At 67.2% G+C, this 56,601-nt stretch carries 51 protein-coding genes and 2 tRNA genes; 29 read left to right on the top strand and 24 right to left on the bottom strand.

The window, feature by feature from the left end:
• Positions 1-20: 20 nt before the first annotated feature.
• From prfA to argS, 8 genes are all read right to left on the bottom strand, one after another.
• Positions 21-1,100 (bottom strand): peptide chain release factor 1, encoded by a 1,080-nt coding sequence (prfA, locus tag ACFXKN_RS29550; RefSeq protein WP_379434240.1) that lies wholly within the window; start codon positions 1,098-1,100, stop codon positions 21-23.
• Positions 1,101-1,316: 216 nt separating this feature from the next.
• A complete protein-coding gene (gene rpmE / locus ACFXKN_RS29545; protein ID WP_067447685.1) occupies positions 1,317-1,553 on the bottom strand; it encodes a 50S ribosomal protein L31 in 237 nt (78 codons plus the stop codon).
• Between the two features lie 219 nt (positions 1,554-1,772).
• Complete coding sequence (gene rho, locus ACFXKN_RS29540) at positions 1,773-3,896, bottom strand: transcription termination factor Rho (RefSeq protein WP_379434239.1); 2,124 nt, start codon at positions 3,894-3,896, stop codon at positions 1,773-1,775.
• A gap of 268 nt (positions 3,897-4,164) precedes the next feature.
• A complete protein-coding gene (gene thrB / locus ACFXKN_RS29535) occupies positions 4,165-5,091 on the bottom strand; it encodes a homoserine kinase (protein WP_379434243.1) in 927 nt (308 codons plus the stop codon).
• 25 nt (positions 5,092-5,116) lie between these two features.
• Positions 5,117-6,208 carry a threonine synthase gene (gene thrC / locus ACFXKN_RS29530; RefSeq protein WP_379434238.1) on the bottom strand — a complete coding sequence of 364 codons (1,092 nt, stop codon included), beginning with the start codon at positions 6,206-6,208 and terminating at the stop codon, positions 5,117-5,119.
• The gene (locus ACFXKN_RS29525) at positions 6,205-7,545 is read right to left on the bottom strand and encodes a homoserine dehydrogenase (RefSeq protein WP_379434237.1); all 1,341 of its coding nucleotides are present in this window, start codon (positions 7,543-7,545) and stop codon (positions 6,205-6,207) included. The genes thrC and ACFXKN_RS29525 overlap by 4 nt, the downstream gene beginning before the upstream one ends.
• On the bottom strand, positions 7,542-8,963 hold the full coding sequence (gene lysA, locus ACFXKN_RS29520) for a diaminopimelate decarboxylase (protein ID WP_378963609.1): 1,422 nt from the start codon (positions 8,961-8,963) through the stop codon (positions 7,542-7,544). The genes ACFXKN_RS29525 and lysA overlap by 4 nt, the downstream gene beginning before the upstream one ends.
• Positions 8,964-8,997: 34 nt before the next feature.
• On the bottom strand, positions 8,998-10,659 hold the full coding sequence (gene argS / locus ACFXKN_RS29515; RefSeq protein WP_379434236.1) for an arginine--tRNA ligase: 1,662 nt from the start codon (positions 10,657-10,659) through the stop codon (positions 8,998-9,000).
• Positions 10,660-10,748: 89 nt separating this feature from the next.
• Between argS and ACFXKN_RS29510 the strand changes: the two genes are divergently transcribed.
• The 3 genes from ACFXKN_RS29510 (at position 10,749) to ACFXKN_RS29500 (ending at position 12,546) form a co-directional block, all read left to right on the top strand.
• The gene (locus tag ACFXKN_RS29510; protein ID WP_379434235.1) at positions 10,749-11,636 is read left to right on the top strand and encodes a DUF3105 domain-containing protein; all 888 of its coding nucleotides are present in this window, start codon (positions 10,749-10,751) and stop codon (positions 11,634-11,636) included.
• Complete coding sequence (locus ACFXKN_RS29505; RefSeq protein ID WP_378963612.1) at positions 11,636-12,361, top strand: DUF305 domain-containing protein; 726 nt, start codon at positions 11,636-11,638, stop codon at positions 12,359-12,361. The genes ACFXKN_RS29510 and ACFXKN_RS29505 overlap by 1 nt, the downstream gene beginning before the upstream one ends.
• A gap of 112 nt (positions 12,362-12,473) precedes the next feature.
• Positions 12,474-12,546: transfer RNA gene (locus tag ACFXKN_RS29500), tRNA-Arg, on the top strand.
• A gap of 195 nt (positions 12,547-12,741) precedes the next feature.
• Here ACFXKN_RS29500 and ACFXKN_RS29495 read toward each other — a convergent pair.
• Entirely contained in the window at positions 12,742-13,422 is a 681-nt protein-coding gene (locus ACFXKN_RS29495; RefSeq protein WP_378963613.1) for a hypothetical protein, read from the bottom strand.
• Positions 13,409-14,020: a TetR/AcrR family transcriptional regulator gene (locus tag ACFXKN_RS29490; RefSeq protein ID WP_378963615.1), complete on the bottom strand. Its 612-nt coding sequence runs from the start codon at positions 14,018-14,020 to the stop codon at positions 13,409-13,411. The genes ACFXKN_RS29495 and ACFXKN_RS29490 overlap by 14 nt, the downstream gene beginning before the upstream one ends.
• A 417-nt stretch (positions 14,021-14,437) precedes the next feature.
• Here ACFXKN_RS29490 and ACFXKN_RS29485 point away from each other — a divergent pair, with 417 nt between their 5' ends.
• The 4 genes from ACFXKN_RS29485 (at position 14,438) to ACFXKN_RS29470 (ending at position 18,924) form a co-directional block, all read left to right on the top strand.
• Positions 14,438-15,034 (top strand): hypothetical protein, encoded by a 597-nt coding sequence (locus ACFXKN_RS29485; protein ID WP_378963616.1) that lies wholly within the window; start codon positions 14,438-14,440, stop codon positions 15,032-15,034.
• A gap of 145 nt (positions 15,035-15,179) precedes the next feature.
• Positions 15,180-16,202 (top strand): iron ABC transporter substrate-binding protein, encoded by a 1,023-nt coding sequence (locus tag ACFXKN_RS29480; RefSeq protein WP_378963618.1) that lies wholly within the window; start codon positions 15,180-15,182, stop codon positions 16,200-16,202.
• Positions 16,203-17,756, top strand: coding sequence for an ABC transporter permease (locus ACFXKN_RS29475; protein WP_378963620.1), 1,554 nt, complete (start codon positions 16,203-16,205; stop codon positions 17,754-17,756). It abuts the gene before it with no gap.
• A 109-nt stretch (positions 17,757-17,865) separates the two neighbouring features.
• A complete protein-coding gene (locus ACFXKN_RS29470; RefSeq protein WP_379434234.1) occupies positions 17,866-18,924 on the top strand; it encodes an ABC transporter ATP-binding protein in 1,059 nt (352 codons plus the stop codon).
• A 114-nt stretch (positions 18,925-19,038) separates the two neighbouring features.
• Here ACFXKN_RS29470 and ACFXKN_RS29465 read toward each other — a convergent pair whose 3' ends face one another.
• The gene (locus ACFXKN_RS29465) at positions 19,039-20,472 is read right to left on the bottom strand and encodes an RNA-guided endonuclease TnpB family protein (RefSeq protein WP_379434233.1); all 1,434 of its coding nucleotides are present in this window, start codon (positions 20,470-20,472) and stop codon (positions 19,039-19,041) included.
• A 169-nt stretch (positions 20,473-20,641) separates the two neighbouring features.
• On the opposite strand from ACFXKN_RS29465, the gene ACFXKN_RS29460 reads away from it, so the two are divergent.
• From ACFXKN_RS29460 to ACFXKN_RS29450, 3 genes are all read left to right on the top strand, one after another.
• Positions 20,642-20,712: transfer RNA gene (locus ACFXKN_RS29460), tRNA-Cys, on the top strand.
• 40 nt (positions 20,713-20,752) lie between these two features.
• Positions 20,753-21,340 carry a MarR family winged helix-turn-helix transcriptional regulator gene (locus tag ACFXKN_RS29455; protein ID WP_378963625.1) on the top strand — a complete coding sequence of 196 codons (588 nt, stop codon included), beginning with the start codon at positions 20,753-20,755 and terminating at the stop codon, positions 21,338-21,340.
• Positions 21,341-21,365: 25 nt separating this feature from the next.
• Positions 21,366-22,421: a hypothetical protein gene (locus ACFXKN_RS29450; RefSeq protein WP_379434232.1), complete on the top strand. Its 1,056-nt coding sequence runs from the start codon at positions 21,366-21,368 to the stop codon at positions 22,419-22,421.
• Here the strand turns inward: ACFXKN_RS29450 and ACFXKN_RS29445 are convergent.
• Positions 22,418-23,212, bottom strand: coding sequence for an enoyl-CoA hydratase (locus tag ACFXKN_RS29445; protein WP_378921856.1), 795 nt, complete (start codon positions 23,210-23,212; stop codon positions 22,418-22,420). The genes ACFXKN_RS29450 and ACFXKN_RS29445 overlap by 4 nt on opposite strands.
• Before the next feature lie 179 nt (positions 23,213-23,391).
• Between ACFXKN_RS29445 and ACFXKN_RS29440 the strand changes: the two genes are divergently transcribed.
• Positions 23,392-23,943: a hypothetical protein gene (locus tag ACFXKN_RS29440; RefSeq protein WP_378963627.1), complete on the top strand. Its 552-nt coding sequence runs from the start codon at positions 23,392-23,394 to the stop codon at positions 23,941-23,943.
• Position 23,944: 1 nt separating this feature from the next.
• On the opposite strand, the gene ACFXKN_RS29435 is transcribed toward ACFXKN_RS29440, so the two are convergent.
• Positions 23,945-24,919, bottom strand: coding sequence for a hypothetical protein (locus ACFXKN_RS29435; protein ID WP_379434231.1), 975 nt, complete (start codon positions 24,917-24,919; stop codon positions 23,945-23,947).
• Between the two features lie 94 nt (positions 24,920-25,013).
• Between ACFXKN_RS29435 and icmF the strand changes: the two genes are divergently transcribed.
• The 3 genes from icmF (at position 25,014) to ACFXKN_RS29420 (ending at position 29,874) form a co-directional block, all read left to right on the top strand.
• Complete coding sequence (icmF, locus tag ACFXKN_RS29430; RefSeq protein WP_379434230.1) at positions 25,014-28,265, top strand: fused isobutyryl-CoA mutase/GTPase IcmF; 3,252 nt, start codon at positions 25,014-25,016, stop codon at positions 28,263-28,265.
• 81 nt (positions 28,266-28,346) lie between these two features.
• Positions 28,347-29,414, top strand: a complete 1,068-nt coding sequence (locus ACFXKN_RS29425; RefSeq protein WP_379434229.1) for an amidohydrolase family protein — start codon at positions 28,347-28,349, stop codon at positions 29,412-29,414.
• A gap of 52 nt (positions 29,415-29,466) precedes the next feature.
• Positions 29,467-29,874: a DUF3224 domain-containing protein gene (locus ACFXKN_RS29420; protein ID WP_379434228.1), complete on the top strand. Its 408-nt coding sequence runs from the start codon at positions 29,467-29,469 to the stop codon at positions 29,872-29,874.
• A 101-nt stretch (positions 29,875-29,975) separates the two neighbouring features.
• Here ACFXKN_RS29420 and ACFXKN_RS29415 read toward each other — a convergent pair whose 3' ends face one another.
• Positions 29,976-30,725 (bottom strand): SWIM zinc finger family protein, encoded by a 750-nt coding sequence (locus tag ACFXKN_RS29415; protein WP_379434227.1) that lies wholly within the window; start codon positions 30,723-30,725, stop codon positions 29,976-29,978.
• On the bottom strand, positions 30,726-33,677 hold the full coding sequence (locus ACFXKN_RS29410) for an SNF2-related protein (RefSeq protein WP_379434226.1): 2,952 nt from the start codon (positions 33,675-33,677) through the stop codon (positions 30,726-30,728). It lies immediately after the preceding gene.
• A 190-nt stretch (positions 33,678-33,867) separates the two neighbouring features.
• Between ACFXKN_RS29410 and ACFXKN_RS29405 the strand changes: the two genes are divergently transcribed.
• The 4 genes from ACFXKN_RS29405 to ACFXKN_RS29390 all read left to right on the top strand — a co-directional run bounded on the left by ACFXKN_RS29405 (position 33,868) and on the right by ACFXKN_RS29390 (position 36,540).
• On the top strand, positions 33,868-34,230 hold the full coding sequence (locus tag ACFXKN_RS29405; RefSeq protein ID WP_378921843.1) for a hypothetical protein: 363 nt from the start codon (positions 33,868-33,870) through the stop codon (positions 34,228-34,230).
• A 79-nt stretch (positions 34,231-34,309) separates the two neighbouring features.
• Entirely contained in the window at positions 34,310-34,609 is a 300-nt protein-coding gene (locus tag ACFXKN_RS29400) for a hypothetical protein (RefSeq protein WP_379434225.1), read from the top strand.
• Positions 34,610-34,806: 197 nt separating this feature from the next.
• Entirely contained in the window at positions 34,807-35,223 is a 417-nt protein-coding gene (locus ACFXKN_RS29395; protein WP_378963645.1) for a thermonuclease family protein, read from the top strand.
• A gap of 195 nt (positions 35,224-35,418) precedes the next feature.
• On the top strand, positions 35,419-36,540 hold the full coding sequence (locus ACFXKN_RS29390) for a hypothetical protein (protein WP_379434224.1): 1,122 nt from the start codon (positions 35,419-35,421) through the stop codon (positions 36,538-36,540).
• 19 nt (positions 36,541-36,559) lie between these two features.
• Here ACFXKN_RS29390 and ACFXKN_RS29385 read toward each other — a convergent pair whose 3' ends face one another.
• From ACFXKN_RS29385 to ACFXKN_RS29365, 5 genes are all read right to left on the bottom strand, one after another.
• Complete coding sequence (locus ACFXKN_RS29385) at positions 36,560-36,925, bottom strand: hypothetical protein (RefSeq protein ID WP_379434223.1); 366 nt, start codon at positions 36,923-36,925, stop codon at positions 36,560-36,562.
• An 8-nt stretch (positions 36,926-36,933) separates the two neighbouring features.
• Positions 36,934-37,650, bottom strand: coding sequence for a hypothetical protein (locus ACFXKN_RS29380; protein ID WP_378963648.1), 717 nt, complete (start codon positions 37,648-37,650; stop codon positions 36,934-36,936).
• 245 nt (positions 37,651-37,895) lie between these two features.
• Positions 37,896-38,510, bottom strand: a complete 615-nt coding sequence (locus ACFXKN_RS29375; RefSeq protein ID WP_378963649.1) for a DUF6262 family protein — start codon at positions 38,508-38,510, stop codon at positions 37,896-37,898.
• A complete protein-coding gene (locus tag ACFXKN_RS29370) occupies positions 38,497-40,704 on the bottom strand; it encodes a tyrosine-type recombinase/integrase (RefSeq protein ID WP_378963650.1) in 2,208 nt (735 codons plus the stop codon). Before ACFXKN_RS29370 ends, ACFXKN_RS29375 begins: the two co-directional genes overlap by 14 nt.
• A complete protein-coding gene (locus ACFXKN_RS29365) occupies positions 40,701-41,579 on the bottom strand; it encodes a tyrosine-type recombinase/integrase (protein ID WP_378963651.1) in 879 nt (292 codons plus the stop codon). The genes ACFXKN_RS29370 and ACFXKN_RS29365 overlap by 4 nt, the downstream gene beginning before the upstream one ends.
• Before the next feature lie 300 nt (positions 41,580-41,879).
• On the opposite strand from ACFXKN_RS29365, the gene ACFXKN_RS29360 reads away from it, so the two are divergent.
• Positions 41,880-42,353, top strand: a complete 474-nt coding sequence (locus ACFXKN_RS29360; protein WP_378963652.1) for an HNH endonuclease family protein — start codon at positions 41,880-41,882, stop codon at positions 42,351-42,353.
• Positions 42,354-42,367: 14 nt separating this feature from the next.
• On the opposite strand, the gene ACFXKN_RS29355 is transcribed toward ACFXKN_RS29360, so the two are convergent.
• On the bottom strand, positions 42,368-43,186 hold the full coding sequence (locus ACFXKN_RS29355) for a sulfurtransferase (protein WP_378963654.1): 819 nt from the start codon (positions 43,184-43,186) through the stop codon (positions 42,368-42,370).
• A gap of 352 nt (positions 43,187-43,538) precedes the next feature.
• Here ACFXKN_RS29355 and ACFXKN_RS29350 point away from each other — a divergent pair, with 352 nt between their 5' ends.
• Positions 43,539-44,744, top strand: a complete 1,206-nt coding sequence (locus ACFXKN_RS29350; protein WP_378963657.1) for a benzoate/H(+) symporter BenE family transporter — start codon at positions 43,539-43,541, stop codon at positions 44,742-44,744.
• 114 nt (positions 44,745-44,858) lie between these two features.
• Here ACFXKN_RS29350 and ACFXKN_RS29345 read toward each other — a convergent pair whose 3' ends face one another.
• Complete coding sequence (locus tag ACFXKN_RS29345) at positions 44,859-45,353, bottom strand: Lrp/AsnC family transcriptional regulator (protein ID WP_378963659.1); 495 nt, start codon at positions 45,351-45,353, stop codon at positions 44,859-44,861.
• Between the two features lie 172 nt (positions 45,354-45,525).
• Here ACFXKN_RS29345 and pdhA point away from each other — a divergent pair, with 172 nt between their 5' ends.
• The 7 genes from pdhA (at position 45,526) to ACFXKN_RS29310 (ending at position 52,591) form a co-directional block, all read left to right on the top strand.
• Entirely contained in the window at positions 45,526-46,608 is a 1,083-nt protein-coding gene (gene pdhA / locus ACFXKN_RS29340) for a pyruvate dehydrogenase (acetyl-transferring) E1 component subunit alpha (RefSeq protein WP_378963660.1), read from the top strand.
• Positions 46,605-47,579 carry an alpha-ketoacid dehydrogenase subunit beta gene (locus tag ACFXKN_RS29335; RefSeq protein WP_378963662.1) on the top strand — a complete coding sequence of 325 codons (975 nt, stop codon included), beginning with the start codon at positions 46,605-46,607 and terminating at the stop codon, positions 47,577-47,579. The genes pdhA and ACFXKN_RS29335 overlap by 4 nt, the downstream gene beginning before the upstream one ends.
• A gap of 38 nt (positions 47,580-47,617) precedes the next feature.
• Entirely contained in the window at positions 47,618-48,952 is a 1,335-nt protein-coding gene (locus tag ACFXKN_RS29330) for a dihydrolipoamide acetyltransferase family protein (RefSeq protein WP_379434222.1), read from the top strand.
• 146 nt (positions 48,953-49,098) lie between these two features.
• Complete coding sequence (locus tag ACFXKN_RS29325) at positions 49,099-49,848, top strand: hypothetical protein (RefSeq protein ID WP_379434221.1); 750 nt, start codon at positions 49,099-49,101, stop codon at positions 49,846-49,848.
• An 86-nt stretch (positions 49,849-49,934) separates the two neighbouring features.
• Complete coding sequence (locus ACFXKN_RS29320; RefSeq protein WP_379434220.1) at positions 49,935-51,305, top strand: uracil-xanthine permease family protein; 1,371 nt, start codon at positions 49,935-49,937, stop codon at positions 51,303-51,305.
• A 137-nt stretch (positions 51,306-51,442) separates the two neighbouring features.
• Positions 51,443-52,246 carry an SDR family oxidoreductase gene (locus ACFXKN_RS29315; RefSeq protein WP_379434219.1) on the top strand — a complete coding sequence of 268 codons (804 nt, stop codon included), beginning with the start codon at positions 51,443-51,445 and terminating at the stop codon, positions 52,244-52,246.
• 126 nt (positions 52,247-52,372) lie between these two features.
• The gene (locus ACFXKN_RS29310) at positions 52,373-52,591 is read left to right on the top strand and encodes a hypothetical protein (protein ID WP_378963667.1); all 219 of its coding nucleotides are present in this window, start codon (positions 52,373-52,375) and stop codon (positions 52,589-52,591) included.
• A gap of 91 nt (positions 52,592-52,682) precedes the next feature.
• Here ACFXKN_RS29310 and ACFXKN_RS29305 read toward each other — a convergent pair whose 3' ends face one another.
• Both ACFXKN_RS29305 and ACFXKN_RS29300 read right to left on the bottom strand, forming a co-directional pair.
• Complete coding sequence (locus ACFXKN_RS29305) at positions 52,683-53,099, bottom strand: acyl-CoA thioesterase (protein WP_379434218.1); 417 nt, start codon at positions 53,097-53,099, stop codon at positions 52,683-52,685.
• Between the two features lie 7 nt (positions 53,100-53,106).
• The gene (locus ACFXKN_RS29300) at positions 53,107-54,039 is read right to left on the bottom strand and encodes an AraC family transcriptional regulator (protein ID WP_379434217.1); all 933 of its coding nucleotides are present in this window, start codon (positions 54,037-54,039) and stop codon (positions 53,107-53,109) included.
• Positions 54,040-54,134: 95 nt separating this feature from the next.
• Here ACFXKN_RS29300 and ACFXKN_RS29295 point away from each other — a divergent pair, with 95 nt between their 5' ends.
• Together ACFXKN_RS29295 and ACFXKN_RS29290 are read left to right on the top strand one after the other, a co-directional pair.
• A complete protein-coding gene (locus ACFXKN_RS29295; protein ID WP_379434216.1) occupies positions 54,135-54,980 on the top strand; it encodes an NAD(P)H-binding protein in 846 nt (281 codons plus the stop codon).
• Between the two features lie 138 nt (positions 54,981-55,118).
• Entirely contained in the window at positions 55,119-56,495 is a 1,377-nt protein-coding gene (locus ACFXKN_RS29290; RefSeq protein ID WP_379434215.1) for an MFS transporter, read from the top strand.
• The last annotated feature ends 106 nt before the right edge of the window (positions 56,496-56,601 follow it).

The raw sequence follows: 56,601 nt of genomic DNA, 5'->3' as shown, positions 1-56,601 counted from the left end.
CGCCGAACAGCTCATGTCGGTTACTCGGCAGCCATGCGCGCGTCGCGATCGGCCTTGCCGAGCGCGTCGAGGAGCGCGTCGAGGTCACCATCGAGGACGGCATCGAGATTGTGCGATTTGAAACCGATGCGGTGATCGGCGATCCGGTTCTCCGGGAAGTTGTAGGTCCGGATTCGTTCGGAACGGTCGACCGTGCGGATCTGGCTCGCGCGACCGGCCGCGGCTTCCTGGTCGGCCTGTTCCTCGGCCAGTGCTTGCAGCCGGGCGGCGAGCACCTGCATGGCGCGCGCCTTGTTCTGCAGCTGGGAACGTTCGTTCTGGCAGGTCACCACGATGCCCGACGGCAGGTGGGTGATGCGGACCGCGGAGTCGGTGGTGTTGACGCCCTGGCCGCCCTTGCCGGAGGACCGGTAGACGTCGATGCGCAGGTCGGTCTCGTCGATCTGCACCTGCTCGACCTCGTCGGGCTCGGGGTAGATCAGCACGCCCGCGGCGGAGGTATGAATGCGGCCCTGCGATTCGGTCACCGGCACGCGCTGCACCCGGTGCACCCCGCCCTCGAACTTGAATCGCGACCACACCCCGTCGCGCGTGGCGTCCTTGCTCTTGATCGACAGCGTCGCGTCCTTGTATCCGCCCAGGTCGGAATAGGTGACGTCGAGCGTCTCCACCTTCCACCCGTGCCGCTCGGCGTAGCGGATGTACATGCGCGCCAGATCCGCCGCGAACAGCGCCGATTCCTCGCCGCCCTCGCCGGACTTCACCTCGAGCACCACGTCGTCGCCGTCGTGCGGGTCGCGCGGGGCGAGCAAGTCGGCAAGAGCCTGCTCGAGCTCCACGAGCTGTGCTTCCAGGCCCGGTACCTCCGCGGCGAACGAGGCGTCGTCGGAGGCCAGCTCGCGGGCGGCCTCCAGGTCGTCGCGCACGGTCTCGAGCTTGCGATAGGTGCTCATCACCGGCGCCAACTCGGCGAATCGCTTGCCCACCCGTCGCGCCGCACCCGCGTCGTTGTGCAACGACGGATCGGCGAGCTGAGCCTCGAGGCCCGAGTACTCGGCCAGCACGTCGTCGATGGCGGAGGGAGCCGTCTGGTCGGCCATGCGTTGAGCTCCTACTTGAATGGTCACGGCTGGGGAGGTCTTGACCGGGCCGAAGGCCCTTCTCGGCCGCCTCGATCTGGACTGACTGGAGGGTGCGACGAAGGAGTGCCCGGAGGGAGGGAAGATCGAGGCCGACAGGCCGAGAACCGCGGCGCCCGCGCCGCCAAAAACCAACGCCCGGCCTGCGTGAGCAGTACCGGGCGTCGGCTGAGGTAACTAGGAGGCGTCTTCGGCCTTCTTGGCACCCGCGCGCTTGCCGTAGCGAGCCTCGAAGCGAGCCACGCGGCCGCCGGTGTCGAGGATCTTCTGCTTGCCCGTGTAGAACGGGTGGCACTGCGAGCAGACCTCGACCGAGATCTGGCCGGACTCCTTGGTGGAGCGAGTCTGGAAGGTGTTGCCGCAACCACACACAACGGTGGTCTCGACGTACGTGGGGTGGATTCCTGCCTTCATGGGCGTCCTCTCGATAATGGTCGCCGGGTCGTAGCCCCATGGAGTGGAGTACGTGAACCGGAACCGACTAGGCGGGAGTCTGCGAGAACTCGCAGACACACAGCGGTCCAGTATGCCAGATCAGGCCGCACCCACTCAGAACACCCCCCACCTCCAGTTTGTTCCCCGGAAACAACAAGGGCCCCGCCGAAGCGGAGCCCTTGTCGCAGTCCTAGACGATCACTCGTCGAGAGCGCTCGGTGCAGTCTTGGAGACCGTCATCAAGAACTCGAGGTTGTTCTTGGACTTGCGCAGACGATCCATCAGCAGATCGATCGCCTGGTGCGAATCCAGACCCGACAGCACACGCCGCAGCTTGTGCACGACCGCCATCTCGTCGGGCGAGAGCAGCAGCTCGTCGTGCCTGGTGCTCGACGGGTTGATGTCCACCGCGGGGAACACGCGCCGCTCGGCGATCTTGCGATCGAGCTTGAGCTCGGCGTTGCCGGTGCCCTTGAACTCTTCGAAGATCACCGTGTCGCCGGTGGAACCGGTCTCCACCATCGCCGTGGCGATGATGGTGAGCGAGCCACCGTTCTCGATGTTGCGGGCCGCGCCGAGGAAACGCTTCGGCGGGTACAGCGCGGTCGAGTCGACACCACCGGAGAGGATGCGGCCCGAAGCAGGCGAGGAGTTGTTGTACGCACGACCCAATCGGGTGATCGAATCGAGCAGCACCACAACGTCTTTGCCCATTTCCACCAGACGCTTGGCACGCTCGATGGCGAGCTCGGCGACGGAGGTGTGGTCACCCGGCGGCCGGTCGAAGGTGGAGGCGATGACCTCACCCTTCACCGAACGCTGCATGTCGGTGACCTCTTCGGGACGTTCGTCGACCAGGACAACCATGAGGTAGCACTCGGGGTTGTTGATCGAGATCGCGTTGGCGATGTCCTGCATGATCGTGGTCTTACCCGCCTTGGGCGGGGACACGATCAGCGCACGCTGGCCCTTACCGATCGGCATGATCAGGTCGATCACGCGCGTGGTGAGCTTGTTCTGCGCCGTTTCCAGGCGCAGCCGCTCGTTCGGGTACAGCGGGGTCAGCTTCTGGAACTCCGGCCGACGACGCGCCGCCTCCAGCTCACCGCCGTTGATGGTGTCCAGGCGAACCAGCGGGTCGAACTTCTGTCGCTGGTTGTTCTGCTCGCCGTCGCGCGGGGCACGCACCGCACCGGTGATCGCGTCACCGCGGCGCAGGCCGTTCTTACGGACCAGGTTCATCGACACGTACACGTCGTTGGGGCCGGCGAGGTAGCCGGAGGTCCGCACGAACGCGTAGTTGTCGAGGACATCGAGAATGCCGGCGACCGGCTGCAGAACGTCGTCCTCGCGAATGTCGTAATCGCGGGCCTCGCTCTGGCCACCGCCGACGGGACCACCATCGCGGTCACGGCCACGACGACGCTCACGGAATCGACGACCCCGGCGACCGCGGCCGCCTTCCTCGTCGTCACCACCGCGGTCGTCGCGGGGACCGCGATTGCCGCCGCTGTTGCCGTTCTGGCTCTGATTCTGGTTGCGCTCGTTCTGATTACGGTCGCCACCGCCGGTGCGCTCGCCACGGTCGTTGCCGTTGCGATCGTTACCGCCACGCTCGCCACGCTCGGCGCCGTTGCGGTCGCCTCGATCGCGTCGGCGTTCGCCCTGGTCGCCACCCTCGGCCTTGTCGGCCTGCTTGGTCTCCTCGGCGCGGTTCTCGGCGGGGGCATTGTCGCCACCACCGGAACGGGCCTGGTCACGCCCACGGCGCTGCCTGCCACGACCACGCTGACCACCATCGCGACCGGAATCCTCGCCTGCGTCGGCGGGGGCATCGGTCTTGACCTGCTCGGTCGCGGCCGGTGCGGCCGGAGCCTCGGCGGTCTTGGCCTCGGTGGCCTTGACCTCGGCGGGAGCCTGCTTCTCGGCGGGCGCGGCCTGCTTCTCGGCCTTGGCGGGCTTATCCACCTTCGCGGGCGCTTCGGACTTGGCAGGCGCTTCGGTCTTGGCGGGCGCGTCGTTCGCGACAGGCGCGGTGGCCGTCACGGCGGCGGCGGGCTTGTCGCCCTTGGCAGGCGCTCCGGATTGATTTTCCTTGATAGCGGCGATGAGATCGCCCTTACGCATTCCGGAGGTACCTCGGATACCGAGCTCCCCCGCCAGTGCGCGCAACTGCGGCAACAGCATTCCAGTCAGCCCCGATCGTGCGACGTCGGTTTGTTCGCTCATTTTCGAAATCTGTCCGGATTCACTTTCGCGGCTGCCCGAGTTCGTAGGGTTGGAATCCACCCCGGGTGTCGCGAGCAGGTCCGTTTCTGTCACGGAAGTCCTTTCCTTCCCTCGAATGCCGTGTGCTGATTCGAGGGTTCCGTTCCGTAGACCCGGCAACATATGCCGAGCTCGGATTATGCGTCCATGTTCGACGCCTGTGCCGTACTACCCGCCGCGGGAGGACCGGAGGCCTTCGCCACCAGAAGACAGTGGTGAGGGGAGCGATTGCCCTGATGAAGCACCGGCGTCTGATGCGCACGATGTACGGACTTGCTCAGAATAGCTGCCTATTGCGAACAACGGCAAGGCAGGCACGCCGTCAGCCGATCGATACCCCGTCTGCAATGCCCGGCTCGACCACCCGCAGACCGTCCAATTCCGCCTGTTTGCGCAGGTCATCGGGGAATTCTTCGGTGGCCAAGGCCAGAATTGTCGGGCCGGCGCCCGAGACCGTCGCGGCGATACCCGCGGCGCGCAGCCGCGCGATCCACTGGGTTGTCAGCGGTAGCGCGGGGGCACGCTGGGCTTGGTGCAACCGGTCGGCGGTGGCCGACATCAGCAGATCGGGGCGTTCGGTCAGCGCGACGACGGCCAGCGCCGCCCGGCTGACATTGAACGCCGCGTCACCGTGGGGCACCTGCTCGGGCAGCAGCCCACGGGTGTGCGCCGTGGAGGAGCGCTCCTGCGGGATCAGGACCACCGGGCGCAGCGCGGGCGCCGGGGTGAGCCGCACGGCCCGGTAGGCGCGGGCCTGCGCGGCATCGGTTTCGGTCCACGACACCACGATTGCGCCGAGCACGCTGGCAGCGGCATTGTCGGGGTGGCCTTCGAACTCCGAGGCGAGCTGCACCAGCCGGTCGTCGTCCATGCGCAGCTCGGGGTCGAACTTCGCGGCCAGCCCAGCGCCCGCGGCCAGCCCGCCGACCACGGCCGACGCGCTCGAACCCAGCCCACGCGAGTGCGGAATCACGTTGCGGCACACCACGTCGAGACCGTCGGCCCACACACCAAGCGATTCCAGTCCACGCTCGATCGCGCGGACCACCAGATGCGTTGGGCCCCAAGGCACGTCGTCGGCGCCTTCACCCTCCACCCGGATGTCGAGTCCCGATTCGGTGGTGCGCACCACGATTTCGTCGTAGATGCCCAATGCCATTCCCAGGCAATCGAATCCGGGACCGAGATTGGCCGTGGAGGCGGGAACACGCACGGTCACTTCGAGACCGGCGGGCAGGGTCGCTGTCATCAGCGTGGGCTCGGGTGCGGCCAACTCAGGCCAGCTCGAGTTCGCGGGCGATGGCGATCGGGTCGACGGCGATCGGCTTGACCTCGGGCATTCCGGCCAGCGCGTTGTCGGGGTCCTTGAGACCGTTGCCGGTGACGGTGCACACGACGGTCAGCCCCGAATCCAGCCAGCCTTCCGCGCGCGCGGCCAGCAGCCCGGCCACGCTCGCGGCCGAGGCGGGCTCGACGAAGACGCCCTCTTTCGCGGCGACGAGGCGGTAGGCGGCCAGGATCTCGTCGTCGGTGGCCGCGCGGAACGCACCACCGGACTGCTCCTTGGCCTCCATCGCACCGTTCCACGACGCCGGGGCGCCGATCCGGATCGCGGTCGCGATGGTCTCCGGGTCCTTCACCGGCGCGCCGTTGACCAGCGGCGCGGCACCGGCGGCCTGCACGCCGAGCATGCGCGGCAGCACCGAGGTGATGCCGTCGGCGTGGTATTCGCGGTAGCCACGCCAGTAGGCGGTGATGTTGCCCGCGTTACCGACCGGCAGCACGTGCACATCGGGTGCCTTGCCGAGCACGTCGCAGATCTCGAACGAGGCGGTCTTCTGGCCTTCGATCCGCGCCGGGTTCACCGAGTTCACGAGGCCGACCTGCGGGAACTCGGCGGTCACCTTGCGCGCCAGCTCGAGGCAGTCGTCGAAGTTGCCCTCGACCTGGATGATCTTGGCGCCGAGCATCACGGCCTGGGCCAGCTTGCCCATCGCGATCTTGCCCTGCGGGATCAGCACCGCGCACTCCATGCCCGCGCGGGTGGCGTACGCCGCGGCCGAGGCCGAGGTGTTGCCGGTCGACGCGCACAGCACGGCCTTCTGGCCGCGGTACTTGGCGTCGGTCATCGCCATCGTCATGCCGCGGTCCTTGAACGACCCGGTGGGGTTGGCACCCTCGACCTTGAGATACACCTCGCACCCGGTGAGCGCGGACAGGTGCGGCGCGGGGACCAGCGGGGTACCGCCCTCGAACAGGGTCACCGGCTCCCAGTCGGCCGCACCGGCCAAGCGGTCGCGGTAGGCAGCGATCAGACCGGGCCAGCGCGAGTGCACACCCGTCTGGGGGGCGATGCCGTTCGTCATTCTTCGGTGCCTTCCAATCTCAAAACGCTGGTCACAGCTGTGACGGATTCCATCTCAGCCAGTACTGCGACAGTATCTGCCAGCGACGACTCCACCGCATGGTGGGTGACGACCACGAGCCGGGCGCCGTCGCCGTGGCCCTGCTGACGCACGGTGGAGATGCTCACCCCGTGCTGGGCGAAAGTGTCCGCGACCGCGGCGAGGACGCCGGGACGGTCCTCCACCTGCAGGTTCACGTGGTAGCGGGTGGGGGTGTCGCCGATCGGCGCGATCGGCAGCTCAGCATAAACCGATTCGCCGGGCGCGCGACCACCGTAGAACTTGTTACGCGCGGCCATCACCAGGTCACCGAGCACGGCCGACGCGGTGGGGGCGCCACCGGCACCCTGCCCGTAGAACATCAGGCGACCGGCGTTGTCGGCTTCGACGACAACAGCGTTGAACGCGCCGTTGACCGAGGCGAGGGGGTGCTTGCGCGGGATGAGCGCAGGGTAGACGCGCACCGAGACGCGATCCTTGCCGCCCTCTTCCAGCGTCGGCTCGCCCGGACCGGCCGAGACGCGCTCGCAGATGGCGAGCAGCTTGACCGTGCAGCCGACGGCCGACGCGGTCTCCAGGTCTTCGGCGGTGATCTTGGAGATGCCTTCGCGGTAGACATCGGCCGCGGTCACGCGGGTGTGGAACGCCAGCGAGGCCAGGATCGCGGCCTTGGCGGCGGCGTCGTAGCCCTCGACATCGGCGGTGGGGTCGGCCTCGGCGTACCCGAGGGCGGTGGCCTCGGCGAGCACGTCGTCGTAGGCGGCGCCGGTCTCGTCCATCGCGGAGAGGATGAAGTTGGTGGTGCCGTTGACGATGCCGACGACCTTGTTCACCCGGTCACCCGAGAGCGACTGGATCAGCGGCCGGACCACCGGGATCGCCCCGGCGACGGCGGCCTCGAAGTACAGGTCGGCGCGGCTGCGCTCGGCGGCGGCGGCGAGTTCGCCGGTGTAGTCGGCCAGCAGCGCCTTGTTCGCGGTGACGACGGACTTGCCCGCGCTGAGCGCGTCGCCGATCAGCTTGCGGGCGGGGTCGATGCCGCCCATGACCTCGACGACCAGGTCCACGTCGTCGCGGGCGACGAGCGCGGCGGCGTCGGTGGTGAGCAGCTCGGCGGGCAGACCGCGGTCCTTGCTGATGTCGCGCACCGCGACACCGCGCAGCACGAGCGGCGCTCCGACGCGCGAACGCAGGTCATCGGCGTGCTCGCGCAGCACGCGAACCACCTCGGTGCCGACGGTGCCCATCCCGAGCACGGCTACGCCGAGTGGACGCCCCGCATCGTTGGTGCCGTTCATTCTTCCACCTCCAGGCTGAGCAGGTCCGCCACCGTTTCCCGGCGCAGAATCAGACGAGCCGCACCGTCTCGTACCGCGACCACGGCGGGTCGGGTGAGCAGGTTGTAGCGGCTCGACATCGAGTAGCAGTACGCGCCGGTCGCCGCGACGGCCACCAGGTCGCCGGGGGCGGCATCGGCGGGCATCCAGGTGTCACGAATGACGATATCGCCACTCTCGCAATGCTTTCCGACCACACGCGCGACGACGGCATGAGCGTCCGACGAGCGCGAGACCAGACGGCAATCGTAGTCGGCCTGGTACAGCGCGGGGCGGATATTGTCGCTCATCCCGCCGTCCACGCTGACGTAGCGACGGCGCGCGCCACCGTCGAGTTCGACATCCTTGATGGTGCCGACCTCGTAGAGGGTGACGGTGCCGGGGCCCGCGATGGCACGGCCCGGCTCCACGGCGATGGTCGGCTCCGGCAGCCCGGCACGGGCGGCCTCGGCTGCCACCAGGGCGCGCAGCTTGGTGGCGAACTCGCCCAGCGGCGGCGGGTTGTCGTTCGGCAGGTACGAAATGCCGAGACCGCCACCCAGATCCAGGGTCGAGATCTGCGCGGTGCGGTCGATGCCGAACTTGTCGATGGCCTCGCGCAGCAGGCCGAGCATGCGGCGTGCGGCGATCTCGAAGCCGTCGAGTTCGAAGATCTGCGAGCCGATGTGGCTGTGCAGGCCGACCAGGCGCAGGTTGTCGGCCTCGAAGACACGGGCCAGCGCTTCCATGGCGTCGCCACCGGCGATCGAGAAGCCGAACTTCTGGTCCTCGTGCGCGGTGGAGATGTATTCGTGGGTGTGCGCCTCGACGCCGACGGTCACGCGGACCAGCACGTCCTGCACCACGCCCGCCGCACCGGCGACCGCTTCGAGCCGCTCGACCTCGTAGAGCGAGTCGACGACCACGTGACCGACACCGGCCGCGACGGCCGCTTCGAGCTCGGGCACCGACTTGTTGTTGCCGTGTAGCGCGATCCGCTCGGCCGGGAACCCGGCGTTCAGCGCGACCGCCAGCTCGCCGCCGGAGCACACGTCGAGGGACAGGCCCTCGTCGCGGATCCAGCGCGCGATCTCGCCGCACAGGAACGCCTTGGACGCGTAGTGCACGCGGGCATTCGGCCCGAACGCGGCGACCATGTCGCGGCAGCGCGAGCGGAAGTCGTCCTCGTCGATCACGAACAGCGGCGTGCCGAACTGCTCGGCGAGCGCGGTGACGGGCACGCCCGCCAGCGCGACCACACCGTCGTCAGCGCGCGCGGCATTGCGCGGCCAGACGTTCGCGGGGAGGTCGATCATCTCCCTCGGGTCGGTCGGGCGCTCGGCCAGACTCGGTGCGTGCGGGATCTCTGCGTGCCGGGGACCGGCCGGGTGTGCACTCATTTCGGTGCGTCCTCTCTGAAAAGAATGCCGGTGTTCACATGCGCTCCGGTGCGCTCACGCCGAGCAGGGCCAGGCCGTTGGCCAGCACCTGACGGGTCGCCTTGACCAGTTCGAGCCGGGCCGCGTTGAGTTCGGTGACGGCGTCGTCGCCCTTGGGGAGCACGCGCATGTCGTCGTCGGACTGGAACGGGTGGTAGACACCGGCCAGTTCTTCGAGGTAGCGGGCGATGCGGTGCGGCTCGCGGGTATCGGCGGCGGTGGCGACCACGCGCGGGAAGTCGCCGAGGGTGCGGATCAGATCACCTTCGCGACCCGACGTCATCAGCGCGAAATCCGGTTCCACAGAAGCGAATTCGGGATACTTCGCGGCATTGCCGATGATGCTGTTGGTCCGCGAGTGCGCGTACTGGACGTAGTAGACCGGGTTCTCGCTGCTCGCCTTGGTCCACAGGTCGAGGTCGATGTCGATGCTCGAGTTCACCGAGGAACGCACCAGCGAGTAGCGCGAGGCGTCGACGCCGATCTGCTCGACCAGGTCGTTGAGGGTCACCACGGTGCCGGCGCGCTTGCTCATCTTCACGGCGACGCCGTCGCGCACCAGATTCACCATCTGGCCGATCAGCACCTCGACGGTGTCGGGGTTGTCGCCGAACGCGGCCGCGGCGGCCTTCAACCGGCCGATGTAGCCGTGGTGGTCGGCGCCGAGCATGTAGATGGCCAGGTCGAAGCCGCGGCCACGCTTGTTCTGGAAGTAGGCGATGTCACCGGCGATGTAGGCGGCGTTGCCGTCGCTCTTGAGGACCACGCGGTCCTTGTCGTCGCCGTATTCGGTGCTGGCGATCCACCACGCACCGTCTTTCTCGTACAGGTTGCCCGAGTTCTTGAGCTGCTCGACGGCCTGTTCGACGGCGCCCGAGGCGAACAGTTCGCTCTCGTTGAAGTACACGTCGAAATCGGTGCCGAACTCGTGCAGGTCCGCCCGGATCTGGGCGAACATCTGCTGCACGCCTTCGCTGCGGAACACCTCGTGACGCTCGTCCGCGGACAGGGTGAGCACGTCGGGATGCGCGGCGACGATGCCCGCGCTGATCTCGGCGATGTACTCGCCCGCGTACCCGTCCTCGGGGGTCGGCTCGCCCAGCGCGGACGCTACGAGGGATTTCGCGAAGCGGTCGATCTGCGCGCCGTGGTCGTTGAAGTAGTACTCCCGGGTCACGTCGGCGCCCTGAGCGGCCAGGATGCGACCCAGCGCGTCACCGACCGCGGCCCAGCGAGTGCCACCGAGGTGCACCGGCCCGGTCGGGTTCGCGGAGACGAATTCGAGGTTGATCTTGGTACCCGCCAGCGCGAACCCGGTGCCGTAGATGTCACCCGCGGCCAGGATCTGGCTCACGATCGCGCCCTGCGCCGAGGCGGCGAGACGGATGTTCAGGAAGCCGGGACCGGCGATCTCGGCCACATCGATGCCCTCGGTCGCCGACAGCGCCTCGGCCAGCCAGCCGGCCAGCTCGCGAGGGTTGGTTCCGACCCGCTTGGCCACCTGCATGGCCACATTCGTGGCATAGTCGCCGTGTTCGGGGTTGCGCGGGCGCTCCACTGTGACCTGCTCGGGCAGGACCGACGAGTCCAGTCCGCGTTCGACAAGCACCTTCGCCGCGGTGGTACGAAGGAGATCTGCAAGGTCAGCTGGAGTCACGAGTCTCTATCCTATTGGCTGGGCCCCTTGCAACCACGACCGCCCGCCATGAACCCACCGATCCACACGTCGAAAGAGCACAACGAGCGATGCCTAGCAGGACCAGCGCCACATCAGCCAAGGCCGTGCGGGCCGCGGGGAAGTCGTCTCCGTCCCGCAAGACCCGCAAGAGCAACCTTCCGGGCAAGAAGCGGGACACGCCATGGGCCCTTCTCGGCGCCGGCGTTGCCATCGTCGCGCTGATCGGCCTGCTGGCCTACAGCCTGGTGCCCAAGTACCTGGACCAGGCCGCGATCCGCGAAGCCCAGACCGACCTCAAGGAATGGGTGCCCTCCAAGGAGAACCAGGACCCGTCGGCCAAGATCGACGGCGTCGTGAAGTCGGAGTACCCGGCCGGCCTGCACGTGACCGCCAGCCAGCGCGTGGCCTACGACAAGACCCCCGCCTTCGGTGGCCCGCACGACGGCGCGTGGGCGAACTGCACGGGCACCGTGTACGCCAAGCCGATCCGCATGGAGAACGCGGTGCACTCGCTCGAGCACGGTGCGATCTGGATCACGTACAACCCCGACAAGGTCGACGCGGCCGGTGTCGAGAAGCTGTCGAACTTCGTCAAGGGCCGTCAGTACTCGCTGATGTCGCCGTACCCGGGTCTGGACTCGGCGATCTCGCTGCAGTCGTGGGGCCACCAGCTCAAGCTGGACAACGCCGACGACGCGCGAATCAAGCAGTTCATCTCCGCCCTGCGCGAGAACCCCTACGCCTACCCCGAGGTCGGCGCGAGCTGCTCGAACCCGATCTTCGACGCGAACAACCCGCCGCCGTTCGACTCCACCCCCTACGGTCCGGAAGCGGTGCCGATGGACGGTAAGGGCCTGACCCCCGACGCGACCGAACTCGGCGGCGGCGGCACCGGCTCCGGCATCCCCGGCCTGCCGAACATCCCGGTGCCGGGCGGCCTGCCCTCGGGTCAGTAGTGAGCGCGCAGGAAGAGAGCACGGTCGAACCCGACGACATCGCACCCGAGCCGAGCGCACGACGCCCGGCCGGGGCGGTGCTCGTCCTCGGCGCGATCGGTCTGCTGCTGCTGGGCGCGGTGGCGGGCGTGCTGTTGCGGATGCCGCTGGAGAAGAACTCCGAACCCGAGCCGAGCGCTGTCGATATCGGTTTCAGCCAGGACATGTCGGCCCACCACGCGCAGGCCGTCGACATGGCCGGGGTGGCGCTGATCGCCTCGACCGACAACGACGTGCGCCGCCTCGCCTACGACATCCTGACCACCCAGCAGAACCAGATCGGCCGCATGCAGGCCTGGTTGCAACTGTGGGGCGAGTCCAACCAGAACGTCGACGGCTACATGGGCTGGATGACCGACGAGCACGGCAGCACCGGCCACCACGGCGGTGCGACGGCCGGACCCGCGATGTCGGGCCCGATGCAGTCGATGCCAGGGATGGCGAGCCAGGAGGAGATGACCGCGCTTCGCCAGTCCACCGGCCCCGCCCTCGACACGATGTTCCTGCAACTGATGCTGCGCCACCACCAGGGCGGAGTCCCGATGCTCGACTACGCCGCCGAGCACGCCGACACCACCGCGGTCCGCACCCTGGCCGCCACCATGTCGAAAACCCAAGAGGGCGAATCCCAGCTGATGACCACCATGCTCGCCACTCGCAACGCCACACCCCTGCCCTTCGAGTGACCACCGCGGCCGGACCGGCCCAACCCCCGGTCCGGCACGGTTTTTGGCGCACCGCACTCGATGCGATACGCTGTCGCTGCCCGATCGCCTCACCGCGACCGGCATCTATCCCGCCCTCGTAGCTCAGGGGATAGAGCGTCTGCCTCCGGAGCAGAAGGCCGCAGGTTCGATTCCTGCCGAGGGCACACACGAAGAAGGCCCCCGACCAGCGCATCAGCTGGCGGGGGCCTTTTTCGTCGGTATGGAGCGGCTGAGCATCCTCGGTCATCGGCATTTCAGGATGCTCCGGGTGTGCACGCTACGCACTGTCTCGCCTGCTCGCTGAATCCGAATGTCCGCACTTCCGTGCGGTTCCCGGCCGCTGCGTGCGCGAGGATCTCTCATGTCACCCGCCGGTACTCCTGTCGCTTGTCGCGATCGCGCACGATGATGCCCAGCGCCTGCAGGCGCCGGTGGAGGTCCGATGCGGTGTCGGACTCGTTGTCGGACAGAGCGCTTCGACGCCGACGAAGAAGCTCGTGGGCCTGTTCGTCGAGGTCGGGGTGTCCATTGGTCCAACGGGTGAACGTGCCTTCATGGGGGTTGGCATCGGTCCAGGGATAGCGATGTGCGCTGAATGCGTCGGTGACCGCGCGTGCGTCCAGGTCGTCAGCGTTGCGTCGGGCGAGTTCGCGCTCCGTCGAGTCGATGAGAACCAGGTCCTTGCCCTCGCGGAACACCGCGTGCACCTTCGATCGAGGAATGTAGAGTTCGTCAGCGTCCACGCTCAGGAGTACGCCGTCGGAATCGACTGTGATAGCGAGGGATTCACCGATTGCACGGAGGGCGAGCACGACGCCTGCGGCGATGCCGACGATGGTGAGGATCGGTACCGACCAGGTTGTGGGGAGTTCAGCGAGGATCTCGAGTGGTCCGGGCACGGTGGGCCAGGTGTTGACGGCCCAGCGCGACATCGGGGGTGCAGCGAAACCGAGCCCGAACCCGGCGACGGCGCAGACCGCGGCGAGTGTCCACGGGGCTGCGGGGGCGATAGCGATTCGGGTCGCGTCACGCTTGGTCATTCGATGCCCGTTCCTCGTGTCCGGTGAGGTAGCGCAGCACAATCGTGCGGATTGTGTCGACCGGCTCCACCGCGCCGGGATCGCTGGCGTACAGGAACGCCGAATCGGCGATTGCGCGAATCCACGTCGCGGTCGCGGAAGGGTCGAGTGCGGGGTCGATCAAATCGTGTGCCCGACGCAGCAGGTGCGTCAGTCCCGCATTCACTATGCCGTCGTTCTCCTCGAGGATCGTGGCGAGGAGCGGGTCGTGTCCGACTTGCCGGATCACCTCCACCACGAGCCCAGCCGCCGCGGGGTCTGTGGCGGGTTCGACGAGTTCGGCCACCATGTCGAGAATCGCCGCGAGTGGATCTCCCGGCTCGCTGTGGCGTTCGACGAGCGCTCTTGATGTGGCGAGATCTTGCTCGAAGATCGCCCGGAACACACCACGCTTGTCACCGAAATAGTGGAACACCGTCGCGGAACTGAGGCCGACGGCATGAGCGATCGCGGTCACGGGGGTGGCGTCGAAGCCCCGCTCGGCGAACAGCACCGCTGCGGCGCCGGTAATGGCAGCGCGACGTTGGGCTTGAAGTGCGGGATCGGCAGTGCGGGCCATGGTCATCAGGCTAACAATTGATTGACTGACTAGTCAATCAATCAGGGTGTCGTCGTGCCGGCCTGCGCTGACTGCCGGTAACCACTACGACCCCGGAACGGACGAGCCGCACGAGGAGATCTCCGCCGAGTCCGCCGAGCGATTCATCGAGAGTTGGCGCGCATCGAGGGCGAGCCGAGAGGCCGAAGTCGAGCCGTGATCGATCCAGCGCCGACATCCGCGACAGCTGAGTGCGCGCAGGATGACAAGAGGGGGTTTCGCGCAGCGTGGCGGATGATCGGCCGAATTTGGCCGGACCGGATCGGCAGGCTACGGTACGCCGAAAGCTTGGTGTACCCAGTTTCGATTTTGGTTTGATCTCGCACGGTTCCATAGGTTTTGGGGGTCAACGCCCCCGATGACATCAGGAGCGTTGCCATGACGAATCCACAAGAGCCCGTCGATCCGGGGATGCCGTCCGGGCCGCCGGGGTATCCGCATGCGGGGTCCGGGACCGGGGGGCCGCCGGGGCCCGAGTATCCGGGTGGGCCCGATGTGTTCGCGCCGCCGCCTGCGCCGAAGAAGAAGCGGACCGGGTTGTTCATCGCGCTCGGTGTTGTCGCGCTGGTGGTGATCGGCGCCGTGGTTACCGGCGTAGTGCTCACGATGCAGGGGCGTACGCCGTTGTCGTCAGACGAGACGCAGATCGATGTCGCGGTGCGCGATTTCTACGACACGCTCGATTCCGAGGGTTTCATCGCCGCCGCGCAGCTGGCCTGCCAGGCCGACCGCACCGAGATCGACAATCTCACCACCGAGCAGCGCGAGCAGTTCGACAAGGCGACCGTCCAGGTGACCATCGACGATGTCAAAGACATCGTCATCACCGGTGACAATGCGAAAGCGACGGTGACCGGACAGTTGACGCTGTCGGTGGAGGGCGAGGAACCCGATACCGAGTCGAGCACCGAGGAGCACCTCACCAAGGAAGACGGCACCTGGAAGATCTGCTCGGCGCCGGCCAACAAACACTGACCGAACACCCGGCGAGGGCTCCCGGCATCGCCCGGAACCACCGTCACCTGATTTCGCCGGTCGTACGCATCCCCGCACGTCACGCGGGGTATCTTCCTTAGGTAAGCCTCATCATAGGATGGGGATCCTTGGTGGAAGGACGCGAATGACCTCGCGCAGTTGGAAACCCCTGGCCGGGCTGATGGCGGTCGCCGTGGCGACGCTCGGCCTCAGCGCCTGCTCCTCCTCCTCGGGCAGCGCCGACGAGATCACCGTCTACAACGCCCAGCACGAGTCGCTCACCAAGGAGTGGGTCGCGGCGTTCACCGCGGAGACCGGCATCAAGGTCACCCTGCGGCAGGGTGGTGACACCGCGCTCGGCAACCAGCTCGTCGCCGAGGGCGCCAACTCCCCCGCCGACGCCTTCCTCACCGAGAATTCCCCCGCCATGGCGCTGGTGGAGAACGCGGGCCTGTTCGCCGATGTCGACAAGGCCACCCTCGACCAGGTGCCTGCCCAGTACCGGCCGTCCACCGGCAAGTGGACCGGAGTCGCTGCTCGCGCAACGGTTTTCGTTTACAACAAGGACAAGCTCCAGACCACCGGGCTGCCCGCCTCGCTGCTGGATCTCGCGCAGCCGCAGTGGCAGGGCCGCTGGGCGGCGGGCACATCCGGCGCCGACTTCCAGGCGATCGTGGCAGGTTTGCTCGCCTTGAAGGGCGAGGACGTCACCCGCGCCTGGCTGCGTGGCATGAAGGCCAACGCGACCAGCCTGCAGAACAATGTCGCGACCATGAAGGCGGTCAACGGGGGCAATCCCGATGGTGGCGTGATCTACCACTACTACTGGTACCGCGACCAGGCCAAGACCAAGGAGGGCAGCGCGAACACGGCGCTGCACTACTTCAAGAACCAGGACCCCGGCGCCTTCGTCAGCGTGTCGGGCGCCGGCGTGCTGAAGTCGAGCAAGAAGCAGGAGTCCGCGCAGAAGTTCCTGGCCTTCATCACCGCGAAGAAGGGCCAGGAGGTGCTGCGCGACGGCGATTCGATGGAGTACCCGGTGGCCAGCGATGTCGCCGCGAACCCCGCCTTGCCGCCACTGGCCGACCTGCAGGCACCCGCGATCGATCCGAGCAAGCTCGACGCGAAGAAGGTCACCCAGCTGATGACCGAGGCCGGGCTGCTGTAAGTGCGTGCCGCCCTAGCGAAGTCGACACCCCGGGTCGGTCGGCCCGGGGTGTTCGGCACGCTCGTCGCGCTGGTGCTGACGGCGGCGACTTTCGTGCCGCTGGGCTACATCGTCTCGGTGCTGTTCGACACCGGACTGAGTGAGGCTGCCGCGCTGGTGTTCCGGCCGCGGGTGGGTGAGCTGCTGGAGAACACCGCGCTGCTGGTGGTGTGCACGGTGCCGGTCTGTGTGGTGCTCGGGATCGGGCTGGCCTGGCTGGTCGAGCGCACCGATGTGCCGGGACGGGCCTGGTGGGGGCCGGTGCTGGTCGCCCCGCTCGCGGTGCCCGCGTTCGTCAACAGTTATGGGTGGGTGAGCGTCTTCCCGTCGATGCACGGGCTGTCGGCCGCCGTGATCGTGGCGACGATGTCGTATTTTCCGCTGGTGTACCTGCCGGTCGCGGCCACGCTGCGCAGGCTCGATCCGGCGATCGAGGAATCGGCGCGGGCGCTGGGCTCGGGGCCGGTGGCGGTCTTCTGGCGGATCACGTTGCCGCAGTTGCGATTGGCCTTGCTCGGCGGCGCGCTGCTGATCGGCCTGCATCTACTCGCCGAATACGGCGCGTTCGTGATGCTGCGTTTCGACACGTTCACCACGGCGATCTTCGAGCAGTACCAGAGCAGTTTCGCCGGTCCGGCGGGCAGCATGCTCGCGGGGGTGCTCGTGCTGTGCTGCCTGGCCCTGCTCGGTGGGGAGTCGCTGCTGCGCGGCGATGCGCGCTATGCCCGGCTGGGCGGTGGCGCGGCGCGGGCCGGGCGGCCGATCGCGTTGGGTGGGCTGCGGGTGCCGCTGTTCGGCGCACTCGCGGCGGTGGTCGTCGGTGCGCTCGGCGTGCCGCTGTGGACGATCGGGCGTTGGCTGTGGCTGGGCGGATCGGCGGTATGGGATTGCGCGGAAATCGGTGCGGCGCTGGGCCAAACGATCGGCCTGGCCGCTGCCGCCGCCCTGGTCACCACACTGTGTGCCTTCCCCGTCGCCTGGATCGCGGTGCGCTCGACGAGTGCCTTCGCCCGGCTGATCGAGGGTGCCAACTACATCACCAGTTCGCTGCCGGGCATCGTGATCGCACTCGCCCTGGTGACCGTCACCATCCGCTGGACACCGCCGCTGTATCAGACGGTGTCACTGGTCGTGATCGCCTACGCACTGATGTTCCTGCCCCGCGCGCTCGTGAGCGTGCGTGCCGGACTGGCACAAATACCGGTCGGCCTCGAAGAGGTCTCACGATCGCTGGGCGAATCGGCTTCGACCACCTTCTTCCGGGTGACCCTGCGCATGACAGCGCCCGCCGCTGCCTCGGCTGCCGCGCTCGTATTCGTCGCGGTGTCAACCGAACTCACCGCAACCTTGCTCCTGGCACCCACCGGCACCCGCACTTTGGCCATGCAGTTCTGGGCGAAGTCGGGCGAACTCGATTACGCGGCCGCCGCACCGTACGCCCTGATCATGATCATCGCCGCGGTACCGGTGACATACCTGCTGTTCACGCAGTCACGAAAGGCTGCGGGAGTATGAGCACGGCGGCTGTAGCAACCACGCACGACGCCCGAGCGTGTCGGATGAGCCGACCGCATCCGTCCGCGGGCGCGCGTAGTGGATCGCGGGCATTCCGGAAGGACGCAGCATGAGTCGGCTTGTCGTCGAAGGGGTTTCGAAGAACTTCGGTGCCACCAAGGTTCTCGATCACATCGACCTCGACGTACCCAACGGCACGGCCGCGGCGGTGGTCGGCGCGTCCGGCTGCGGCAAGACCACCTTGCTTCGGGTGATCGCCGGATTCGAGGGCCCCGATACAGGTTCGGTGCAACTTGGATCGGAAACCGTTGTCCACCAAGATATTTGCGTACCACCACAGCGCAGGCGAATCGGTTACGTCGCCCAGGACGGCGCCCTGTTCCCGCACCTGAGTGTCGCCGACAATATCGCCTACGGCCTGCGCACCGGCCTGCGCGGCGCCATCGACCGCCTTCGCCCCGGCCGCGATCGCCCTCGCGTCATCGAACTCCTGGCGATGGTCTCCCTCGACGCCGACTACGCGGACCGTAAACCTCATCAACTCTCCGGCGGCCAGCAGCAGCGTGTGGCCCTGGCTCGCGCACTCGCTCGCAAGCCCGACCTCATGCTGCTCGACGAACCGTTCAGCGCCCTCGACACGGGCCTGCGCGCCACCACCCGCCAGGCCGTGGCCGACACGCTGCGCGCCGCGGGCATGACCAGCATTCTGGTCACCCACGACCAGGAGGAAGCGCTCAGCTTCGCCGAACAGGTCGCCGTCATGCGCGCGGGCCGGTTCACTCATGTCGGGCCGCCGCAGCAGGTCTATCACCAGCCCGCCGACCTGTTCACCGCCCGCTTCCTCGGCGATTGCGTCCTGCTCGATGCCCTCTGCGAAGCCGATATCGCCAAGTCCGTGCTCGGCCCCGTTCCGGTCCAGCCAGGCGCCCCCACCGGCGAAGTGACCCTGATGATCCGCCCCGAACAGCTCGCCGCCCAGGTGATCACCGCCGACGAAGCACACTCCGGCCGAGTCACCGCAGTCGACTTCCGCGGCCCCGACGTCATCTTGACCATCGATCTCGCCGAGGGCGCGGGCACCGTGCGCGTCCGCCGCACCGGCATCGACGCCCCCGCCACCGGCGACCGCGTCCGCCTTACCGTCCACGGCCCCGCCGTCGCCTACTGACCATTGCGATCACACCGATCCCGAACCTCGTGACCAAGGCGCGGCTGAGTGGTTTCCAGCATGTCTGGAAATCCGGATGGTTTCCAGACACCGCCCTTCTCGGGCGTCGTCGGTTTACGCCACAAGCGTGGCGTGAACGTCGGTTCCCGCTTCTACCGGGCCGGTTTCACCGACACCTACAAGGAGTCGGTCAGTGCCTTCCCGTCGGCGGACTTTGGTTACCCGGCCTCCTGCTCGGGGGTCCGGGGATCGTGAGAAGTCCTGTTGCGTCGTCGGCCATTTGGCGAGGTTGACTGCCGCGTTGTGATCACGATCTGCCCGAAAACCACACCCGCAGAAGAATACTCGATCATCCAAAGACAGGGTTGGGTTGATTGTGCCGCAGGCAGAGCACTTTTTACTCGACGGGTACCAGCGATCCGCTGTCGCGAGTGCGCCGCTGCGCCATGCCTGTTTGTAGGACAACAGGCGGGCGAAGTCGGCCCATCCGGCATCGCTGATCGCGCGTGCCAAATAACGGTTGCCGAGCATCCCCGCCACATTCAAGTCTTCGATCACGAGCCGGTCGTGGGTTTTGACCAGCTTGTTAGCGACCTGATGGGCGAAATGACGGCGAACATCAGCGACTCGACGATGGTGGCGTCCCAGCCGGGCGGCGGCCTGCCGATGGTTGAGCGACCCCTTCCGTTTTCGCGACAACGACTTCGCCAGACGGCGTTGCCGATCCAGCTCGGTAACCAAGGGTTTGGGCGCGCCGTCGGTGCGGGCGACTTCGGCTCCGTCGGCGGTCGCGGCAACGGAGAAAACTCCCAACCCGCGGTCGATCCCGACCCAACCATCGTCATCGTTGTGTTCTCGCTGCTGGTGATGGTGAGCCGGGTGCAGATCGGATGCTTCGGTGGCCAGACTGATCCACCAGCGGCGCGCCCGGAAGGAGATGGTGACGTAGAGAATCTTCGCCCGTCCCTTGGTGAGCATCCGCCGCAGTCGGCGGGTGTCATCGCGCACCCGGATCGCACCGATCCCAGGCAACGTCACCGACCGCGCGATCTGGCCACCACCGATTCGGATCGCTGTCCATCCGGCCTTGGTGTGTTTATTCCGGATCCGAAACGCCGGGACGGTTGCGGACTTCTTCTTGAACCGGGGAAATCCGACCCTCCTACCTGCACGTTTGCCGGTCCGGGAGTCCGAGAAGGCGATCAGGGCTCGACCACAGTCGACGGCAGCTTCCTCGAAGACTTGTTGGCTTACCTGGGTACGCCACGCCAACCCGGTCACCTGAATCTCGGCGACCCTGTCCGCGCCGACAGCGAAGACCCGTCCTGCGGCTTCGGACTTCTTCCAGGTGTTGAACGCGTTGATCAGATCGAACCGGGTCCACGGGACCGGATGCTCTGGGCAGGTTTTACGTTTGGTGAGAGCGGTTTTCACGAAAGCGAGGCTTTGGTTGAACGCGAACCGGGCCGCCCCGGCGTGCCGGGTGAGCACAACGGACTGCTCGACCGTGGGGTCGAGGCAGTACCGGAAAGTCGTGTGGCGGCTCATCGCGGACGAGTGTGACACAGGACACCGACAGGGTGGCGAGTCGTCCTTGTAGTGGCCGTCGGCTCCCCCAACGGTCTCTGATCAGGCACCCGCCGCCTACTGATCATTGCGATCACACTGATCCCAACCCTCGCCGTTGGCACCGGCACACGGCACGATAAATGGCGAGGCGGGCGTGGCTGAGTGGCAAGGCAACGGTCTGCAAAGCCGTTTACGCGGGTTCAATTCCCGCCGCTCGCTCTGTGGGGAAAAGCGGCTGGGTCGTGGAATGATCGTTTTCATGTCACGGCCCAGACCGCTCTCCCATGACCCGATCGCCGAGGCTTACCGGCAGTGGGTCGCCCACGGCTGGGAGTCGGTCGCCGATGGGATGGCGCTGGTGACCTCGCTGGTTCGGGCACAGCAGATCGTGATGGCGCGCGTGGACGAGGCGCTCAAGCCTTCCGGTCTGACGTTCTCCCGCTACGAACTCCTGCAATTGCTCAGTTTCAGCCGCACCGGCGCCCTGCCGATGGCCAAGGCCAGTGCGCGGCTGCAGGTGCATCCGACGAGCGTGACCAACACCGTCGATCGACTCGAAGCCGCCGGACTGGTTGTTCGCGTCCCGCACCCCAGTGACCGCCGGGCCACTCTCATCGAAATCACCAGCGCGGGAAGGAAATCCGTGGCCGATGCCACGGCGGCGCTGAACGCCGAGGTGTTCGCCGAACCCGGTCTGCCACCCGACCAGGGCCGCGATCTGGTACGACTGCTGGCACAGTTCCGGCACGCCGCCGGCGATTTCGACGCCGATGACCCGGAAAACCTCGCATTCCACGCGACCTGGCAATCGACGGAGGAATCTTCGGCCGATTCCCTTGGCAGCTAGCGCGAAAAGGTCCACCATGTAGCCCATGGTGCTGATCCTCGGGGTATCGGCGGGCGCGGGTGGAGCCCGTGCCGTGTTGACCCATTCCGATCAGCCCCACATGCCGCCCATCGACCGGATCCAGGTGCCGCGCCGGGCCGGGGGCTCGGTGGAGGAATCGGTACTCACCGCGATCCACCGCATGCGCGCGGCGGCGGCCGAACGCGACGAGTACGTCTCCGGCACCGCTGTCACCTGCCGCAGCGAACTACAGGCCGACGCGATCAGAGCGGCCGCGGGCCAGGCCGACTTCGCGATCGTCGACGAACCACTCGCCCAGTTGCGCTATCTGCGGTTCACCGGCCTGCTGCCCGCCACCGACTCGGTGATGCTCTACGACCTCGGCAGCTCCGGCTTGACCATCACCCACGCCGATTGCCGCACCGAAACCATCCTCGCGGGCAAACGCAGCACCGTCCTCAGCGGCAACGGCTACGACGCGCTCCTGCGCTGGCAGCTCGCCCGCAGTGGCGTCTGCGCCGACGCGCACGCCAGCCGCGAACACCGAGAATCGTTGAGCCGCACCAGGGTTGTCACCGCCGCTGATGCCGACACCGGCGGCCGCACGGTGCTCACCCGCAGCGATCTGGCCGCGCTGTGCGAAGCGGGACTGCATCATTCGGCCTCGTTCGTGCGCCTGCTGATCGAGGAGACGGGAGTTCAGCCGGGAGCGTTGGCGCTGCTGGGTGGCTGTACCCGCAATCCGAGTCTGCGCGCGGATCTGGCCAAGCTGATCGGCCTGCCGATCGTGTACGACCCTGAGCCGGAATATGTTTCGGCGCGCGGCGCGGTGCTGCTGTGCGCCCGCCGCCCCTCGGCGCGATTACGCATGCCGCGACGGGGTGCGGGTGCGATCGCCGTCCCGCCGCGCGCGGGCGGCCGCCGAAAACTTCTGGCCGCGGTCGCGGTGACCGCCACCCTCGGTGGCACGGTCGCCGGCCTGCTCAGCAACGACAACACCACGGCGCGGTCCCCTGAACAGGGCACCGCGCCGACTACGGCGGAGTTCATCGACGGCGCGCCGCGCTGGAAACCGAACTAGCGGTTGCTGAAGTTCGGCGGCCGCTTCTCGACGAAGGCGGCCATGCCTTCCTTCTGATCCTCGGTCGCGAACAGCGAATGGAACACCCGGCGTTCGAACAACAGCCCCTCGGCGAGGGTGGTCTCGAACGAGCGGTTCACCGCCTCCTTGGCGATCATCGCGACCGGCAGCGACATCGACGCGATGGTCTGCGCGGCCTCGAGCGCGGTGTCGAGCAGTTCGTCGGCGGGCACGACCCGCGAGACGAGCCCGGAACGCTCGGCTTCCTCGGCACCGATCATGCGGCCGGTCAGGATCAGATCCATCGCCTTGGCCTTGCCGATCGCGCGGGTGAGACGCTGCGAGCCGCCGATGCCGGGGATGACACCGAGCGTGATCTCGGGCTGACCGAACTTGGCGTTGTCGGCGGCGATCAGGATGTCGCACAGCATCGCCAGCTCACAACCGCCACCGAGCGCGTAACCGGCGACGGCGGCGATGGTCGGCTTGCGGAAGTTGGCCAGACGGTCCCAGCGGGCGAAGAAATCGGCCAGGAACATGTCCATGTACGACTTGGGGGCCATCTCCTTGATGTCGGCGCCTGCCGCGAAGGCCTTCGCCGAACCGGTGATCACGACGGCACCGATGGAATCGTCGCCGTCGAGTTCGTCGAGCGCGGCGATGACGTCGTCGAGGACCTGGGCGTTGAGGGCATTGAGTGCCTTGGGCCGGTTCAGGGTGATCCAGCCGACCCCGCCCTTCCCGTCGGTGCCGCCCTTGCGCTCCAGCAGAATCGTCTCGAATTCGGTCACGGCCACCCTCTTGTCAATCAACGGTCACGGATGGTGCTGACGATACCGAGGCGTACTGCCTTCCGGTGACGCGTACCTCCGGTCCTGCGCAACGGCCGACGAATGCGCTCTGCGCGGAAACGGTGGCACGCCGTCTGTGACGCATTCCACCGCGTCCGATGTGCGGCACAATCGTCGACATGGGCAGCGACCACTTCGTGCGGATCACCCGCCTGCGCGCACTGATCGACCACGAGAACACCGGCGCGGGCGAGCGCGCCACCGCGGAGCGCATGCTCGACCGACTACTCCGAAAATCCGTGGGCCACAGCGCTTCCGGCGCCGCCCCTGACCGCGTCTACGGCTCCCGTCACCACCGCGCGGGCAGGCACGCGAGCACCGCGTCGATCGTCGAATCGGTCCGCGAGGACATCGCCTTCGCCCGCACGTTCGCCACCGCGGGCGCCCCGGGTGAGGTCACCGTCCACAGTCCACTCGCCGCGGCTCCCGCCGAGCTCACCATCGCCGTCACCACCCCGTTCGCCGACCAGATCGTCGTCACCATCACCGACATACCGCCGTCGTGGGGCTGGGAGCCCGACGAGTTCGACCGCATCACCGCCACCGAGGACCTACGCCGACTCGCCGACGAACTCGCCGAGATCATCGACAGCTACAACCACGACGGCGCCGACGTCGGCCCCCGCTTCTTCCGCACGATCCGCGCCCAGGAAACCACCCTGATCCGCTGATTCACCCCGGCCGTCCAGACCCTTGCCGAGCGAGCAGGACGACCAGCCCAACCATCAGCACCAGGGCGCCGATCCCCAGCACCACACTCGCGACGACCGGCCCACCAGCGGTGTAATCGGCCACCACCTGCACCACCGCGACCGCGATCCCCGCGGCCCCACCGAGCACCAGCACGGCGTCGCGCGCAATCGCGTACAGCACCAAGCACAACACCCCGATCAGCGCGGTCAGGCCGGGCCGCCACAGCGATTCGCCGTACGTCACCGACTGCGCGCCGATCACCGCGATCACCCCGCCGAGTAGATATCCGGCCCATTCGGCCACCAGCAGGCGAGCCCCTGCGAGTCCGAACCACAGCGCGCCGAACACCATCAGCGATATCCCCTGCCACGGCGATCGGACATCGAACAGCTCCGAGGTCACGATCAGAATGCTCGCGACACCGAAACCGGCCACCGCGACCAGGCCGATCACGCTCGGTACCAGCAGATACCCGAGCGCCGCCACAAGCAGTCCCGCGATCGATCCGGCCATCGCCGTTTCGTCGCCACGGTGGGCACCGAACGCCGTAGCCACCGCCCCGGTCACCGCAGCCGCCGCCAGCACGAGCAGCACCGCGGCCAACCGCGCCCGCCCAGCCGACGCGATCGGCACCCGCCGGAACACCCCGGCGCACCCACCGGCCAACGCCACCGCTCCCCACACCGCACACCCGGCCACCACCGCCAGCAACACCACCCGCCCCGACTGCGCCACCTGCGCCCACGCGTTGTCGACGAACAACCCCAGCCCGGCGGCCACCACCCCGGCTCCCACGTACGCCACGATCTCGGCGGCCACGCGTCCCCCGCCGGCGCGCCCGGCCCGCTCCTGCTCGTCGACCGCCCGCAGCACCGCGCCCCGCTGCTCCCCGCTGATTACGCCGGACGCCACCAAGCGCTCCAATGCCACATCCACCCCATGCTCGCGAACCATCCGTCGAGTATGTCGACCTGCGGCGACGATTCCACCGAAACCTGGGCGGGGCGTTTTGCGGCGGAGTGACGCTGTTCACACTAGAATTACTTTGATGTCCGAGTATCGGGCGATCTACTACATGGCGGAGGCAGTCATGAGCCTGCATGTTCCGGTGAATCCAGTGCGGTTCGTGACCTCGGCGGCCCTCTTCGACGGCCACGACGCGGCGATCAACATCATGCGGCGGATTCTGCAGGCCCAGGGTGCCGAGGTGATCCACCTCGGGCACAACCGGTCGGTGCGCGAGATCGTCGACGCGGTGATCGAGGAGGACGTGCAGGGCGTCGCGGTGAGCTCGTATCAGGGCGGGCACATCGAGTTCTTCGAATACCTGGCGCAGGCACTGCGCGAGGCGGGGGCTGGCGATGTGCGGATCTTCGGCGGGGGCGGCGGGGTGATCGTCGCCGAGGAGATCGAGCGGCTCGCCGCGAGTGGCGTGCGGATCTTCTCCCCCGAGGACGGCCAGCGCCTCGGCCTGCCCGGCATGATCAACGAACTGATCCAGCTCTGCGATGTCGACCCCGTGCGCACCGCCCCCGACCTCGACGCGCTCTACACCGGCGATCGAAATGCCTTGGCGCGCACCATCACCTGCTTGCAGCAGGGCGCACTGCCGGCAGCCGACCGCGCCGCGATCGTGGCGGCGGCAGCCAAGCGACGCGTCCCCGTGCTCGGCATCACCGGCACCGGCGGCTCCGGAAAGTCCTCCCTCACCGATGAATTGGTGCGCAGGCTCCGCACCGATCAGCAGGACAAACTGCGCATCGCCGTTCTCGCGGTCGACCCGACCCGCAGGCGAGCAGGCGGCGCCCTGCTCGGTGACCGCATCCGGATGAACGCCCTCGACGGCGATCACGTGTACTTCCGTTCGCTGGCCACCCGCGGCAATCACGAACTGCCCGACGATATCGACACCATGATCGCCGCCTGCCGGGCCGCCGGCTACGACCTGGTCATCCTCGAGACCCCCGGCATCGGCCAGGGCGACGCGGGCATCGTCGACCACGTCGACGTCGCGCTGTATGTGATGACGCCGGAGTTCGGCGCCGCCTCCCAGCTCGAGAAGATCGACATGCTCGACTACGCCGATGTCGTCGCGATCAACAAGTACGAACGCCGTGGCGCGGCCGACGCGGTCCGCGATGTGGCGCGCCAATTGATCCGCAACCGTGCGGAATTCGGCGCGAGCCCCGCTGACATGCCCGTCTTCGGCACCAGTGCGGCGACTTTCGACGACGACGGCGTCACGGCGCTGTACCAGCACCTCACCGGCCTGCTCACCGAACACGGCCTGACTCTCGAACCCGGCGCGCTGCCCCGCGTCGACACCTCGGTCTCCACGCGTTTCGCCCAGCTCGTACCTCCGTCGCGGGTCCGCTACCTGGCCGACATCGCCGACACGGTCCGCGGCTACCACGCCGATACTCAGCGCGAAGCCGCTGCGGCCCAACGGATTCAACGGCTGGCACTGGTCCACGACGAGCTCCCCGACGACGCGGCGGTCGCCGATCTGCTCGCTCAGGCCCGCCCCACGCTCGCCCCGGCCTCGACCGCAGCGCTGGCCGAATGGCCGGCGGTCGCCGAGAGCTATCGCGGCGACGAACAAGTGGTCCGCATCCGCGATCGCGAACTGCGCACGCCCCTGCGCCGCGAGTCCCTGTCCGGCACAAGCATTCCCCGCGTCGCCCTGCCCCGATTCACCGACGACGGCGAACTCCTGCGCTTCCTCCGCGCCGAGAACCTGCCCGGCCGATTCCCGTTCACCGCGGGTGTTTTCCCCTTCAAGCGCGAGAACGAGGATCCCGCCAGAATGTTCGCGGGCGAGGGCGATCCGGCCAGAACCAATCGTCGTTTCAAGGTCCTCAGCGCCCACGCCGAGGCCACCCGCCTGTCCACCGCGTTCGACTCGGTCACCCTCTACGGCCACGATCCCGCCGAGCGTCCCGATATCTACGGCAAGGTGGGCACCTCGGGCGTCTCGGTGGCCACCATCGAGGACATGCGCACCCTGTTCGACGGTTTCGACCTCGGCGCCCCGACCACCTCGGTCTCGATGACCATCAACGGCCCCGCCCCGACCATCCTCGCCTTCTTCCTCAATGCCGCGATCGACCAAGCGCTGCAACGCTTCTCCGAGAGCGAGGACCGTGCGCCGACGTCGGAGGAGGCCGCCGGGATCCGGGCACGCACGCTGTCGACGGTGCGTGGCACCGTGCAAGCCGACATCCTCAAGGAGGACCAGGGCCAGAACACCTGCCTGTTCTCCACCGAGTTCAGTCTGCGCATGATGGCCGACGTGCAGGAATGGTTCGTGCGCAACGACGTCCGAAACTTCTATTCGGTCTCGATTTCGGGATATCACATCGCCGAGGCTGGTGCGAACCCCATCAGTCAGCTCGCCTTCACCCTCGCCAACGGATTCACCTATGTGGAGACCTATCTCGCGCGCGGGCTGGCGATCGACGATTTCGCCCCGAATCTGTCGTTCTTCTTCTCCAATGGCATGGACCCCGAATACACGGTGATCGGCCGGGTGGCCCGGCGGATCTGGGCGATCGCGATGCGCGACCGGTACGGCGCGGGTGAACGCGCCCAGAAACTCAAGTACCACGTGCAGACTTCGGGTCGTTCGCTGCATGCGCAGGAAATGCAGTTCAACGACATTCGCACCACCCTCCAGGCGCTGATCGCCGTCTACGACAATTGCAACAGCCTGCACACCAATGCCTTCGACGAGGCGGTGACCACTCCCACCGAGGACTCGGTGCGCCGCGCGTTGGCGATTCAGCTCATCATCGCCAAAGAATGGGGGCTGGCCGTGAACGAGAATCCGCTACAGGGCAGTTTCATCGTCGACGAACTCACCGATCTCGTCGAGGAAGCGGTGCTGGTCGAATTCGAGCGGATCAGCGAACGCGGCGGGGTGCTCGGCGCCATGGAGACCGGCTACCAGCGCGGTCGCATCCAGGACGAGTCCATGCGCTACGAACAGCGCAAACATGACGGATCGCTGCCGATCGTTGGGGTGAACACCTTCCGCGGCCGCGACGACGACACCGCGCACGCACCGCTGGAATTGGCCCGCGGCACCGAAACCGAACGCCGCTCCCAATTGGACCGGCTGCACAGTTTCCAGACCGAACACGGCGAACAATCCCATCGCGCGCTGGCCCGGCTGGCCGAGGTCGCCCACACCAACGGCAATATCTTCGATGTGCTCATGGACGCGGCGCGGGTATGCACGTTGCAGCAGGTCACCGATGCCTTCTTCGCGGTGGGAGGGCAGTATCGGCGCACGGTGTGAGCAGCGTAATCCGTCGCTCTCCACCGCTGGCGTGTGACAATCGCCGTGAGCTCTGCCAGCGGCGGCGATGGGACGCACAGCATGGATCTGACCGACTTCGACATCATCGATGCCCATATTCACCAGTGGGATCCGCATGCCACGCCACGCGAGTTCAGCAAGCTGGCGAAACTGATGCGCTATCTGCCGGTGCCGGTCGATATCGCGGCACGGCTGGCACCGCGCGGTGACCGCGAATTCGTCGGCGACCCCAGCGCCTACCTACAGCCTTATCTGCCTGCTGACTATCGCGACGACCGGGGAAATACGCCGGTCGAATCGGTGGTGGAAATCGAGGCGCAATGGACGGGCGCCAAGCCCGACGAGACGCGGTGGGTGGCGAGCCTGCCGTTCGGCGTCGATACCCCCGCGTTGGCCACGATCATCGGCGCGGCCGACCCCGCCGCCGGGAACTTCGGTGCGGTGCTCGATGCGCATCAATCCGCGTCGCCGCTGTTCCACGGCATCCGGACGATGGTCGCCTACCACCCTGATCCCGCCGTGAAGTCGTTCACCGCGCACGACGGCGTGCTCACCGCCCCGGCCTTCCTGCACGGCTTCGGACAGCTCGCCGAGCGCGGGCTCTCGTTCGACGCGTGGGTGTATTCGGGACAGCTACCCGAGGTAACAGCCCTGGCCGAACGGTTTCCCGAGGTGCCGATCGTGCTCGATCACCTGGGGACCCCGGCCGGCATCTTCGGGCCGGTCGGCAAGAACACCGGGCACACCGCCAGGCAGCGGGAGGTGCTGTTCAATCGGTGGCGCGAAGACCTCACCGATCTGGCCACGCAGCCGAATGTGGTGGCGAAGGTGAGCGGGCTGATGATGCCGGTACTCGGGCATCCGGTACCGCCACGCGGCACCCCGACGCCCGTGCCCGCGCTGCTCGGGCGGGTGGGTCCGCTGCTGGCGCACGCACTGGCGGTCTTCGGTGCCGACCGGCTGATCTGGGGATCCAACTTTCCGGTCGACAAGCCGATCACCAGCCTCGCAGGGGCAGTCGAGACGGTGTCCACCGGACTGAGCGATGCCGGTGCGAGCACCGACGACCTGCGGAAGGTGTTCGGCGGCAACGCCATCCGGTTCTACCGGATCGAGCCGACCGGGTGATTCGCCACGCCCGCTCGCCATTTCTGTCGGTGGGCGGGTTTAGCATCGGCGCATGAAAGCCATCGGCACCTTCGAGGTCACCGCGTTCGACCCCACCGAGCTGACGATGCAGCCCCCCATCGTCACCGGGATGCCGGTCGGCGTCTCGACCATGACGAAGGCCTACGCGGGCGAGATCGAAGGGCTCTCGGCCACGCTGTTCACCGCTGCCTTCGACATGAACACCGGTGCGGGCACCTACCTCGCGATGGAGTCGTTCGAGGGCGCGCTCAACGGTAAGGCCGGTGCGTTCAACTTCGTCCACTCGGCCACCACCGGCGGCACCGACCGCACCGCCGAGTTCTTCCACATCGTCCCCGCCAGCGGCACCGGAGAGCTCACCGGCATCACCGGGACCGGGGCACTGTACGTGGATGCCGAAGGCGGACATCACATCTGGTTCGAGTACGAGCTGGGCTGAACCGCGTCGCGTGAAACAGTTCCGCTGTCCGAGCGGCCTCGCCTCGCGCGACTTCAGATGTGGAGCAGTTCCGCTGTCCGAGCCGCCTCGCCCCGCCCGACTCAGGCGTCGAATTCGGTATAGAGCGAGCGTAATTCGCGTAGACCGGTGGCCGCGGTCGGCTCGTCCTCGGTGGACATCCGGAGCGCGCGACGCAGTGGAATCGCGTCGAGGTCTTCGATGACGGCGTGGAATTCGATGCGAGGCAGCTCGGGCAGGACCAGTTCGTCGCCGTAGGGGTCATCGGAATCGGCGGTGCGCGCGGACTTCTCGACGCCGCCGATGAGCGTGTCGAGGTCGAGTCCACGCAGGGTGAGGATCTCGCTCGGCTGTTCGTCGAGGCGCTCGGCGAGCAGGTAGCAGACCGCGGCGACGTGCTTGCACGGCCAGCCCATGTCCGGGCAGCTACAGGTGAAGTCCAGTTCCGAGGCGGTGGTCGGTAACAGGTGTGGGCCGAGCGCGGGCGGGAGCGCGCCCGAGGCGATCTCGGCGAGCATGCCGGGCGCCTCCCTGATCTCGGCGAGCAGCAGATCGACCTCATCGTCGCGCAGCGGCCGGATCGACAGCACCGAGGTGAACGGTCTGGGCTGGCTGCCCTGCACCTCCGCCGTCACCGCGCCGCGTTCGATCCGGTAGTTCACCACCTGCCCGACTCTGGCGTAGGTGCGTCCGCGCGAGAGCCTGCCCGCGTCGGCCACCTGCTCCACCGCGTCGAGCAGCGACTTGCCCCACCAGGTGCGCCCGAAACCGCCGCGAGCCTGGGCGCCGCCGCGCACCGGTTTGCGCGGACCGAACTGGCTGAAGTCGGCCATCTAGTCACCCACCGCCTCGGCGCCGAGGGTGAACAGCTCGCGCAGTTCGTCGGTGCTCATCTCGGTGATCCAGTTCTCCCCCGCACCGACGGCCAGATCGGCCAATTGCTTTTTCCCGTTGATCATCTCGTCGATCCGCTCCTCGATGGTGTCGACGCACACCAGCTTGCGGACCTGCACCGCGCGCTGCTGGCCGATCCGGAACGCGCGGTCGGTGGCCTGGTTCTCGACGGCCGGATTCCACCAGCGGTCCAGGTGGATCACGTGATTGGCGGCGGTGAGGTTGAGGCCGGTGCCACCCGCCTTGAGTGAGAGCAACATCAGCGGCGGGCCGTTCTCGCCCTGGAAACCCGTCACCATGTCGTCGCGGCGCTGCTTGGCCACCCCGCCGTGCAGGAACGGGATCGGGGTGCCGAACCGCTCGGTGAGGTAGGGCAGGATCAGGTCGCCGAATTCGCGGAACTGGGTGAAGAGCAAGGCTTTCTCACCCTCGGCGAGCACCGCGTCGAGCACATCCTCGACCAGGGCCAGCTTGCCGGAGCGATGTCCGCCGCGGCGCAGGATCGGCGAACCGTCGCCCAGATAGTGCGCGGGGTGGTTACAGACCTGCTTGAGCCTGGTCAGCGCGCCGAGCACAGCGCCCTTGCGCGCCATGCCCTTCGCGTCTTTGAGCTTCTCCAGCATGTCGTCGACAACCGCCTGGTAGAGGGCGGCCTGCTCGACGGTGAGATTGGCCCGCACCGTCATTTCCAGCTTCTCGGGCAGGTCGCTGATCACCGTCGGATCGGTTTTGAGCCTGCGCAGCACGAACGGGTCGGTGATCAAGCGCAGTCTGTCGATGGCTTGCTGGTCGCGCTCGCGCTCGATCGGCACCGCGAACTTGGCGCGAAACGATTGTGGGCTGCCGAGCAGTTTCGGCATGGCGAAGTCGAACAACGCGCGCAGTTCCTCCAGGCGGTTCTCCACCGGAGTTCCGGTGAGCGCCAACCGATGTCGGGCTTTCAGCGCCCTGGCCGCGCGCGCCTGCCTGGTCACCGCGTTCTTGATGTGCTGCGCTTCGTCGAGCACGATCCGCTCCCACCGCTGTTCGCCCAGCAGGGTGATGTCGCGGGCGAGCAGTGCGTAGGTCGTGACGACCAAATCGGAATTCTGCACCGCGACAGCGAATTCCGCGCCGGACAGTCGGCTCGGACCATGGTGGACCAGCACACGCAGATCCGGCGTGAACCGCTGCGCTTCCCGCTGCCAGTTACCCACCACCGACATCGGACACACCAGCAATGTCGGCCCGACACCGCCGATCGGCGCCCCACCCCGGTGGACGTTTACGTCCTCGGTGTCCGCCGAACCGCCCCGCTCGGTCGTGACGACTTCGTGCACCGCCGAGTCACCCACCTCGGCTCCCCGAGCCCCGCCGACCGTAGACGCACGACCGGACTCGGCCTCCGCGGCCTCGCGTTCGTGGGCCAACAGCGCCAGCACCTGCACGGTTTTGCCCAAGCCCATGTCGTCGGCCAGGATCGCGCCGCAGTTCAGTCGGCTCATCGTGGCAAGCCAGCTGAGGCCGCGCTCCTGATAGGGGCGGAGTTGGGCTTTCAGGCCGACCGGAACCACGACCGGCTCGGGTTCGCTTTCCCTGGCGAACAATTCGGCCGCCCAGCCGTCGGCGGTGACCTCGGTAACGGGGACGTTGTCGACCCGTTCGGCGGCGAGTTCACCGATCATGTCAGCCAAGGTGATCGGGCTGTCGTCGGCGTGCTGCGCCACATAGCGGGCGGCCGCGGCCAGCGCTCGATGGTCGGCCTGCACCCACTCGCCGCGCAACTGGACCAGGTCCGATTTGCTGCTGATCAGCCGCGCCATCTCGGCCGGGGTGAGCACCAGATCGCCGAGCGCCAATTCCCAGCGGTAGGACAGCAGTCCGCTGAGGCCGACAGTGGATTCGGCGGCGGCGGGGCTGCTCACCCGCAACCGCATGCTCGGTTCGGCGATGTTCCAGGCGCGCGGCAGGAGCAGTCGAATTCCGGCTTCCTGCAAGGCATGTGCGCCGTGGGCCACCAGGTCGGCGACCACCTCGGTGGGCAGCAGCAGGTCGAGGCCGCGCGGATCGGTTGGCAGGTCACGCAGACGCGGATAGGCCTTACGTGCCTGGCCGAGTTTCTCCGCCGCCGTCCGCACGAGCACCGGATCATCGTCGAAGACAACAGGTTTGGGCGCGTCGTCGACGGGGCGCAGGCACACCTGGAGCCGCCACAGCGCCACCGATTCGTCGGTGGTGCCGAATTCGCCGTCGGGTTCGCACAGGCGCAGCACGAGTTCCGGTTCGTCGGCGGCATAGCCCTCCCGCCACTGCGACAGCGTTTCGGACAGGCGGTAGGAGCCGACGTCCAGCGGGGTATCGGCGACCAGCGCGGCCAGCAGCGGGTGCGTCATCGTGCGGTGCGCGAGATATTCGCGGGCGATCGGGTCGGTGAGATGGGTGCACAGGTCATCGAGCACGGCGGCAGGCGGACCGGCGACCCGCAGCGCCGGTGGCATCGCGGCGGCCAGCTCGGCCAGCCACGCCCGTTGACGTTGTCCGCCGACCAGCCGCCAGCGCACCCACCATTGCCCGTCGGCTCGTTCGATCTGGGGCACCACACGTCCGGCCCGCACCCACCGTTCGATGCCGCGCGCGACATGCGCGAGGAACCGCAGATCGCCGGAGATGTGCTCGCGCGGGAGCCGGCTGCGCAGCACAACGGCCGCCGTCGGCGGCGCGAGCGCGTGCGCGCGCACTTCGGCGGTCTCGGGCTTGCCCGCGGCATCGACGACCAGCACCTGGGCCCGGTGCCGGAACCTGGCGCGATCCAAGATGTCGCCCAGCACCGACCCCACGGCGACCGGCTCCGCGTCGTGCCACAGCAACAGGCCCGATTCGGGGGACCACAGACCGTGCAGCATGGGCTCCATCCAAGCAGGCGGCACCGACACCGATCACGGCCGCCATCCCCCTGGATTTCTCACCGAAACGAGACCATACTTAAATAACCCCTGGTCACGGGCCGGAACACCCACCGGCGACAACTTCATACCGACCCAGGCGAACCGGGCTGGATCCGGTTCGGCCGATGACCCCTTGTAATTCGTGCGGAGGGCAGCGATGACGATTCTGCTCCAGGTTCTCGAGCAGAGCTACACACCCAACACCCCATGGGAACGGCGCAAATTCACCTTCATCGACACCACGAAAATCCTCGGCATGCGACTGGACGGCCAAGCAGGCGTCTGGCTCGATCTGTCGCGGCCCGGCGAATCCCAGCGCCTGGCCCACACCATCGACCCCAGAGAATCCATCACCTTCCTGCTCACCGTCTTCGCCAAGATCGCCGAATGCGAAGACCGCGGTGGTTCCTGGCTGGTCGGCCATGACGGCAGCCGCGTCTCCTCGATCGCCGCGACGCGCTTCCCGCCGATCGCCAGCGAACTGGCCGCCGACGACCTGCTGGCCCGAGCCTGGCTGTAGGCCGGTGCCGCCCCGTCCGCGGGCGCAGCGCTGACCCATCGGCGATTGTTGTCGGTGCCACCGGCTACAACCTGCGGGTATGGGGAAACGGGCGTGGTTGCTAGTGGTGGTGCTCGCGATCGCCGGGTGCGGGGTGATCGGGCCGGATGAGCCGGTCCCACCCGCACCCGGCAGTCCGACGCGCGCCGAGGTCACCGCCCTGCTCGACACCGTGCGCGTCATTGCCGCGCGCCCTCGACCCGGCGGCTACGAACGTGGCTGCAAAGCGGGCCAGGCCTGCGTCTTCGGCCCGGCCTGGACCGACGATTCCGACGCCCCCGGCAGCCACGACGGCTGCGACACCCGCATTATCTGGACTGTTAAGGGAGATGCGGCGTGATTTCCCTGGTGGTGCGGCAGCGCCCGGGACGGCGCGGTGCGAGGGACGTGAGGCACGGTGTCGCAGCTGTCTGCGCCCTGGTGATGGTCTCGTTGGCTGTGGCATGTGGCCAGGTGCCCGGAGTCGGGTCGGCGTCACCTGCCGGTGAGATGCCGAGTCCAGTTCCGGTTCCGGCTGATGCAGAGGGGCCGTTTCCGGTGTCACAGGTGATCGACGGTGACACGGTGTCGATCCTGAAGGACAGCAGGCAGGTGAAGGTCCGAATGTTGGGTCTAGACACCCCTGAGACCGAGGATCCGCGCAAGCCGGTGCAGTGCTTCGGCGCCGAGGCGGCGAACCACGCCAAACAGATACTGGTCGGCAAGCAAGTAGTCGTGAGGCCCGATCCGTCGCAGGACCGCACCGACAAATACGGTCGGCTCCTTGCGTATGTCTGGGTGGACGGGGCGCTGTTCAACCTCAACCAGATCGCGCAGGGGTTCGGACACGAATACACATATTCGCACTCACACCCCTACCAGTATCAGCGCAAGTTCCGCGCCGCAGCGCGGTATGCGCGCGTCCACCACCTCGGACTCTGGAACCCGACGACATGCAACGGCGTTACGAGCTAGCTAATACTGTAACGGCACTCTCCTGAGGCCGTGCTGGTAGATGTAGTGTGTGGTGTTGGATCACAATGTGGCCGAGCTGGATTCGCTGGTTGCCAGGATTGGTTGCCGGTTCACCACCCGGACCCCGAGCCTCGGCGACCCGGCTGCGGTCGTCCCGGGTCAGCATGTGCGCAGCGTTTGTCTCGGAGGGATGGAATGGTCGACTTCACTGTTGATGTGTCGAAGCTGTCCGGCTTCACACTGGATCTCCAGGACATCGGCGCCAATTTCACCGAGAACGCGGGCCGATTGCTACCGGGTTTAGCGCTACCAGCCGGAACATCCGGACAGCTGGCACAGCTGTCTCTGCCGATCCAGAAGCTGCAAACCACACTGTCCGGCGACCATCAGAAGAACACGAGCACCCTCGGCACGCTAGGTTCAGGACTGGGGACCGCGGCCACCGCGTACAAGAATTCCGATGAGCAGCATGCTGTCTCGATCAACCAGGCCGGGGCGACCGTGACCGACGGGCAGGGTGTCGCAGCGATAAGCCCGGCCGGGGACGTTCGCCGATTCACCAGCCTGCAGGAGCCCGGCCTGCAGAACATCGAGGAAGCCCAGTACACGGTCCGCCAGGTCGTCACCGGCTGCATCGAACTGCTCACCTCCTACGACGAACCGCTCGGCCGGACCATCGGCATCAAGCCCGTCGCCGATTACCTGGCGCCGGTGGAGGCGGACTGGGAGGCGCTGCGGGGAGTGGGTAAGCGGATCGGCCTGCTCGGCATCAACGACTTCGCCCACTCGCAGAACCTGTCCGCGGGCACCGGGTGGATACAGGCCGACTGGACCGGTGCAGCCGCGACCGCGTTCGGAGCTACCGCGACCACCCTCGGACAGTCGTTCGACACCCGCAGCATCGATCTCGACGCGGTCTCCAAGATCGTCGAGAACGGCGCGTTACTGCTCGAACGGCTCGTCTACAACCAGGCCGCGGACCTGGCGGGCTCCCTCACGAAGCGCATGACTTTCGCCAATTTCATGCTCCCCCTGGCCAGTTGGGCGCAGCTGATCGACCAGCCGATGGACGAGTCGACCAAATCTCAGATCACCTCCGCCGTCGACGCGGTGAAGAAGTCGGCCGCGACCCGCCAGGACGCGATAACGACCACGATCCAGCGGATCTCCGACACCCTGGGCTACGAGTCCGGCCGCACCGCCCCGGTCTACAACGCGAGCGAATTCGAACTCCCCGAGAAGGTGACCGTCGACCTGGGCGCCATTCGGTACGGATACGGCGACAACGTGTGGTTCGAACACGCCGTCTCCGTCTGACCCGGCTACTCCGGTCAGGTCAGTCGGGCGCGAATCCGTTGACCTCGAATGAAATCACGACGGCGGCGACCGCGGCAGCGCCGAGGACGAACGTCACCGTGGACGCCAGTGCGAAAACCCGGACGCGCCGCCACCAGGACAATGCCAAGCCGGCGGGAATCGCGACGAGTACCGGAACCATCCAGGTTATCCAGTACCACGGCGAGATCGGTTCCGTGTCGCCTCGGTATTTCTTAGGCGTCGCCGTGAGCTCGGGGACGTCGAAGACGTTCTGCAGCAGCGCGACCAAGGGGAAATAGGCGATCACCGCCAGTATGCCGCCGGTGATGACTCCGAAGGTCGCTGGGACCAGTACATCATCCGTCCTGCTGTTCTTGTCAGTCATATCCCCACCTATTTCGAACCCGACCAGGAATGCACCGCACCGGAACCGTATACCAGGAACGACTTGGCCAGTCCGAGTTCCTCGCTCTGCGCCATGGTGTTCACGGCGGACTGGGCCATGTTGCCGTAGTCGTCGTCGGTATGGAAATTGTAGATATCGCAGATGTGGGACTGCTGCCTTAGTTCGATCTGATGTGATCCGGCCGCACCTGGATGAGCGACCGCCACGGTGGTCGAGGCAAGGCTGTACCGGCCGAGCGATTGGACATGATCGTTCGAGATTCCGGCGACGATGACCCAGTCGGTGGACAGGATGACCTTGACGGGATTCTGGGTCTTGTCCACTTCGGTGATCGCCCGGCTTATCGCGGCCTCCTTGTTGTCGGAGATTGCCACGGGGCAGGTCGAAATCGCGGAGTTGTTGTACGCGTGGCGGTCTTCGCTGATCCAATTTTCGATCGTCGATTCCTCCAATACGTAGTCATCGCCGGTCACGCGATAATAGTGATCGAACAATTTTTTGGCAATGGGGCGATCTCTCGTGCTGAAGTAGATCCCCACGGCCGCCGCTTGGGTGGCATTGGCTTGAATCAACTCGCCGGTGAAATCGCGAATTGTCTTGAATTTGCTCAAGTCGACTACCGGAAAATTTGGATGGATAGAAGTGTCGTAACTCTTTATCGGCGGCACCTGCCCATTCTCGCCACCTTGAATTTCCTCGTACATCACATTCTCCAACTCGCAGGTCTTCGATATTCCTGCACGGTCCGATGCTGGTCGGGCTACTCGGACTCTACTTCGCCGGGGGTTCGATGGCCAATTGCGGTGGCACCGATCCTGTTGCGGTGCAGTGCGTCCGGTTATCGGCAGTCAGTCCAATCGCAATCCCTGCAGGGCGAGCTAGTACTGCAACGGCACTCGTGGGTCAGTCGAGAGGATGGCCTCGGCGGCGACCGAGAACCGCTGCCAGGTCACGCCAAGTCGCTTTCACGATCTTGTCCGGTTTGCCGAGATGGAGATGCTGTCTGCATCATGCGCTTGAGCGCGGTGCGGGCAGCGATAAGTTCCTCGTCCAGCGCGGCTGCACGGCCAGTGGCGGTATCAGCACGATCGCGTTCGGATTCGAGCTGCGATCGCAGGTCGGCGGCGATTTGTTCGAGCTCGTGGATGCGTTCGACGAGCCGCTCGTGGGGAACCTGCTCGAGCTGCCCGCCGAGCAGTAACTGAACCTTCTTGCTCAGTTGCTCGCGTTCGGCCCGCAGGCTGCGGATTTCGTCACGTGCCAGCAGTAGCTCGGTGCGCAGGCCCTCGGCGCTGGCGTTGGTGGTTGCCCCTCGCCGCGAGCTTGGGCTGGTGGTGGCCTGCTGGGCGATGGCGGCTTGGACGGCATCGTGGACTGCGGTGGTGTTGTAGATGAACCAGGTGGACACGGCCGCGCGCCGCGCGACCTCGCTGATGGTGATCCGCTCGCCCGCGGCGAGCAGGTCAGCGACGGCGGCCAGGGCGCGCTCGTGTTTGGCGGTGCTATCACGGCGACGGGCATCGATGAGTCGGCGGGTGCGTTCGGCACGATCAGCTACTGCCATGGCGTGCGTCCTTGCGGGTAGTGATCGAGGCGAGGGGGATGAACGCGGCGGCTTGGCGCGCCTTGCGCAGTTCGCGCGCGGCGTCTTCGACACCGGCGCGCTGCTCGGGCGGCAGTCCCGCGAGCATGTCGGCCATCGAGGTGACAACGGTGGAGAACGCGCTGATCTGAGCATCGAAGTTGCCGATGACCCAGTCGGCGGCGTCGGTGGCCAGCGCGACCTCCTTGTCGGCTCGCAGGCTGGCGACGTGCTGTTCGATCGCCGGAAGATAGGACGGATCCGGGGCGTAGAACGAGCAGCCCGCGCATTGGAATCGGACCGGGCAGCGCTGGCCGCCGGCTTTGATGTTCGACGGCTCGGTGCAGTTGCCGAACGGGACGGCCACCGACTGGCGTTCGTAGTCGGCGGTGGAGGTGAAAGCGGCGGGGTGCCCGGACCGGTCAACGACGAATGCGGCGATCTTCTCGGTCGCAGATCGCTTGCGCTTCAACGAGATCGAGTAGTAGCCCATCGTGGTCTCGATGCTGCGATGGTCCATCAGTTCGCAGAGGACATCGACCGGAGTGCCGTTGTCGGCATGGCGCTGCGCATAGGCATGCCGCAGGCCGTAGGGGGTGATCACCGACCGGTCGAAGGGAATGGGGTTTCCCGCGTCATCAAGGCGCTGATCGACGATCTCGGGGATGGCGTCGGTCCAACTCGCGAAGACCTTCGTACCGAAGTGCTGGGACGTCAGGTGCCCCCGGCGAACGTTGTTGCGGGTACCCGGAGTGGGAAATACCCACTCGTGCAATGCATCTGGAACAGAGAGTTGCTCGAGATGGTCGAGCCAGGATCGGATCACCGTGGCGGTGTCCTGGTGGATCGGCAGCCGCCGTCCCATCCGCCGGCGCTTGTGGTTGTCGTAGATGAGCGTCGGCTTGCCCTCGACCCAGTCCAGGCAACCGCGTCGCAGCGAGGTGATCTCGTTCGGGCGGCGACCGGTGTCGCGCAGGATCTTGTAGACCGTCTGATACATCCTGGCGAAATCCGCTGCCGCCCATCCGGCCATCGCGTAGCTGGAATGACTGCCCAGCAGGTCGACATGCGCGTCGAGTTGGGCGATGACGTGTTCGGGGATCGTTCGGCCGAGGTCGTCCTCGCTGATCTCGACGGGCGCGATGGAATGAAACCGCGGGTCGATCGCAAACCCGCCGGGAACGGCGTCCATGGCACCGCTGCGGCGGGAGTGCTCGATCATCGGGCGCCAGCACCCGAGCAGGCCGCGCTGATGCGAGACCGAGTACGCGACGCCGTCGCGGTCGGCGCCACCGCGGAAACCGTCGATGACCGCGCTCATGTCGCCGATGTCCAGCAGGTCAGGGCGGTCGCCGTTGGAACGCAAAGACAGTTGCCGCGAGGCGATTTCGACGGCGTGGATGGTCTGCCGTAGCACCGTCACCGGTGGTCGGATCTCGCGGGCGAACCGCTTGGTGACCTCGCGCAGCCAGAGCTGGTCGATGCCACGGAAGTCCACGACACCGCCAACCGCGCGGTAGTGACGGTCTGCTGCGGCCTGCAGGCCCACCACCGCCGGATTCCAGATGTCGCCCAGTGTCGGGTCGGTGCCGGTGAACACGGTGTGCGCCCGCAACAGATGCGTGACGATCGACCGGAATACTCCTCGTGCGTCGGCGGGCAGGGCGTTCTCGAACCCGGTGTCACCGGCCAGCAGCAGCAAGGACTCGCAGCTGGGCGGCAGTTCTACAACGATGCGGCGGACCCGAGCCGGGACCAGGGCGAGGTTGTCACGGTCACGCTGAGAAAGCCCGTAGAGCAGTTCGGCCGCGAGTACCGCATCGACTCCGCTGAGATCGAAATGGCCGACGATGGCTGGCTCCGGGCCGGGGCGCGGATGTGCGTCCGGGTCGAAGGTCCGGTCGAAACTGTCCTGGTCGCCGCTGCGATTGCAGTAGCGTCGACAGCGCGAGCAACGCCGATTGTGGTTCTCGACCTGGGTGTTACAGCGTTCGACGCGACAAGCGAACACCGACGTCATCGGGTTCCCGATCCGGCCCGTGAACACCCGCCGCTGCGAGTCCCACTCCCCGGCGCGCCAATCCGGATCCAGCTGCGCGGCTAACCACTGCTGCCAGCTCGGCCGGTCCTCAACCGTCGGCGGACTCCACGTAGTGACCCTTGCCGGGGCGCTCACACGCCCACCCGTTCCACAGCCGCGCGCAGATCCTGAGGGTCAGGATGCTGGTAGATCGCGGTCGAGGCCCGGCTGGCATGGCCGAGCAGAGCCTGCACCACATCGATGTCGACGCCGGCGCGGGTCCACGTTGTTCCGGCGGTGTGGCGGAGCATGTGCGGGCGCAACCGGAATCCGCACCGATTGCCGATCCGTTCGACGATCTGCTTGGCATTCGAATACGACATCGGCGCCCCGGCCTGCGCACCGACGAGGTTGACCAGCACCAGATCACCGTCCATTGCGGCCGGAACCTTGTCCCGTTCGAATAGATACTCCCGATACTGGGCCACGACCTCGCCTTCCACCGGAACGACCCGTGCCCGGCCGCCCTTGGCGCGGGCCGAGTTCGGGTTGTTCTGCCGGGGCACCACATGCACGTGTGCTCCTGTATGGGCGCATCCCAGATGCGTCGAGGTCGGCAGCAGATGCATGTCCTCGCGGTGCAGGCCCAACATCTCGCCGATCCGCAGCCCGGCCCGCACCAGCAGCAAAACCAGGAACCGGTCACGCGCGGTTCGCGCCTGCGTCAGGGCCGCCAAAAGCTGTTCGGGAGTAACGGTTTTCGGTGCTACCTCAATTTCCGGCGCCTTGAGCGCCCGACTGCGGATCATCCGGAACTGGCCACCTTCGCCGACGTCGAAACCGGTGGGCAAATGAGCCAAATATTTCGGTTGGGACAACCCCGCGATCGTCTCGGACGAGACGAACCCCCGGGAGGCGCAGAACCGCAGGAACTCACACACTGCGATCAACACCGCGTTCACCGACTTGCCGGCCCGTGTCCCGCCGTGGATCTTCGGCGTCTGTTCCACCGTGAACTTGAATCGAGCCAAGTCGCCGACCCCTACTGTCCGCCAATCCAACCCGAGTCCCAAAGCCCAGTTCAGGAACCAACACACCCGCGGGACATATGCACGAACAGTGTTTGGCGATCGCCCCGCACCGTGCAGGAACAGCACCCACTCGGCCACCTCCGCGACCGGCCGACACGATTTCTCGTCAACGATCACCCAGCTCACTCGCCCCGTCGTGGGCGATACCACCTTCTCGACAACGACCGCCATCAGCCCACCCATCGCTTGTCCCTCCTGTGCCACAAATGCATTCGGATAACAGCGAGGCACGGATGGGTCGTGACACCGATCCTCTCGTCCCTCGGATATGGTTCGGCACTAGAGATAACCCGCAACAACGTCCTGGCCATGCAGTTGCGCGAGGTCGTGCATCGCGGCCGCTGCGTGGTCGTGGCGGGAGCCCTCACCGACCCCTACACCGCCACCGACATCCCCTTCAGCAAATCCGAGGGCGGCCGCATCCAGATCGACCACGTCTATCCCCTGGCCGCCGCCTGGGACATGGGCGCGGCCACCTGGCACCCCGACAAGCGCCGCCGCTTCGCCAATGACCTCGCGGTCAATCTCCTGGCCACCGGCGCCGCGACGAACCAGTCCAAAGGCGACGACACCCCGTCCGGCTGGCTCCCACCCGCGCGGCCGAACCACTGCTTCTACGCGGCGAAGTACCTCACCGTCGCCGTCGGCTACGACCTACCGATCACCGCCGCCGACAACGCCACCCTGCATGACATCGCCCGCGGCTGTCCGTGAGCCACCACCGGCGCTCACTCTCCGGTGGCCACGGCCCGCTTCGGGTCGTTCGACCACTGCGAGTACGAGCCCGGGTACAGGGCGGCGTCGATACCAGCGACAGCGAGAGCCGCGATCTGGTGGGCGGCGGTGACACCGGATCCGCAGTACACCGCGACCGGGCCTTCGCCGAATCCGGCGAAGCGAGCACGCAGGTCTTCGCCGCTCCGGAACTGCCCTGTGCCATCGAGGTTTTCGGCAGTCGGTGCGCTCACCGCGCCAGGGATGTGTCCGGGACGCGGGTCGATCGGTTCGACCTCGCCGCGGTACCGCTCGCCGGCTCGCGCGTCGAGCAGCACGCCCGGCCAGCTCGCGGCGGCGTCGGCGTCGATCACCGGCAGCCCGCCGGGACGTACCACCAGGTCACCGCAGGCCGGATCCGATTCGGCGCCGCTCGCGAGTTCCCCACCGGCCGCGATCCAGGCGGGCAGCCCGCCGTCGAGGATGCGCACGTTGTCCACACCGGCCCACCGCAGCAGCCACCATGCGCGCGCAGCCGCCGTCGCACCGGTCGCGTCGTAGACCACCACTGGATCCCCGGTGCTCAATCCCCAACTGCGCGCACACTTCTCGAAGGTGCCGGGGTCGGGTAGCGGATGCCTGCCGCGGGCAGGCGCAGGCGCACCGGCCAGCTCGGTCTCCAGGTCGACGAACACCGCGCCGGGAATATGCCCGTCGAGATAGTGCTGCGGCCCATTCGGATCACCCAGTGCCCACCGCACATCGAGCAGATGAATCGCCTTGTCCGCCAGCTCTTCCCGAAGCTCAGTCGCAGAGATCAACACCGCACCCACTACCACTCCTCCCAGCCGTTGCCGACCTGCCCCATCGTTCCCGACACCCTACGCACCCGCTCCGGATACGGCACCCAACTGCGCGAGACCGACTACCTCGCCGAACCGCCGACCTTCGCCACGACCGCCCGATCGGCACAGCGCGACACTGCTCGCGCGCCACGCCTCGATCCGCGCGGCCCGAGCCCCGGCGCCGGCACCACTCGACAACGCACAGCCATACCTGCGCGCGGCGGCAGGCGTTCCTGCAGGCCGATCACGAAACTGGACTGGACATCCGACTGGACGAATCGGTCCACTTTCGCGGGACTGGCAGGCGACGGCCGGGGATTCGTCGGGCAATATCGGCACAATGCAGCAGGTCTCCACCACCACTTCCCGTGATGTCGCCGACAAACCGGCAGGCATAGCGCAGCCGCTCGGCGCCGGCGCTATCACCGCACTGGTCGGCTTCACGAGTTCGTTCGCGGTGGTGCTCAGCGGGTTGCGGGCAGTCGGGGCGAGTCCCGCGCAGGCGGCCTCGGGGTTGCTGATCCTGTGCTTCACCCAAGGCATCGGCATCCTGCTGTTGAGTTTGCGGTACCGGATTCCGATCACGCTGGCCTGGTCAACGCCGGGTGCCGCCCTGCTGGCCAGCACCGGACTGGTCGCGGGCGGCTGGCCCGGCGCAGTCGCGGCCTTCGCGGTAACCGGCGTGCTGATCGTGATCACCGGCCTCTGGCAACGGCTCGGCTCGCTGGTGGCCGCGATCCCGGTCCCGATCGCCCAGGCGATGCTTGCCGGTGTCCTCGTCCCGCTGTGTTTGGCCCCGGTGCAGGCGCTGCGAACCTCGCCCGCGGTGGTCATCCCCGTCATCGTGGTGTGGCTGGTCCTGCAACGGTTCGCATCCAAATGGGCGGTGCTCGTCGCCTTCGCCACGGCGGCCCTCGGTACTGGCATCGACATTGTCGTGAACAACCGGAACCTGGACTTGTCCGCCATGGTCCCAACGGTGGAATGGACTGCGCCCCAATGGCATTGGCAGGCCATTATCGGCATCGCCGTGCCGCTCTACATCGTCACCATGGCCTCCCAGAACATCCCCGGCGTCGCGGTGATGCGCTCATTCGACTTTCAGGTCCCGTGGCGCCCGGCCATGCTCGTCACCGGCATCGGCACCATCATCGGTGCCGCGGCGGGTGGCCACGCGATCAACCTCGCCGCCATCAGCGCCGCCTTGGCCGCCGCCCCCACCGCCAGCCCCGATCCCAAGCGACGCTGGATCGCCGCGGCCACCGCGGGCGCCACCTACCTGGTCCTCGGCCTCGCCTCCGCCGCCCTGGTCACCCTCATCGCCGCCGCCCCCGCGGGCACCATCGAAACCGTCGCGGGCCTGGCCCTGCTGGCCACCCTCGCCGCCGCCCTGACCGGCGCCCTCAGCGACCCAGCCCATCGCATGGCAGCCCTGGTCACCTTCCTCGTAGCAGCCTCCGGCACCACCCTCTTCGGCATCGGCGGCGCCTTCTGGGCCCTCGTCGCCGGGCTGGTCGTCCGCCGCTTCCTCCCCACCGGTACCTGACCATCCACCACGCCGTTCATCGGCGCGACGGGCGGTTCAGCGAGGACAGCACCGGCCGGACACATAGCGCTGTCCGTAACTGGGCGGAGCGCGGGCGCTCCCGACGGAGAGATGTCAGTTCGGACCAGCCAGGCGGTCGAGAAGGGGGCCCGTTCGCGGTCCGACGAGTTCGCGCATGACCAGGGCCATATTGGTGCGCTCCACGCCGGGGATCTTCAGGATTCGGCCCGCGATGCGGTAGAGGTCGTCGGCGTCGCGGGCGACGATGCGCACGGTGAGGTCGGTGGCGCCGGTCATGCCGCAGACCTCGGTGACCTCGGCGACGTCGGCCAGGTCGTCCACCACGGCGTCGAGTCGGTGCTGGTCGACCACGACCGCGACGAAGGCTGCCAGTGGGTAGCCGAGGGCGCGGGGTTCCACCCGGCGTTCGAAGCTGCCGAGCACCCCACCGCTGTCCCAGCGGGCCAGACGCGCCTGCACCGTGTTGCGCGACAGGCCGAGGCGCGCCGCGAGCTCCACCCCGGTGGCGCGCGGGTTGGCGATCAGTTCGCGCAGTAGCCGCGCGTCGGTGGCATCGAGTGTCACGGCGTCCGGTTCGCGACTGGTCATACAACGCAGTATGACAGCGCCGGACCGGCGCAGACCATGCATTCTGCTCATTTGCGCGTGTGCAGCTTGCGCACCCCGCGTTATCGTGGATGCTGAGTGATACACATCGCACTCAGCGAAAGTGGCGTACCTGCGTCGGCCCACAAGGCACGGTGGCGAGGAGGCGATCACGATGTCGCAGAAGCAGACCTACCCGGTCCAGTTGATTCAGCCCGACGGTCGTCGGGTGTTCGACAAGGAGCACGGCGCGCTGGTCGCCGATGTCGATGCCGAGCGGTTGCGGCAGTTGTATCGGGACATGGTGATCACCCGCCGGATCGATGTCGAAGCGACCGCGTTGCAACGCCAAGGCCAGCTCGGATTGTGGCCGCCACTGCTCGGCCAGGAGGCCGCGCAAGTCGGCTCGGCACACGCGCTGCACCCCGATGACTACGTGTTCTGTTCCTACCGCGAAACCGCCGTCGCGTACTGCCGAGGCGTGCCGCCCGAGCAGCTCACCGCCCTGTGGCGCGGCGTCTCCCACCACTGCTGGGACCCCGGCGAGGTCAATATGACCAATGCCAATATCGTCGTCGGCTCCCAGGGCCTGCACGCCACCGGTTACGCCTTCGCCGCCCACCTCGACGGCGCCGATATCGCGACCATCACCTATTTCGGCGACGGCGCGACGAGCCAGGGCGATATCGCCGAAGCACTCGGATTCGCCGCGGCGTGGAGCGCGCCGGTCGTGTTCTTCTGCCAGAACAATCAGTGGGCGATCAGCGAACCGGTGGCCGTGCAGAGCAAATTCCCGCTGGTGCGCCGTGCCGACGGCTACGGGATTCCGGGCGTGCAGGTCGACGGCAACGATGTCCTCGCCGTCCTGGCCGTCACCCGGCAAGCCGTCGAACGCGCCCGCACCGGCGGCGGCCCCACCTTCATCGAGGCGATGACCTACCGGATGGGCCCGCACACCACCGCCGACGACCCGAGCCGCTATCGGACTGCCGCCGACACCGAGTACTGGGGACAGCGTGACCCCATCGAACGCGTGCGTTTACTCCTCGAGCACGAGGGCCACCTCTCCCCCGCGTTCGCCCAGCAGGTCACCGACGAGGCCGACGACGTCGCCCGCCGCCTGCGCACCGCGACGATCGAGATGCCCGACCCCGATCCCGAGCGGATGTTCGACAACGTCTACGCCACCGAGCACTCGCTGATGACCGAAGAGCGCCAACAGTTCTCGGCCTACCTCGCCGAAGGAGCGCAGTCATGATCACCACCTTCGCCGCCGCCCTCAACACCGGCCTGCGCAACGCGATGGAAGACGACGCCAAGGTCGTCTTGCTCGGCGAGGACATCGGTCGGCTCGGTGGCGTGTTCCGCGTGACCGACACCCTGCAGAAGGATTTCGGCGACAACCGCGTCATCGACACGCCGCTGGCTGAATCCGGCATCGTCGGAACAGCTTTCGGGATGGCGTTGCGCGGGTACCGGCCCGTGGTGGAGATCCAGTTCGACGGTTTCGTCTATCCGGCCTTCGACCAGATCGTTTCCCAGGTCGCCAAGATCCACAACCGTACCGGTGGAAAAGTGAAGGCTCCGTTGACAATCCGCATTCCGTTCGGCGGTGGCATCGGCGCGGTCGAGCACCATTCGGAATCACCGGAGGTGTATTTCGCGCACACCGCGGGCCTTCGCGTTGTCTCACCGAGTACGCCCGCCGACGCGTATTCGATGATCCGCCAGGCCATCGCACTGGACGATCCGGTGATCTTCTTCGAACCGAAACGTCGCTATTGGGACAAAGCCGACGTGGATTTCGAAGGCGAACCGGATCTGCCACTGCACAAGGCCAGGGTCTGTACCCGCGGCGTCGATGTCACCGTCGTCGCCTACGGCGGCACCGTCGCCACCGCGCTGACAGCGGCGAAAATCGCTGCCGAGGAAGGTCATTCGCTCGAGGTGATCGACCTGCGCAGCCTCTCACCGATCGACGTGGACACGATCGCCGAATCGGTGGACAAGACCGGCAGGCTGATCGTCGTGCACGAGGCGCCCGTGTTCGCCGGGCTCGGCGCCGAGATCGCCGCCCGCGTCACCGAACGCTGCTTCTATCACCTGGAGGCGCCGGTGCTGCGCGTCGGTGGCTACGACATTCCCTACCCCCCGGCTAAGCTCGAAAAGCACCACCTGCCCGACCCCGACCGCATTCTGGCGGCGGTCGACCGCTGCCTTTCCGCCTGAATCGTCAGGGCCGGCGGCGGTAGCTTGCCAACAGAGCGATGAAAGGTGCCCTCGTGCCGGAACCAGCCGCCACCGACGACGGTCATGTTCTCGAATTCCGCCTGCCCGACCTGGGCGAAGGCCTGGCCGACGGCGACCTGGTGTCCTGGGCCGTCGCGGTCGGCGACACGGTGGAACTGAACCAGACCATCGCCGAGGTGGAGACCGCGAAGGCCGTGGTCGCGCTGCCGTCGCCGTTCTCCGGGGTGGTGGTCGAACTGCTGGCTCAGCCCGGTGACACCGTGCCGGTCGGCGCGCCGCTGATCCGGGTGCGCAACGACCTAGAGGTGTCCCCGCCGCCGGCCGCGGAGCCGCGCACGAACGTCCTGGTCGGCTACGGGCCCGAGGCCGAATCGACTTCGCGCAGAAGGAAATCCACACCGTCGATGGCCGCGAGCACGCCGAGCACCCACCGCGCCGCCGCGACTCCCGCGGCACGCAAACTGGCCAAGGAACTCGGCATCGACCTGTGGTTCGTCGCGGGTTCGGGACCGGAGGGCGCGGTCACCGTCGAAGACGTGCGCTCGGCCGTTCCGGTGACCCAGCCGCGTACCCCGGCCCGCCTCGGTGACATCGCGCCGACCCCGTCGAACGGCCACGTCACCGACGCTGACGGGCTCATCGAGCCGACAGCCCGCGAAGAACGCACCCCCATCGCGGGCATCCGCAAGCGCACAGCGGCCGCGATGCAGGCCAGTTCGCGCACGATCCCGCAGGCGAGCACCTTCGTCACCGTCGACTGCACGGCCTCGATGGAACTGCTCGACCACCTGCGCACCACCAAATCCTTCGAAGACCTCACTCTCACCCCGCTGGCCCTGGTCGCCAAGGCGACGCTGGCGGCGATCGCGGAGTACCCGGGGATCAATACCGCCTGGGACGAGCAGAACCAGGAAATCGTCACCAAGCACTATGTGAACCTGGGGATCGCGGTCGCCTCCGACCGCGGCCTGATGGTGCCCAATCTCAAGGAAGCGCAGTCACTGAGCCTGCGCGAACTGTGCCGCGAGATCAGCTGGGCGGCCGAAACGGCCCGCTCCGGCAACGCCACCCCCAACGACCTGCGCGGCGGCACCTTCACCCTCACCAATGTCGGGGTATTCGGCGTCGACTCCGGCGTCCCCCTGGTGAATCCGGGTGAGGCCGCGATCCTGTGCATCGGCTCGATTCGCAAGCGCCCGTGGGTTTTCCGCGATGAACTGGCGGTCCGCTGGGTCACCACCCTCGGTCTCAGCTTCGACCACCGCATGGTCGACGGCGAACTCGGCGCCCGCTTCCTCGCCACCACCGCAGGTTTCCTGGAGGATCCGCTGACACTGCTCAGCCGCATCTGAGAGTCCGTGTGAGCACAACAGTTGTCGATGGCAGGTCATGACCTTGCCGGAAGCCGACCGTATAGTTCGGGCGGTGCGCGTCCGATCAGGCTCGGCGCCGCACGAACACAGATGTCGGCAAGTTCAGCCAGAAAATGGGGGGCGTCATGGGGTATCCGTATGGGCCGCAACAAGGTCAGGGCTATCCGCCCGCTGGTCAGCAGGGTTACCAGCCCGGCGGATATCCGGCTCCCGGTCCCGGTGGGCCCGGGTTCGGCGCTCCCACTTACAACGCCCAGGGTCACAGCACGCCGGGTCCCGGCGCGCCGAGCTACGGCGCTCCAGGTCACAATGGGCCGGGCTACAGCGCTCCCGGTCACGGCATGCCGGGCAACAGCGTTCCCGGCTATGGCGCTCCACAAGGACCGACCAGCGGCACCACTGGAATCATCGCTGCCGTTCTGGCCGTACTGCTTTCGCTGATCTCCCTGGTCAGCGCAGTGGTCGTCTACAACTCACCGTCGTCGTTCGAAGGCGTCGGCGACCTCGTCCAGAACCCGGACGGCTCCTTCAGTCGTCCGGACAAGGCACTACTCCCCGAGGCGATCGGCTACATCGCGGTCTGTGTCATCGTCAGCTTGCTGCTACTCACCGGCTCGATTCTGTTGTTCCTCCGAACGATGGCGGGACAGGTGATCGCCATCGTCGCCGCAGCGCTCAGCGCACTCGTCGGCGCTGGATCCTTCGCACTCGATATACCTTCACTGGTGAGCATCAACGGGCCGATAATCGGCATGGCCCAGCCCGTGCTCTCAATGGTGGCGCTCGCCCTCGCTGTCTCCCCATCGACCGGACGCTGGATCCGTGCAGCCCAGCGGCGACCGAACTACCCGCAGGGCAATTACCAGCGGTATTGAACCGATCCGAGCGATATATCCGACCCGCAACGCTGACGAAACACGGCGCGCACTCACGGTAAAAAACGGGGACTACAACCTGTTACATGAGTGAGGCGCATCCCGTCGACACCAGACTGCCGTTCGCTCGGCAGCTGGCTTTCGGCATCCAGCACGTCCTGATCATGTACACCGGCTGTATCACCGTGCCGCTGGTGTTCGGCGCGGCCGCAGGGCTCGACCGGGCGACGATCGGGCTGTTGATCAGCGCTGATCTGCTGGTCGCGGGCATCATCACGCTGGTGCAGAGCCTCGGTGTCGGCACACTCGCCGGTGCCCGGCTGCCGATCGTGTGTGGTGCCACGTTCGTCGGGCTCAACCCGATGATCCTGATCGCCAAGGAGTACGGGCTCGACGCCGTGTACGGGTCGATGCTGATCGGTGGTGTGGTCGGTGTCGCGCTGGCGTGGCCGTTCGCGCGGGTAGTGCGGTTCTTCCCGCCGCTGGTCACCGGGACCGTGCTGACGGTGGTCGGTGTATCGCTGATCGGGGTCGCCGGGGGCCTGATCATCGGGACCGATCCGAAGTCGCCGAGCTTCGCCTCGCCGTCGAATATCGGGCTGGCCGCCGTGGTCGTGCTGATCGCGGTCGGGTTCGTCTGCCTCGGGCGCGGCGTGTGGTCGCAGCTCGGCGTGCTGATCGCGCTGGTCGCGGGCATCGTGATCGCGCTGCCGATGGGGCTGATCACCACTGCGGGGGTCGGCACCGCCGACTGGATCGGCATCCCGCAGCCGTTCCACTTCGGGTCGCCGCAGTTCCCGGTGACCGCGGTGGTGGCGATGAGCATCGTGATGGCCGTGGTGTTCGCCGAGTCGACCGCGAGCATGCTGGCGATCAGCGAGATCACCGGCAAACCGCTCGGCAAGGGCGATCTCGCGCGCGGCCTGGTCGGCGACGGCCTGTCGGGCGTGCTCGGCGGCATCTTCACCGCGTTCGTCGACACGATCTTCAATCAGAACGTCGGCGCGGTCGCCACGACCAGGGTCTACAGCCGGTATGTGACCGCGGTGAGCGGCGCGATCCTGGTGGTGCTCGGGCTGGTGCCACGCATCGGCGAGGTGGTGGCAGTGATTCCGAAGCCGGTGGTCGGCGGGGTCGGGCTGGTGCTGTTCGCGACGGTCGCCGTCGTCGGCGTCACCACGCTACTGAAAGCCGATCTGACGGACCGGGTCAACGCCACCGTCGCCGCCACCGCGATCGGCATCGGACTGCTCCCGGTCTTCACCAAGGACATGTTCGACAGGTTCCCTACCTCGGCGCAGATCCTCCTCGACAGCGGTGTCACCCTCGGCGCGGCCACCGCGTTCCTGCTGAACCTGGTCTTCAACCACACTCGCCTCGGCACCGTCGCGCGCGGCTCGACCACACCACCACCGACGTCTCTGCCCACCACCGGGCAACCTGCCGCCGCGATCTGATCGAGCCGAGAGAACCAGTCGCGGCCTGCGCCACATTCCCAGCCCGCACATCCCGACCCCGAGGAGGGATCGGCGGGACCGCCGGGGGCGCGAACTCGAGCGCGCCAGCGCTCCACGAATCGAGCTAGGGTGCGGGGATGGAGATAGCAGGCAAGGTCGCGATCGTCACCGGCGCGGGTGCGGGTATCGGTGCCGCACTCGCTCATCGTCTCGTCGCCGGTGACGCGCGGGTAGTCGTCGCCGATCTCGACGCGGACAGCGCGGCGAAGGTGGCGGCCGACCTCGGCGCCCATGCGATCGCGGTCGGTGGTGATGTGGCCGATGAGCAGGTCGTCGCGGAAGTGATCGCCACCGCCGAACGCGAATTCGGCCCGGTAGACCTATATTTCGCGAACGCCGGCATCGGTGGCGGCCCCGGTCTCGACAGCACCGAGGCGCAGTGGGCGAGCACCATCGACATCAACGTCATGGCCCACGTGCGGGCCGCGAAACTGCTTGTTCCCGGCTGGCTCGAGCGCGGCAGCGGCTATTTCGTCTCCACCGCGTCCGCTGCGGGCCTGCTCACCCAAATCGGTTCCGCCCCTTACTCGGTGACCAAACACGCGGCGGTCGGCTTCGCCGAATGGCTCTCGGTCACCTACGGCGACAAGGGCATTCGCGTGAGCTGCCTGTGCCCGATGGGGGTGGACACCCAACTGCTCACCGGTGCGCTCATCCCCGACAGCCCGGAAGCAGCCGCGCTGGCGATCAAAGCCGTGAAGACGGCGGGCGCGGTGCTCTCCCCCGAGGAAGTCGCCGACACCGTCGTCGAGGCGATGGCCGCCGAGCACTTCCTGATCCTGCCGCACCCCGAGGTACTGCAGATGTACCGCAACAAGGGTTCCGACTACGACCGGTGGATTTCCGGCATGCGCCGGTTCCAGACCATGCTGCGCGCGTGAACACCGGACGATACGCCCGAAAAAATTCGGCGAGGTAGCGGCGAGATCGCTCGATTCCTGCCACGATGGTCGGTAGCCGCCGGTCACGATCCGCTGACCGGCGGAGGTCTACGCGGAGATCCGGCGATGGCACACCTGATGTATTTCAAGAAGGTTCGCGACGAACTCACCGAGGTCGAGTACGCCTGGGGACCGAGCCGGGACCAACTCGACTCGTCGGTGGTGATCGACAAAACCACCTTCGCCGCCCTCCCCGGGCCACCGGGCTACTCGCCGGCAGGCCAGATCATCCTGCGCGCCCGCCGCGGCAGCGAATGGCCCGAGGTAGGGGTCATAGCCTCCTGAAGGCTGTACCGCGACGGGCTCCAGACCCGCAGATCCCCCGAGGTAGGGGTTATAGCCTCCTGAAGGCTGTACCGCGACGGGCTCCAGACCACTAATCGGTGACGAGTTCTGCTGCCGCCGTGCGCACGACTTCGGGGATCGCCACCGGTTTGCGGGTGTCGGCGTCGACATAGACGTGGACGAATTCGCCGGTCGCGGCGAGCTCGAGACCGGCTTCGCCCTCTCGGAAGATCGCCAGATCGTAGGTGATGCTCGAGTTGCCGAGGCGGGCGATACGAAGCCCCACCTGAAGCTGGTCGGGGAAGCTCACCGACCCGTGGAACCGGCACGAAGTCTGCGCGACGACGCCGAGGGCGGGCAGCTCGGTGATATCGGTGCCGGTGGCGCGCATCAGCCAGGCGTTCACGGCGGTGTCGAAGAAGGAGTAGTAGGTCACGTTGTTCACGTGGCCGTACTGGTCGTTGTCGGCCCACCGGGTCGGCATCGGCCACAGGACGGGATAGCTCATCGGGCCATCATGCCGCGCTTCCCTGCCGGTGGTCGCGCGGGCTCACCCCGAAGTGCCGTTTGAAGGCGGTGCTGAGCGCGAACGCGCTCCCGTATCCCACCTGGTGAGCGATGGATTCCACCGTCACATCGGATTCGGCGAGCAGATCGGCCGCGAGCGAGAGCCGCCATTCGGTCAGGAAACTCATCGGAGGTTCCCCGACCAGCTCGGTGAATCGGCGGGCCAGCGCGGCGCGCGACATGCCGACCGCCTCGGCCAACGCGACCACCGTCCACGGATGGGCCGGATTGTGTTGGAGCAGGCGAAGGGCCTTGCCGACCACCGGGTCGCTGTAGGCGTGATACCAGGCGGGGGCGTCGTCGCGGGCGAACCACGCGCGCAGCGCGGCGATGAGCAGCAGATCGAGCAGGCGGTCGAGGACGGCGGTTTGCGCGGGCAGGTCCTTGGTCGCCTCGTCGACGAGCAAATCGAGCAATCGAGTATCGAGCTCCCCGCGCGGCAGCACCGCGACCTGCGGCAGCGCGCGCAGCAACCGTCTACTCACCGCGCCCGCCGATTCGTAGGTTCCGGTGACCATCAGCGTCTCACCCTCGGGATCGGTGCCCCACTGCCGCACACCGAGACTCAGTGTCTCGCAGAGTATTTCGCCATCCGGCGTCGTGGTGACCTGACCCGGCCGGATGACGATCTCGGGTTCGGTCGCCGGATCGTCGGCCACCGTATACGGCTGCGGCCCACGGAAAACCGCCACATCGCCCGCGCCGAGTTGCCGCGGGGGCATCGAATCCGTACTGACCCAAGCTTTTCCGCGGATCATCGCGAGCACCGTGAGCGGGGCCTCATCCTGCACGCGCAGCGACCACGGCGGGTTCAGCAGCGAACACATGAGGAACGCACCACGGGCGCGTGGACCTTCGAGCAGACCGGCTAACGCATCCACCCTGTCCAGAGTAGACGACAACGCGTAGACGACAACGCATGTTCGTGAGCGGCACGACGATGTCGCCGCGAGCCGCGCGGCGGTGTACTTATCTCATGACAAACACCGCTTCTCACCAGCAGCTTTCCCTCATCACCGGCGCTACGGGCAAGACCGGCAGCCGGGTGGCGGCCCTCCTCGAATCCGCCGGACGACCGGTTCGCCACGGCTCGCGCACCGCCGCGATCCCCTTCGACTGGACCGACCGCGAGACCTGGGCACCCGCGCTCACGGGTGTCGACTCCGTCTACCTGGCCTTCCAGCCCGACCTCGCCGTCCCCGGCGCCCCGGACATCATCCGCGCGTTCACCGCCGCCGCCCGATCCGCCGGCGTGCGCTCGGTGGTGCTGCTGTCGGGTCGCGGCGAACCAGAAGCGCTGGAATGCGAAGAGATCGTGCGGGATTCGGGCCTGAGCTGGACCATCGTGCGCTGCGCCTTCTTCGCCCACAACTTCAGCGAAGGCGCCTTCGTCGACGACGTGCTCGCCGGCGCGGTAGCGCTGCCCAACGGCGATGTGCCGGAGCCGTTCGTGCACGTCGACGACATCGCCGAGGTGGCGGCGGCCGCACTCACCGACCCGAGCCACGCCGGTCAGCTCTACGAACTCACCGGCCCACGCGCCCTGACCTTCGCCGATGCGGTCGGCGAGATCGCCGCGGCGACCGGTCGCGAGATCGCCTTCATCCCCGTGTCCCGGCCGGAATTCGTTGCGGCCCTGAGCGAATACCAGGTTCCCGAGGACGCGATCAGCCTGCTCGACTATCTCTTCGGCACCATCCTCGACGGCCGCAATTCTTCCACCGCCGACGGTGTCCGCCGCGCCCTCGGCCGCGAGGCCCGCGATTTCACCGACTACGCCAAGGAGACCGCCGCCACCGGAGCCTGGACACCCCAGCAGTAATAGCTGGACCGTCGATCACCAGGCAATGGCGCAAGTATCGCCCGAGAGGCGATCCGCGCCCTTGCCTGGTGATCTCGAAATGCCAGGTGCACCGCGATCAGCGGCGAGGCCGGAGTCCTGCCCGGTACCGTCGAAGCGGTGAGTTCAGTGACGATCGACCGCGGACTTCGGCTGGCCAGGGCCGCGGTGTTCGCGGCTTTCACGCTGAACGGGGTTCTGCTGGCCATGTGGGTGGTCCACATTCCGGCGATCACCGACCGGACCGGGGTGTCGCCCTCGACGCTCAGCGTGCTCGTGCTGCTGATGGCGGGCGCTGCGCTCGTCGGTATGCGGCTCGCGGGCCCGGCCGCCGACCGGTTCGGCAGCCGCACGCTGGTCGCCTTGGCCGCATCGGCCATATCCGTGACCGTACTCGGCCCGGGGCTGGCGACCGATCCGGTCACCTTGGCGATTGCCTTGGCCTGCTTCGGGTTCGGGATGGGCGCCCTCGACGTATCGATGAACACCCAGGCGGTGCACGTGGAACGTGCGTACCGCCGACCGATCATGTCCTCGTTCCATGCGATGTTCTCGGCGGGCGCGTTCGCCGGTTCTCTGGTTGGCGCGGCCGCCCAACACGCGGGGTGGGCGACGCAGCTGACGCTGCTCTGCTCCGGGATCGGCGGGCTGGTCATCACCGCAGTGCTGGTGCCACACTTGCTCGGCCACAGCCGAACCGAATCACCCTCGCATCCAGAGCATTACGACAGTTCCGGTGCGCAGCCCGTCTTCACCGCGAGCCAGGATGCGACAGCCGACTCGCACGCAACCGCGGGCGGACGAGACCATCCCCACGCGAGCCACTCGACAGAACTCCGACCCCGCGGTGCCGTTCCCGCCGACTCGGCTCGGCTCCGCACCGACCAGCGGAGCGAACGACGCCGGCGAACACAGAAAGTGTTCTCGCTCGGGTGTATCGCGTTCGTCCTTCTCCTCGCCGAGGGTGTGGCGGCCGACTGGAGTGCACTACAGGTACGCGAACACCTCGACACCTCCGAGGCAGCTGCCGCCCTAGCTTTCGGCGCCTTCTCCGCCACCATGACCCTCGGTCGATTCCTCGCCGATCGGGTGAGTGGCGCCATCGGCCCCGTAGCGATCGTCCGCTACGGAAGCCTGCTCGCCGCAGCGGGATTCGCAGTGGTCATCGCCTCACCTTGGCTCCCACTCACCCTCCTCGGCTGGGCGATGTGCGGCCTCGGCCTCGCAGGCGGCGTCCCCCAGATCTTCTCCACCGCAGGCAACCTCGGCGGCACCACAGCGGCAACAGACATGTCCCGCGTCTTCACCATCGGCTACCTCGGCCTCCTAGCAGGCCCCGCCATGATCGGCTGGCTCACCGCCCTGATCCCCCTCACCGCCGCACTCACGATGCCCCTGATCCTCACACTGATCTGCGCAGCCGCCGCCAACATCGTCACCCCAGCCCGCACCCCCACCGCACTACCAACCACACCCCACACCCCAAATCCGCCATGACCGTACTCCCCACCACCGCACTCCCGACCCTTAGGGAGGGACGGCCACGAAGTGGCCGGTCCGCGGCCGGGTCGCCGGTTAGCGCTCGAAAGCGCTGAGCCGAAGG

Source organism: Nocardia sp. NPDC059195 (assembly GCF_042754695.1).
Taxonomy (GTDB): domain Bacteria; phylum Actinomycetota; class Actinomycetes; order Mycobacteriales; family Mycobacteriaceae; genus Nocardia.
Note: the sequence above shows the minus strand (reverse complement) of the source record. Positions and strands in the feature narration are given on the sequence as shown.

What these genes read in the sequence shown, in the direction of transcription:
- ACFXKN_RS29330 (WP_379434222.1), top strand. Translation starts at nt 47,618, where the DNA reads ATGAAAGGTGCCCTCGTGCCGGAACCAGCCGCCACCGACGACGGTCAT.
- ACFXKN_RS29320 (WP_379434220.1), top strand. Translation starts at nt 49,935, where the DNA reads ATGAGTGAGGCGCATCCCGTCGACACCAGACTGCCGTTCGCTCGGCAG.
- ACFXKN_RS29295 (WP_379434216.1), top strand. Translation starts at nt 54,135, where the DNA reads ATGACAAACACCGCTTCTCACCAGCAGCTTTCCCTCATCACCGGCGCT.
- ACFXKN_RS29385 (WP_379434223.1), bottom strand. Translation starts at nt 36,925, where the DNA reads ATGACTGACAAGAACAGCAGGACGGATGATGTACTGGTCCCAGCGACC.
- ACFXKN_RS29405 (WP_378921843.1), top strand. Translation starts at nt 33,868, where the DNA reads ATGACGATTCTGCTCCAGGTTCTCGAGCAGAGCTACACACCCAACACC.
- ACFXKN_RS29440 (WP_378963627.1), top strand. Translation starts at nt 23,392, where the DNA reads ATGGGCAGCGACCACTTCGTGCGGATCACCCGCCTGCGCGCACTGATC.
- ACFXKN_RS29380 (WP_378963648.1), bottom strand. Translation starts at nt 37,650, where the DNA reads ATGTACGAGGAAATTCAAGGTGGCGAGAATGGGCAGGTGCCGCCGATA.
- ACFXKN_RS29375 (WP_378963649.1), bottom strand. Translation starts at nt 38,510, where the DNA reads ATGGCAGTAGCTGATCGTGCCGAACGCACCCGCCGACTCATCGATGCC.
- ACFXKN_RS29450 (WP_379434232.1), top strand. Translation starts at nt 21,366, where the DNA reads ATGGTGCTGATCCTCGGGGTATCGGCGGGCGCGGGTGGAGCCCGTGCC.
- ACFXKN_RS29470 (WP_379434234.1), top strand. Translation starts at nt 17,866, where the DNA reads ATGAGTCGGCTTGTCGTCGAAGGGGTTTCGAAGAACTTCGGTGCCACC.
- ACFXKN_RS29490 (WP_378963615.1), bottom strand. Translation starts at nt 14,020, where the DNA reads ATGGCCCGCACTGCCGATCCCGCACTTCAAGCCCAACGTCGCGCTGCC.
- ACFXKN_RS29350 (WP_378963657.1), top strand. Translation starts at nt 43,539, where the DNA reads ATGCAGCAGGTCTCCACCACCACTTCCCGTGATGTCGCCGACAAACCG.
- ACFXKN_RS29325 (WP_379434221.1), top strand. Translation starts at nt 49,099, where the DNA reads ATGGGGTATCCGTATGGGCCGCAACAAGGTCAGGGCTATCCGCCCGCT.
- prfA (WP_379434240.1), bottom strand. Translation starts at nt 1,100, where the DNA reads ATGGCCGACCAGACGGCTCCCTCCGCCATCGACGACGTGCTGGCCGAG.
- icmF (WP_379434230.1), top strand. Translation starts at nt 25,014, where the DNA reads ATGTCCGAGTATCGGGCGATCTACTACATGGCGGAGGCAGTCATGAGC.
- ACFXKN_RS29495 (WP_378963613.1), bottom strand. Translation starts at nt 13,422, where the DNA reads ATGACCAAGCGTGACGCGACCCGAATCGCTATCGCCCCCGCAGCCCCG.
- ACFXKN_RS29510 (WP_379434235.1), top strand. Translation starts at nt 10,749, where the DNA reads ATGCCTAGCAGGACCAGCGCCACATCAGCCAAGGCCGTGCGGGCCGCG.
- ACFXKN_RS29305 (WP_379434218.1), bottom strand. Translation starts at nt 53,099, where the DNA reads ATGAGCTATCCCGTCCTGTGGCCGATGCCGACCCGGTGGGCCGACAAC.
- ACFXKN_RS29435 (WP_379434231.1), bottom strand. Translation starts at nt 24,919, where the DNA reads ATGGTTCGCGAGCATGGGGTGGATGTGGCATTGGAGCGCTTGGTGGCG.
- thrC (WP_379434238.1), bottom strand. Translation starts at nt 6,208, where the DNA reads ATGACGAACGGCATCGCCCCCCAGACGGGTGTGCACTCGCGCTGGCCC.
- lysA (WP_378963609.1), bottom strand. Translation starts at nt 8,963, where the DNA reads ATGAGTGCACACCCGGCCGGTCCCCGGCACGCAGAGATCCCGCACGCA.
- ACFXKN_RS29480 (WP_378963618.1), top strand. Translation starts at nt 15,180, where the DNA reads ATGACCTCGCGCAGTTGGAAACCCCTGGCCGGGCTGATGGCGGTCGCC.
- ACFXKN_RS29400 (WP_379434225.1), top strand. Translation starts at nt 34,310, where the DNA reads ATGGGGAAACGGGCGTGGTTGCTAGTGGTGGTGCTCGCGATCGCCGGG.
- ACFXKN_RS29315 (WP_379434219.1), top strand. Translation starts at nt 51,443, where the DNA reads ATGGAGATAGCAGGCAAGGTCGCGATCGTCACCGGCGCGGGTGCGGGT.
- pdhA (WP_378963660.1), top strand. Translation starts at nt 45,526, where the DNA reads ATGTCGCAGAAGCAGACCTACCCGGTCCAGTTGATTCAGCCCGACGGT.
- ACFXKN_RS29465 (WP_379434233.1), bottom strand. Translation starts at nt 20,472, where the DNA reads ATGAGCCGCCACACGACTTTCCGGTACTGCCTCGACCCCACGGTCGAG.
- ACFXKN_RS29425 (WP_379434229.1), top strand. Translation starts at nt 28,347, where the DNA reads ATGGATCTGACCGACTTCGACATCATCGATGCCCATATTCACCAGTGG.
- ACFXKN_RS29345 (WP_378963659.1), bottom strand. Translation starts at nt 45,353, where the DNA reads ATGACCAGTCGCGAACCGGACGCCGTGACACTCGATGCCACCGACGCG.
- ACFXKN_RS29335 (WP_378963662.1), top strand. Translation starts at nt 46,605, where the DNA reads ATGATCACCACCTTCGCCGCCGCCCTCAACACCGGCCTGCGCAACGCG.
- ACFXKN_RS29420 (WP_379434228.1), top strand. Translation starts at nt 29,467, where the DNA reads ATGAAAGCCATCGGCACCTTCGAGGTCACCGCGTTCGACCCCACCGAG.
- thrB (WP_379434243.1), bottom strand. Translation starts at nt 5,091, where the DNA reads ATGACAGCGACCCTGCCCGCCGGTCTCGAAGTGACCGTGCGTGTTCCC.
- ACFXKN_RS29455 (WP_378963625.1), top strand. Translation starts at nt 20,753, where the DNA reads ATGTCACGGCCCAGACCGCTCTCCCATGACCCGATCGCCGAGGCTTAC.
- ACFXKN_RS29415 (WP_379434227.1), bottom strand. Translation starts at nt 30,725, where the DNA reads ATGGCCGACTTCAGCCAGTTCGGTCCGCGCAAACCGGTGCGCGGCGGC.
- rpmE (WP_067447685.1), bottom strand. Translation starts at nt 1,553, where the DNA reads ATGAAGGCAGGAATCCACCCCACGTACGTCGAGACCACCGTTGTGTGT.
- ACFXKN_RS29410 (WP_379434226.1), bottom strand. Translation starts at nt 33,677, where the DNA reads ATGGAGCCCATGCTGCACGGTCTGTGGTCCCCCGAATCGGGCCTGTTG.
- ACFXKN_RS29485 (WP_378963616.1), top strand. Translation starts at nt 14,438, where the DNA reads ATGACGAATCCACAAGAGCCCGTCGATCCGGGGATGCCGTCCGGGCCG.
- ACFXKN_RS29525 (WP_379434237.1), bottom strand. Translation starts at nt 7,545, where the DNA reads ATGAACGGCACCAACGATGCGGGGCGTCCACTCGGCGTAGCCGTGCTC.
- ACFXKN_RS29390 (WP_379434224.1), top strand. Translation starts at nt 35,419, where the DNA reads ATGGTCGACTTCACTGTTGATGTGTCGAAGCTGTCCGGCTTCACACTG.
- ACFXKN_RS29310 (WP_378963667.1), top strand. Translation starts at nt 52,373, where the DNA reads ATGGCACACCTGATGTATTTCAAGAAGGTTCGCGACGAACTCACCGAG.